The organism is Aliiroseovarius crassostreae (genome assembly GCF_049803815.1).
GTDB classification, from domain to species: Bacteria; Pseudomonadota; Alphaproteobacteria; order Rhodobacterales; family Rhodobacteraceae; genus Aliiroseovarius; species Aliiroseovarius crassostreae_A.
Genome location: NZ_JBNAGI010000002.1, coordinates 338,907 through 394,228 on the forward strand (window position 1 = coordinate 338,907; position 55,322 = coordinate 394,228).

59 protein-coding genes (2 of these 59 cut by a window edge) are annotated in these 55,322 nt (G+C 59.8%); 30 read left to right on the forward strand and 29 right to left on the reverse strand.

What is annotated here, in order from left to right:
• Positions 1-613, forward strand: partial view of a Hint domain-containing protein gene (locus tag ACP15V_RS07435; protein ID WP_424943037.1) — the 3' portion only. It extends 146 nt beyond the left edge of the window; the window shows 613 of its 759 coding nt (coding positions 147-759); its start codon lies off the left edge, out of view; it ends in the stop codon at positions 611-613.
• Here the strand turns inward: ACP15V_RS07435 and ACP15V_RS07440 are convergent.
• The 7 genes from ACP15V_RS07440 to ACP15V_RS07470 form a co-directional block, all read right to left on the reverse strand.
• Positions 510-1,124, reverse strand: a complete 615-nt coding sequence (locus ACP15V_RS07440; RefSeq protein ID WP_424943038.1) for a nucleotidyltransferase family protein — start codon at positions 1,122-1,124, stop codon at positions 510-512. The two genes, ACP15V_RS07435 and ACP15V_RS07440, sit on opposite strands and share 104 nt — an antisense overlap.
• A gap of 12 nt (positions 1,125-1,136) precedes the next feature.
• Complete coding sequence (locus ACP15V_RS07445; RefSeq protein WP_424943039.1) at positions 1,137-2,492, reverse strand: branched-chain amino acid ABC transporter permease; 1,356 nt, start codon at positions 2,490-2,492, stop codon at positions 1,137-1,139.
• The gene (locus tag ACP15V_RS07450) at positions 2,489-3,499 is read right to left on the reverse strand and encodes a branched-chain amino acid ABC transporter permease (protein WP_424943040.1); all 1,011 of its coding nucleotides are present in this window, start codon (positions 3,497-3,499) and stop codon (positions 2,489-2,491) included. Before ACP15V_RS07450 ends, ACP15V_RS07445 begins: the two co-directional genes overlap by 4 nt.
• A 4-nt stretch (positions 3,500-3,503) precedes the next feature.
• A complete protein-coding gene (locus ACP15V_RS07455; RefSeq protein ID WP_424943041.1) occupies positions 3,504-4,220 on the reverse strand; it encodes an ABC transporter ATP-binding protein in 717 nt (238 codons plus the stop codon).
• A complete protein-coding gene (locus ACP15V_RS07460; RefSeq protein ID WP_424943042.1) occupies positions 4,221-5,000 on the reverse strand; it encodes an ABC transporter ATP-binding protein in 780 nt (259 codons plus the stop codon).
• A 94-nt stretch (positions 5,001-5,094) separates the two neighbouring features.
• Positions 5,095-6,282 carry an ABC transporter substrate-binding protein gene (locus ACP15V_RS07465; protein ID WP_424943043.1) on the reverse strand — a complete coding sequence of 396 codons (1,188 nt, stop codon included), beginning with the start codon at positions 6,280-6,282 and terminating at the stop codon, positions 5,095-5,097.
• A 206-nt stretch (positions 6,283-6,488) separates the two neighbouring features.
• Positions 6,489-7,499, reverse strand: a complete 1,011-nt coding sequence (locus ACP15V_RS07470) for a GlxA family transcriptional regulator (protein ID WP_424943044.1) — start codon at positions 7,497-7,499, stop codon at positions 6,489-6,491.
• Positions 7,500-7,700: 201 nt separating this feature from the next.
• Here ACP15V_RS07470 and ACP15V_RS07475 point away from each other — a divergent pair, with 201 nt between their 5' ends.
• Positions 7,701-9,071, forward strand: coding sequence for a class II 3-deoxy-7-phosphoheptulonate synthase (locus tag ACP15V_RS07475; protein ID WP_424943045.1), 1,371 nt, complete (start codon positions 7,701-7,703; stop codon positions 9,069-9,071).
• Between the two features lie 297 nt (positions 9,072-9,368).
• Here ACP15V_RS07475 and ACP15V_RS07480 read toward each other — a convergent pair whose 3' ends face one another.
• Positions 9,369-10,118, reverse strand: coding sequence for a PAS domain-containing protein (locus tag ACP15V_RS07480; protein WP_424943046.1), 750 nt, complete (start codon positions 10,116-10,118; stop codon positions 9,369-9,371).
• Positions 10,119-10,309: 191 nt separating this feature from the next.
• Between ACP15V_RS07480 and ACP15V_RS07485 the strand changes: the two genes are divergently transcribed.
• From ACP15V_RS07485 to ACP15V_RS07500, 4 genes are read left to right on the forward strand one after another with little or no spacing between them, the layout of a single operon-like run.
• Entirely contained in the window at positions 10,310-11,191 is an 882-nt protein-coding gene (locus ACP15V_RS07485) for a YicC/YloC family endoribonuclease (protein ID WP_424943047.1), read from the forward strand.
• Between the two features lie 5 nt (positions 11,192-11,196).
• Positions 11,197-11,850, forward strand: a complete 654-nt coding sequence (gene gmk, locus ACP15V_RS07490; RefSeq protein ID WP_424943048.1) for a guanylate kinase — start codon at positions 11,197-11,199, stop codon at positions 11,848-11,850.
• On the forward strand, positions 11,847-12,368 hold the full coding sequence (locus tag ACP15V_RS07495; protein WP_424943049.1) for a gamma carbonic anhydrase family protein: 522 nt from the start codon (positions 11,847-11,849) through the stop codon (positions 12,366-12,368). The genes gmk and ACP15V_RS07495 overlap by 4 nt, the downstream gene beginning before the upstream one ends.
• Entirely contained in the window at positions 12,361-12,924 is a 564-nt protein-coding gene (locus tag ACP15V_RS07500; protein ID WP_424943050.1) for a DNA topology modulation protein FlaR, read from the forward strand. The genes ACP15V_RS07495 and ACP15V_RS07500 overlap by 8 nt, the downstream gene beginning before the upstream one ends.
• A gap of 48 nt (positions 12,925-12,972) precedes the next feature.
• On the opposite strand, the gene ACP15V_RS07505 is transcribed toward ACP15V_RS07500, so the two are convergent.
• Positions 12,973-13,518, reverse strand: coding sequence for a peroxiredoxin (locus tag ACP15V_RS07505; RefSeq protein WP_424943051.1), 546 nt, complete (start codon positions 13,516-13,518; stop codon positions 12,973-12,975).
• A gap of 273 nt (positions 13,519-13,791) precedes the next feature.
• On the opposite strand from ACP15V_RS07505, the gene lipA reads away from it, so the two are divergent.
• The gene (lipA, locus tag ACP15V_RS07510; protein WP_424943052.1) at positions 13,792-14,742 is read left to right on the forward strand and encodes a lipoyl synthase; all 951 of its coding nucleotides are present in this window, start codon (positions 13,792-13,794) and stop codon (positions 14,740-14,742) included.
• A gap of 182 nt (positions 14,743-14,924) precedes the next feature.
• On the opposite strand, the gene ACP15V_RS07515 is transcribed toward lipA, so the two are convergent.
• Both ACP15V_RS07515 and hpt read right to left on the reverse strand, forming a co-directional pair.
• Positions 14,925-15,104 (reverse strand): hypothetical protein, encoded by a 180-nt coding sequence (locus ACP15V_RS07515; protein WP_424943053.1) that lies wholly within the window; start codon positions 15,102-15,104, stop codon positions 14,925-14,927.
• Positions 15,105-15,116: 12 nt separating this feature from the next.
• Positions 15,117-15,662, reverse strand: a complete 546-nt coding sequence (gene hpt, locus ACP15V_RS07520) for a hypoxanthine phosphoribosyltransferase (RefSeq protein ID WP_424943054.1) — start codon at positions 15,660-15,662, stop codon at positions 15,117-15,119.
• A 121-nt stretch (positions 15,663-15,783) separates the two neighbouring features.
• On the opposite strand from hpt, the gene ACP15V_RS07525 reads away from it, so the two are divergent.
• Complete coding sequence (locus tag ACP15V_RS07525) at positions 15,784-16,242, forward strand: type II toxin-antitoxin system RatA family toxin (protein WP_424943055.1); 459 nt, start codon at positions 15,784-15,786, stop codon at positions 16,240-16,242.
• Between the two features lie 168 nt (positions 16,243-16,410).
• On the opposite strand, the gene ACP15V_RS07530 is transcribed toward ACP15V_RS07525, so the two are convergent.
• From ACP15V_RS07530 to ACP15V_RS07540, 3 genes are all read right to left on the reverse strand, one after another.
• Complete coding sequence (locus ACP15V_RS07530) at positions 16,411-17,592, reverse strand: multidrug effflux MFS transporter (protein ID WP_424943056.1); 1,182 nt, start codon at positions 17,590-17,592, stop codon at positions 16,411-16,413.
• A 32-nt stretch (positions 17,593-17,624) separates the two neighbouring features.
• Positions 17,625-18,305: a DsbA family oxidoreductase gene (locus tag ACP15V_RS07535; protein WP_424943057.1), complete on the reverse strand. Its 681-nt coding sequence runs from the start codon at positions 18,303-18,305 to the stop codon at positions 17,625-17,627.
• 72 nt (positions 18,306-18,377) lie between these two features.
• Positions 18,378-19,931: a class I adenylate-forming enzyme family protein gene (locus tag ACP15V_RS07540; RefSeq protein WP_424943395.1), complete on the reverse strand. Its 1,554-nt coding sequence runs from the start codon at positions 19,929-19,931 to the stop codon at positions 18,378-18,380.
• Positions 19,932-19,995: 64 nt separating this feature from the next.
• Between ACP15V_RS07540 and ACP15V_RS07545 the strand changes: the two genes are divergently transcribed.
• Positions 19,996-20,622 (forward strand): helix-turn-helix domain-containing protein, encoded by a 627-nt coding sequence (locus ACP15V_RS07545; RefSeq protein ID WP_424943058.1) that lies wholly within the window; start codon positions 19,996-19,998, stop codon positions 20,620-20,622.
• A gap of 123 nt (positions 20,623-20,745) precedes the next feature.
• On the opposite strand, the gene ACP15V_RS07550 is transcribed toward ACP15V_RS07545, so the two are convergent.
• Positions 20,746-22,563 carry an extracellular solute-binding protein gene (locus tag ACP15V_RS07550; RefSeq protein WP_424943059.1) on the reverse strand — a complete coding sequence of 606 codons (1,818 nt, stop codon included), beginning with the start codon at positions 22,561-22,563 and terminating at the stop codon, positions 20,746-20,748.
• Between the two features lie 346 nt (positions 22,564-22,909).
• Between ACP15V_RS07550 and ACP15V_RS07555 the strand changes: the two genes are divergently transcribed.
• A complete protein-coding gene (locus tag ACP15V_RS07555; RefSeq protein WP_424943060.1) occupies positions 22,910-23,695 on the forward strand; it encodes a 3-hydroxybutyrate dehydrogenase in 786 nt (261 codons plus the stop codon).
• A 22-nt stretch (positions 23,696-23,717) separates the two neighbouring features.
• On the forward strand, positions 23,718-24,764 hold the full coding sequence (locus tag ACP15V_RS07560; protein WP_424943061.1) for a patatin-like phospholipase family protein: 1,047 nt from the start codon (positions 23,718-23,720) through the stop codon (positions 24,762-24,764).
• 77 nt (positions 24,765-24,841) lie between these two features.
• Here ACP15V_RS07560 and ACP15V_RS07565 read toward each other — a convergent pair whose 3' ends face one another.
• From ACP15V_RS07565 to ACP15V_RS07595, 7 genes are all read right to left on the reverse strand, one after another.
• Complete coding sequence (locus ACP15V_RS07565) at positions 24,842-25,465, reverse strand: LysE/ArgO family amino acid transporter (protein WP_424943062.1); 624 nt, start codon at positions 25,463-25,465, stop codon at positions 24,842-24,844.
• On the reverse strand, positions 25,462-26,199 hold the full coding sequence (locus ACP15V_RS07570; RefSeq protein ID WP_424943063.1) for a DUF502 domain-containing protein: 738 nt from the start codon (positions 26,197-26,199) through the stop codon (positions 25,462-25,464). The genes ACP15V_RS07565 and ACP15V_RS07570 overlap by 4 nt, the downstream gene beginning before the upstream one ends.
• A gap of 67 nt (positions 26,200-26,266) precedes the next feature.
• On the reverse strand, positions 26,267-27,181 hold the full coding sequence (locus ACP15V_RS07575; protein WP_424943064.1) for a pseudouridine-5'-phosphate glycosidase: 915 nt from the start codon (positions 27,179-27,181) through the stop codon (positions 26,267-26,269).
• Positions 27,181-28,068 (reverse strand): PfkB family carbohydrate kinase, encoded by an 888-nt coding sequence (locus ACP15V_RS07580; RefSeq protein ID WP_424943065.1) that lies wholly within the window; start codon positions 28,066-28,068, stop codon positions 27,181-27,183. The genes ACP15V_RS07575 and ACP15V_RS07580 overlap by 1 nt, the downstream gene beginning before the upstream one ends.
• Positions 28,069-28,342: 274 nt before the next feature.
• Positions 28,343-29,293, reverse strand: a complete 951-nt coding sequence (locus ACP15V_RS07585; RefSeq protein WP_424943066.1) for a tyrosine recombinase — start codon at positions 29,291-29,293, stop codon at positions 28,343-28,345.
• A 2-nt stretch (positions 29,294-29,295) separates the two neighbouring features.
• Entirely contained in the window at positions 29,296-30,897 is a 1,602-nt protein-coding gene (locus ACP15V_RS07590; RefSeq protein ID WP_424943067.1) for a hypothetical protein, read from the reverse strand.
• Positions 30,887-31,024, reverse strand: a complete 138-nt coding sequence (locus tag ACP15V_RS07595; RefSeq protein ID WP_424943068.1) for a hypothetical protein — start codon at positions 31,022-31,024, stop codon at positions 30,887-30,889. The genes ACP15V_RS07590 and ACP15V_RS07595 overlap by 11 nt, the downstream gene beginning before the upstream one ends.
• 103 nt (positions 31,025-31,127) lie before the next feature.
• Here ACP15V_RS07595 and ACP15V_RS07600 point away from each other — a divergent pair, with 103 nt between their 5' ends.
• Positions 31,128-31,685 (forward strand): shikimate kinase, encoded by a 558-nt coding sequence (locus ACP15V_RS07600; RefSeq protein WP_424943069.1) that lies wholly within the window; start codon positions 31,128-31,130, stop codon positions 31,683-31,685.
• The gene (aroB, locus tag ACP15V_RS07605) at positions 31,685-32,800 is read left to right on the forward strand and encodes a 3-dehydroquinate synthase (protein ID WP_424943396.1); all 1,116 of its coding nucleotides are present in this window, start codon (positions 31,685-31,687) and stop codon (positions 32,798-32,800) included. Before ACP15V_RS07600 ends, aroB begins: the two co-directional genes overlap by 1 nt.
• A 142-nt stretch (positions 32,801-32,942) precedes the next feature.
• Here the strand turns inward: aroB and ACP15V_RS07610 are convergent, their stop codons facing one another.
• Positions 32,943-34,025 (reverse strand): site-2 protease family protein, encoded by a 1,083-nt coding sequence (locus tag ACP15V_RS07610; protein ID WP_424943070.1) that lies wholly within the window; start codon positions 34,023-34,025, stop codon positions 32,943-32,945.
• Between the two features lie 27 nt (positions 34,026-34,052).
• The gene (gene ssb / locus ACP15V_RS07615) at positions 34,053-34,562 is read right to left on the reverse strand and encodes a single-stranded DNA-binding protein (RefSeq protein ID WP_424943071.1); all 510 of its coding nucleotides are present in this window, start codon (positions 34,560-34,562) and stop codon (positions 34,053-34,055) included.
• 289 nt (positions 34,563-34,851) lie between these two features.
• On the opposite strand from ssb, the gene ACP15V_RS07620 reads away from it, so the two are divergent.
• On the forward strand, positions 34,852-35,409 hold the full coding sequence (locus ACP15V_RS07620; protein ID WP_424943397.1) for a lytic transglycosylase domain-containing protein: 558 nt from the start codon (positions 34,852-34,854) through the stop codon (positions 35,407-35,409).
• A gap of 87 nt (positions 35,410-35,496) precedes the next feature.
• Here the strand turns inward: ACP15V_RS07620 and ACP15V_RS07625 are convergent, their stop codons facing one another.
• From ACP15V_RS07625 to miaA, 3 genes are all read right to left on the reverse strand, one after another.
• Positions 35,497-35,844 (reverse strand): antibiotic biosynthesis monooxygenase family protein, encoded by a 348-nt coding sequence (locus tag ACP15V_RS07625; protein ID WP_424943072.1) that lies wholly within the window; start codon positions 35,842-35,844, stop codon positions 35,497-35,499.
• Between the two features lie 31 nt (positions 35,845-35,875).
• Positions 35,876-36,694 carry an AraC family transcriptional regulator gene (locus ACP15V_RS07630; protein ID WP_424943073.1) on the reverse strand — a complete coding sequence of 273 codons (819 nt, stop codon included), beginning with the start codon at positions 36,692-36,694 and terminating at the stop codon, positions 35,876-35,878.
• A gap of 185 nt (positions 36,695-36,879) precedes the next feature.
• On the reverse strand, positions 36,880-37,767 hold the full coding sequence (miaA, locus tag ACP15V_RS07635) for a tRNA (adenosine(37)-N6)-dimethylallyltransferase MiaA (RefSeq protein ID WP_424943398.1): 888 nt from the start codon (positions 37,765-37,767) through the stop codon (positions 36,880-36,882).
• A gap of 124 nt (positions 37,768-37,891) precedes the next feature.
• Here miaA and pyrH point away from each other — a divergent pair, with 124 nt between their 5' ends.
• The 13 genes from pyrH (at position 37,892) to lpxB (ending at position 50,643) form a co-directional block, all read left to right on the forward strand.
• Positions 37,892-38,644 carry a UMP kinase gene (gene pyrH / locus ACP15V_RS07640; RefSeq protein WP_424943074.1) on the forward strand — a complete coding sequence of 251 codons (753 nt, stop codon included), beginning with the start codon at positions 37,892-37,894 and terminating at the stop codon, positions 38,642-38,644.
• 147 nt (positions 38,645-38,791) lie between these two features.
• Positions 38,792-39,355, forward strand: a complete 564-nt coding sequence (gene frr, locus ACP15V_RS07645; RefSeq protein ID WP_424943075.1) for a ribosome recycling factor — start codon at positions 38,792-38,794, stop codon at positions 39,353-39,355.
• A gap of 33 nt (positions 39,356-39,388) precedes the next feature.
• Entirely contained in the window at positions 39,389-40,126 is a 738-nt protein-coding gene (locus ACP15V_RS07650) for an isoprenyl transferase (RefSeq protein WP_424943076.1), read from the forward strand.
• Between the two features lie 37 nt (positions 40,127-40,163).
• Positions 40,164-40,970, forward strand: a complete 807-nt coding sequence (locus tag ACP15V_RS07655; RefSeq protein WP_424943077.1) for a phosphatidate cytidylyltransferase — start codon at positions 40,164-40,166, stop codon at positions 40,968-40,970.
• Between the two features lie 3 nt (positions 40,971-40,973).
• Positions 40,974-42,140 carry a 1-deoxy-D-xylulose-5-phosphate reductoisomerase gene (gene dxr / locus ACP15V_RS07660; RefSeq protein WP_424943078.1) on the forward strand — a complete coding sequence of 389 codons (1,167 nt, stop codon included), beginning with the start codon at positions 40,974-40,976 and terminating at the stop codon, positions 42,138-42,140.
• Positions 42,141-42,177: 37 nt separating this feature from the next.
• Positions 42,178-43,515: an RIP metalloprotease RseP gene (rseP, locus tag ACP15V_RS07665; protein ID WP_424943079.1), complete on the forward strand. Its 1,338-nt coding sequence runs from the start codon at positions 42,178-42,180 to the stop codon at positions 43,513-43,515.
• A gap of 184 nt (positions 43,516-43,699) precedes the next feature.
• Complete coding sequence (locus tag ACP15V_RS07670) at positions 43,700-43,822, forward strand: hypothetical protein (RefSeq protein WP_424943080.1); 123 nt, start codon at positions 43,700-43,702, stop codon at positions 43,820-43,822.
• A gap of 264 nt (positions 43,823-44,086) precedes the next feature.
• Positions 44,087-46,438 (forward strand): outer membrane protein assembly factor BamA, encoded by a 2,352-nt coding sequence (bamA, locus tag ACP15V_RS07675; RefSeq protein ID WP_424943081.1) that lies wholly within the window; start codon positions 44,087-44,089, stop codon positions 46,436-46,438.
• A 16-nt stretch (positions 46,439-46,454) separates the two neighbouring features.
• Complete coding sequence (locus ACP15V_RS07680; protein ID WP_424943082.1) at positions 46,455-47,216, forward strand: OmpH family outer membrane protein; 762 nt, start codon at positions 46,455-46,457, stop codon at positions 47,214-47,216.
• 123 nt (positions 47,217-47,339) lie between these two features.
• On the forward strand, positions 47,340-47,804 hold the full coding sequence (fabZ, locus tag ACP15V_RS07685) for a 3-hydroxyacyl-ACP dehydratase FabZ (RefSeq protein ID WP_424943083.1): 465 nt from the start codon (positions 47,340-47,342) through the stop codon (positions 47,802-47,804).
• A 3-nt stretch (positions 47,805-47,807) separates the two neighbouring features.
• Positions 47,808-48,605: an acyl-ACP--UDP-N-acetylglucosamine O-acyltransferase gene (gene lpxA, locus ACP15V_RS07690; RefSeq protein ID WP_424943084.1), complete on the forward strand. Its 798-nt coding sequence runs from the start codon at positions 47,808-47,810 to the stop codon at positions 48,603-48,605.
• Between the two features lie 17 nt (positions 48,606-48,622).
• The gene (locus ACP15V_RS07695) at positions 48,623-49,444 is read left to right on the forward strand and encodes an LpxI family protein (RefSeq protein WP_424943085.1); all 822 of its coding nucleotides are present in this window, start codon (positions 48,623-48,625) and stop codon (positions 49,442-49,444) included.
• Entirely contained in the window at positions 49,444-50,643 is a 1,200-nt protein-coding gene (gene lpxB, locus ACP15V_RS07700) for a lipid-A-disaccharide synthase (RefSeq protein WP_424943086.1), read from the forward strand. Before ACP15V_RS07695 ends, lpxB begins: the two co-directional genes overlap by 1 nt.
• A gap of 30 nt (positions 50,644-50,673) precedes the next feature.
• Here lpxB and ACP15V_RS07705 read toward each other — a convergent pair whose 3' ends face one another.
• On the reverse strand, positions 50,674-51,189 hold the full coding sequence (locus ACP15V_RS07705; RefSeq protein ID WP_424943087.1) for a DUF2059 domain-containing protein: 516 nt from the start codon (positions 51,187-51,189) through the stop codon (positions 50,674-50,676).
• 92 nt (positions 51,190-51,281) lie between these two features.
• The gene (gene mnmA / locus ACP15V_RS07710) at positions 51,282-52,418 is read right to left on the reverse strand and encodes a tRNA 2-thiouridine(34) synthase MnmA (protein ID WP_424943088.1); all 1,137 of its coding nucleotides are present in this window, start codon (positions 52,416-52,418) and stop codon (positions 51,282-51,284) included.
• A 248-nt stretch (positions 52,419-52,666) separates the two neighbouring features.
• On the opposite strand from mnmA, the gene ACP15V_RS07715 reads away from it, so the two are divergent.
• The 3 genes from ACP15V_RS07715 to ligA form a co-directional block, all read left to right on the forward strand.
• On the forward strand, positions 52,667-52,945 hold the full coding sequence (locus tag ACP15V_RS07715; protein WP_424943089.1) for a DUF1153 domain-containing protein: 279 nt from the start codon (positions 52,667-52,669) through the stop codon (positions 52,943-52,945).
• 98 nt (positions 52,946-53,043) lie between these two features.
• Positions 53,044-53,757: a response regulator transcription factor CtrA gene (ctrA, locus tag ACP15V_RS07720; RefSeq protein WP_424943090.1), complete on the forward strand. Its 714-nt coding sequence runs from the start codon at positions 53,044-53,046 to the stop codon at positions 53,755-53,757.
• A gap of 192 nt (positions 53,758-53,949) precedes the next feature.
• Positions 53,950-55,322: the 5' portion of an NAD-dependent DNA ligase LigA gene (gene ligA / locus ACP15V_RS07725; protein WP_424943091.1), read on the forward strand. It continues 889 nt past the right edge of the window; only the first 1,373 of its 2,262 coding nucleotides appear in the window; it begins with the start codon at positions 53,950-53,952; the stop codon falls past the right edge of the window.

Genomic DNA, 55,322 nt, shown 5'->3' on the forward strand with positions numbered 1-55,322 from the left:
TGAGACAGCGCAGGGGCCGAAGGCGGCTCGTGATCTGCGTGTGGGCGATATGGTTCATACGCTGGACCATGGGCAACAATGCCTGCGCTGGATTGGGTTTTCGCGGCTGAACGCCGATGAAGGCCCTCTGGTGCGAGTCATGAATGATGATGGCAGTCGCAGCCAGATGATCCTGGCCCCCAACCACCTTGTTTTGCAGCAATCCCCTCTGGCGGAAATCCTGTTTGGCGATCACGAAGTGCTGTGCCCCGCGCACGCCCTGTCGGGATTGGGGCGGTTTGAACCGGCCTCATCGGCCACGCCGACACTGGTCCATCTTTTGTTTGATCGGTTTGAACTGGTTCAGGTCGGTGATTTCTGGGTGGAAAGTTTTGTCCCCGATATGCCGCGTATCCGCATGCTCGCGCCCGAGGTGGCGGATGATATCATCAACGCCTTGCCGCGCCTGGCCCATGATCCGGCCCTGGCCAATTACATTCAGGATCGGATCGTGTTGGAAGGACGAGAGGTCAACTGTCTGTTTGATGAGGCAAGCGGGCCGTGTACGCGCTCCAATCCGCCGGGGTGTCCAGATCGGTCAGGGCGTGTTGGCCGGGCAGGGGGATCAACGTGACCTCTTCTTGCTTCAAAAGCACCTGTGCCCCCCGATCCCCTGACAACTGCGCCATCTGCGCAAACAGCCGCTGCGGGATCAGTACCGGGTGACCGGGCTGGCCCGCCGCGCTTGCGCCACGTGTCACCTTTTCCGGGTCAAAGGCATCTGCCACCGTTAGAAGATCTGCCGAGCTCAGATCCGGCATATCCGCCAGCATCACCAACGCACCATCATACGCGCTGTCCAGCGACGAAAAAACCGCGGCCAGGCTCTCGCCCATACCCGGCGGCGTGGCGTCACAATCAACGGTGCGCAGCGGGTATCCTTTGGCGATCTCCCACCGGGCAGGACCCTGATCTTTTGGGGGAAGGGTGAGGTGAAGATCGAACCCTGTCGACAAGGCGGTTTCAACGCGATCTTCCAAAAGAGACTTGCCGCCAATGGGCCGCAAAAGCTTGTCCGCCCCCCCCATCCGCGTGGACCGGCCAGCGGCCAAGAGCACGATGCAAAGATGGGGGGAGCGGGTCATTCTTCGATCCGCTTACTTTTCCGGGATCAACCCGCGCGGGCTGAACCGCAGCACCAGAAGCAGCACAATCCCCATCGAAAACAGCCGCATATGCGCCGCCGAGTTCAGCAGGTGTGTCTTGAGCGCAGACCCGTCCGCCATGCCATAGGTCACAACTTCCATCAGCCAGTTGCCAATCGGTTCCACCTTGATCCAGAAGAACCAGATCAGAAGACCGCCCAGCACCGCACCAAAGTTGTTGCCCGACCCACCGACAATCACCATCACCCAGATCAGGAAGGTGAAGCGCAGCGGCTGATAGGTGCCCGGCGTCAACTGCCCGTCCAGCGTGGTCATCATCGCGCCGGCCAGACCACAGATCGCGGAGCCGAGGATGAAGATCTGCAGATGGCGCTTTGTCACATCCTTGCCCATCGCCTGTGCGGCGACTTCGTTGTCACGGATCGCGCGCATCATGCGGCCCCAGGGCGATTTCAGCGACAGCTGCGCCAGCACCAAAAGCACCACCAAGATCACGGTGAAGATCACGCCATAGGACAGTTTCACCGCAATGGTCGAGGCCGTGGTGACATCCATGCCAAGGCGCTCGGCGCGTGCGGCAAACTCGGCGCTTTGTTGCAGGTCCACCTCATAGGGCACCGGGCGGGGCAGGCCGATCACGTTTTTCACGCCCCGGGCCAGCCAGTCTTCGTTCTTGATCACTGCCAGCACAATCTCGGCAATGCCCAGCGTGGCAATGGCCAGGTAATCCGAGCGCAGACCGAGGGCCGTTTTCCCAACAAGCCACGCGGCGCCCGCAGCCAACAGGCCGCCGACGGGCCAGGCGAGGATCGCCATATAACCGTGATCTTTGTAGCCGTCCGGACCGCCGGGGTTCAGGCCGCCGATATTGCCGGTGGAGGCCGGGTTGATCGCTTCAACGCCTGCCACGCCGCCATCAAACACATAACGGAACACAAAGAATCCCACGGCGAGGATGGCGAAAAGCACCAAGCCACGGGTGCGCCCCGGTGTCATGCGTTTATAGGCCATGATTGCGGCGACAATCGTGGCCGCGCCCAACAGTAGGCCAAACACAATGCGAAAGCCCCCGCCGGTCCAGGCGCCGGGGGTGGCGGGCATGGAAATCAGCACGGTCGCCAGACCGCCAAGGGCGACAAACCCCATGATCCCCACATTGAAAAGCCCCGCATAGCCCCATTGCAGGTTCACCCCCAAGGCCATGATCGCCGAGATCAGCGCCATATTGAGGATCGCGAAAGATGTGTTCCAACTGCCCGAAAAGACCCAGAAATTCGTGCTGCCTTCCAGCACAAACAGAAGGGCCATGATGGCAAAGAGAATTGGTGTGCGCATATCTTTCGTCATACCGATTGCCCCTTGAAAAGCCCGGTGGGCTTGATCAGCAGTACCACGATCAGGATCACAAAGCTGACCGCAAATTTATAGTCGGTGGACAGGAGCTGGGCGAGGCCCGAGGGCTCCAGCGCGTCTGGCAACAGATAGACCGCCACTTTCTTCCAGGCATAGGTGATTGTGACCTCGGAGAAGGCAATCACGAACCCACCGGCAATTGCGCCCAGCGGATTGCCCAGACCGCCAACGATGGCCGAAGCAAAGATCGGCAGCAACAGCTGGAAATAGGTGAAGGGCTTAAAGCTCTTGTCCAGACCGTAAAGCACACCGGCGATGGTGATCAGCGCCGCGACAATGATCCAGGTGACCATCACCACACGTTCCGGGTTGATGCCCGAGAGCAGCGCCAGATCCTCATTGTCGGAAAACGCGCGCATCGATTTGCCGGTGCGGGTCTTGTTCAGGAACCAAAAGAGGAACGCCACCACCACAATTGCGGTGATGATGGTGATGCCCTGGCTGGTCTTGAAGGCAAGCCCTTCGCGAAGGCCCGTCATCTCTTTGAAATCACGGGCTTTGATGATGAAGCGCGCGCCATCGGCGAACCGCTGTTCCCCGGGGCCGATCAGGAAGCGGACAATGCCGTTCATGATGAACATCACCCCCAGCGAGGCCATCACAAAGACAATCGGTTTCGCCTTCACCTGTCGGTAAAAACGATAGACCACCCGGTCCGTCGCCAGCACCATTAGCGCCATGCCAAGGATGCCGAAGGGCAGGGCGAGAAGGGCGGTGGGCAGCGGCGCAATCGACACGCCCATCGACTGGAACCACCAGGTGACAAAGATCGTGACCATGGTGCCAAACGCCATACTGTCGCCATGAGCGAAGTTGGAAAAGCGCAGGATGCCATAGATCATCGTGACCCCCAGCGCGCCAATGGCAAGCTGCGAGCCGTAGGAAATAGCGGGTATCAGAACGAAGTTACTGAGCGCCACAATTGCATTGAGGAAATCCATAAGATCAGCCCCCCAGGAACGATTGGCGGACCTCGGGGTCGGCCAGAAGGGATTTGCCAGTTCCGGTATGGGCATTGCGCCCCTGCACCAGAACATAGCCTTTGTCTGCGATTTCAAGCGCTTGACGGGCGTTTTGTTCGACCATCAGGATCGAAATTCCCGTCTTTGCCACTTCGATGATCCGGTCAAACAGCTCGTCCATCACAATGGGGGATACCCCCGCAGTGGGTTCGTCCAGCATCAGAACGGTGGGTTTGGTCATCAGCGCGCGGCCCACGGCCACCTGTTGACGCTGCCCGCCCGACAGCTCTCCCGCCGCCTGGTTGCGTTTTTCGCGCAGGATCGGGAAAAGCTCGTAGACCTGTTCGATGGTTTCCGAAATATCGTCGGTGCGGATGAAGCCGCCCATTTCCAGGTTCTCTTGCACCGACATGGAGCCAAAGATGTTGTGGGTCTGTGGTACAAATCCCATACCTTTGCGCACGCGCATTTGCGGGGACAGGCTGGTGATGTCCTCGCCATCCAGGCACACCGCGCCCTGACGCAGGTTCAGCATCCCAAAGACGGCTTTCATACCGGTGGATTTGCCCGCGCCATTGGGGCCGACAATCACGGCAATCTCGCCTTTTTCGACGGAAATGGTGCAATCATGCAGGATGTCCGGGCCATGTTTGCCATAGCCCCCCGTCATCTTGTCACCAATCAGGAAAGGGTCAGCCATTTATGCCTCCTCTTTCTTGTTCTTGAGCCCGGTGCCGAGATAGGCCTCGATCACCTGTTCATTGGCTTTAATCTCGGCCAATGTGCCCTGAGCGAGCACTTTGCCCTCGGCCATACAAATGACCGGGTCGCAAAGTTTCTCGATGAAATCCATGTCATGTTCGATCACGACAAAGGTATAGCCACGCTCTTCATTCAGGCGCTTGATCGCGTCGGCGATGGTGTAAAGAAGCGTGCGGTTCACGCCTGCGCCCACCTCGTCGAGAAAGACGATTTTGGCGTCGACCATCATGGTGCGGCCCAGTTCCAACAGCTTTTTCTGTCCGCCCGAAATTTCACCGGCGCGCAGGTCGGCGATATGGGAAATGGTCAGAAACTCAAGCACTTCATCGGCTTTGGCGCGCAGGGCGCGTTCCTCGTCCGCGATGCGTTTGCGACCAAACCAGGTGTTCCACAGCTGCTCGCCCGACTGTCCGCCCGGCACCATCATCAGGTTTTCCCGACAGGTCATGGATCCAAATTCATGGGCAATCTGGAAGGTGCGCAAAAGGCCCTTGTGAAACAGTTCATGCGGCGGCAATCCGGTGATGTCTTCACCCGCCATGGTGATCCGACCCGAGGTTGGTTTCAGCACCCCGGCGATCACATTGAATAGCGTGGTTTTGCCCGCCCCATTTGGCCCGATCAGACCGGTGATCGACCGATCCTCGATCCGCATCGTTGCACCATCCACGGCCCGAAAGCCGCCAAAGTGCTTGTGAACGTCTTCTATGACGATCATGTCTTCCCCTCTCACAGCTTTAAGAACGCTGCTTATCTTACTGAAACAGCCCGGAAAACTCCGGGCTGCTTCATTTGGCGTTATGGCAATGGGATCAGCGGAACTGAACCGTTTCGATCTTGCCGTCTTTGATCTCGATCTGGCGATAGCCACCCGAGGCTTCGCCACCGTTGATCAGCTCAACCGCGGTTGCACCCACATAGTCAATGTCGCCACCGTCGGCCAGGATCTGCAGGCCTTTGGCCAGTTCACCCGGATAGATCTTTTCACCCGGGGCGTTGGCAACCATTTCCACTTTTGAGGCGTAATCTGCCGATTCTGCCGACCCCGCAGCCTGCATGGCCAGCAGGATCAGGGCCGCCGCGTCATAGCTTTCGCCGGTGTAGGGGCTGTCGACTGTGAACTTGTCGCCCGCGAGTTCAGCAAAGGTGGCAGCGCCCGGGCTGTCGGTGCCGGCCAGCTGACCGGTGGAGCCTTCAACTTCGGCGCCGAAGTTCTTTTCCAGGTTCTCGCCGATCATGCCATCGGGGAAGTGGAAGCTGTCAAACGCACCGGTGTCGAGCGCCCCGCGCACGATGCCTGCGCCACCTTGGTCCACGTAACCGGCAACCACCAGAACGTCCCCGCCAGCGGAGGCCAGCGCGCCCACTTCTGCGGTATAGTCGGCTTTGCCATCTTCGTGGGCCGCGACGATGGTGACTTCGCCACCGGCGGCTTCAAACGCGGCTTTGAACGCGTCAGCCATGCCTTTGCCGTAGTCGTTGTTGGTGTAGGTCACAGCAACCGAGCCCACGCCGTTTTCTTTAAGGATCTCAGCCATGACGCTGGACTGACGCGCATCCGACGGGGCGGTGCGGAAAAACAGGCCATTGTCTTCGGCTTCGGTCAGGCCCGGCGAGGTGGCCGAGGGCGAGATCATCACGATACCGTTCGGTACAGCCACATTGGCCAGAACCGCGCCGGTCACGCCGGAACAATCCGGACCCATCAGGCCTTTGACGCCATCCGAGTTGATCAGCTTTTCAGCAGCAGCGGTGGCGGCGGCGCTGTCGACACAGGTCGAATCCGCACGCACCGATTCCACGGTCTTGCCACCCAGCAGCAGGCCAGAGGCGGACACTTCTTCCATGGCCAGTTCGGCACCAGCCGCCATATGCGGGGTCAGGCTTTCGATCGGGCCGGTATAGCCCAGAATGGTGCCCAGTTTGATGACGTGATCATGCGCAAAGGCGGTGCCGGTCATCAGTGCGGTGGCGGCGGTCGCCATCAGCATCTTTTTCATATGTTTTTCTCCCAATTGGAAAATTCTCCCGATGGGTACCCTAGGACCGAATAGGGGAAATGAAAAGCCCCGCAAGCGAAGAAATGCGCATCAAATCCGCCCTCCTGTCGATTGTTTGCCGCTGTTCGGCAAAAAGACGCACAAAGGTGAATTGTCGAAACAGTTCAACAAGTTGCGATGGTTTCATATATCTCGATATGTAGGGGTTAGCTTGCTTGCGCCCCAGACTGGCTGCCGCGTTCGCGATAGGGTGTGGTGTCATAATGAGACCGGTAACATTTCGAGAAATGCGACGGGCTGGAAAAGCCGCAGGCCAGGGCCACGTTGATCACGCTCATATCCGTCTGCATCAAAAGGTTGCGGGCCTTTTGCAGGCGCAGTTCCATATAATAACGTTTGGGCGAGCGGTTCAGGTAGCGGCGGAACAGGCGTTCCAGCTGGCGGGTGGACATGCCCACATCGCTGGCCAGGATCGAGGGGGAAATCGGTTCCTCGATATTGCTTTCCATGCGCTGGATCACCTCGGACAGTTTCGGATGGCGCACGCCAATCCGGGTGGGCACTGACAGGCGCTGGCTGTCACGATCGGTGCGGATCGAGGTGTAAATCTGCTGATCGGCCACCACATTGGCAACCTCTTCGCCCTGTTGCTGGGCGATCAGTTTCAGCATCAGATCCATTGACGCGGTGCCACCCGCCGCCGTCATGCGCGCGCCGTCGATGACAAAGATCCGCTTGGTCAGATCCACATCGTCAAATTCCTCGGCAAAACTGTCATGGTTTTCCCAATGGATCGTGGCCCGTTTTTCCGACAGAAGCCCGGCCTTTGCCATGATATGAGAGGCGGTGCAGAGCCCGGCAATCTGAACGCCCCGGCGCGCTTCGCGTCTGAGCCAGCTGAGCAGTTTGGGCGAACTGTTCGATTGCACCTGAACCCCGGAACAGATCATCACGATATCATCGCGCCGCAGGTCTTCCAGGTCGCTGTCCACCGAAAACGTGGCCCCGGCAGAGCAGGTGACATCGCGTCCCCCTTCGCTCATCAAGGTCCATTCATAAAGCTTTTGCCCCGACGCCCGGTTGGCGATGCGCAACGCATCCACGGCCCCTGCAAAACTCAGCAGGGTGAAGTCATTCACCAGCACAAAAACGAAACGGCGGGGTCCATTTCCGCTGGTCGTGGGTTTGTCCTGATCCTGGGATGCGCGTTGGTTCATTGGCGACTCATTTGCTCCATGAGGCTTTTTTCGAGTTGAAGATTACCTCATCAGTTTTGGGCGACCCGTTCAAGCGAATTGCGCGGGCGCGCGTCACATTCTTGAAACATAACATTGTTTGCACCTCTGGGGGAGAGGCGCTATCAAAGGGGCCTTGATACCCCGGGGAGGGGGTAGACCCGTTAATATGGAGCAAAGATCATGACGGATTGGAACAAGTCGGCCTGGCGCAATAAGCCAAGAGTACAGATGCCCGACTATACCGACCCGGCTGCGTTGGCCGAGGTCGAAGCGCAGCTTGGCAAGTATCCTCCGCTGGTTTTTGCAGGGGAAGCCATTCGCCTGAAAGAAGAGCTGGGCAAGGCGTCGCGCGGCGAGGCCTTCCTGCTGCAAGGCGGCGATTGTGCTGAAAGCTTTGCGGATTTTTCGGCCGATGGCATTCGTGACACGTTCAAAGTGATGTTGCAGATGGCCATGGTGCTGACCTTCGGGGCCAAGGTGCCGGTGGTCAAGGTGGGTCGTATGGCCGGGCAGTTCGCCAAGCCGCGCTCGGCCCCGACGGAAACCGTCGATGGCACCGAATTGCCAAGCTATCGCGGGGATATCATCAACGAGCTGGATTTCACCTCGGATGCCCGCATTCCCGACCCTAAGAAAATGTTGCAGGCCTATACGCAATCGGCGGCGACGCTGAACCTGTTGCGTGCCTATTCCACCGGGGGTCTGGCGGATGTGCATCAGGTCCACCAATGGACGCTGGAATTCACCGAAGGTGGCGAGGCCGAGAAATATCGTGCCATGGCGGAACGCATTCAGGACAGCCTGGATTTCATGAAATCCGCCGGTGTGACCGCAGACCGGATGCACACGCTGCAAACCGTCGATTTCTACACCTCGCATGAAGGTCTGCTGTTGGAATATGAAGAGGCGCTGACCCGTCAGGACAAAACCACCGGCAAAACCGTGGCCGGGTCTGGCCATATGCTGTGGATCGGGGACCGCACCCGTCAGCCCGACGGCGCCCATGTGGAATTCCTGCGTGGTGTGATCAACCCGATTGGTCTGAAATGCGGCCCGACCACCACCGAAGAAGATCTGAAGGTTCTGATGAACAAGCTGAACCCGGACAACGAAGCGGGCCGCCTGACCCTGATCGCTCGTTTCGGGGCGGGCAAGGTGGGCGATCACCTGCCGCGCCTTGTGGAAACCGTGAAAGCGGAAGGCGCCAATGTGGTCTGGTCCTGTGACCCGATGCATGGGAACACGATCAAATCGGCCTCGGGTTATAAAACCCGCCCCTTCGACAGCGTGCTGAAAGAGGTGCAGGAATTCTTTGCCGTGCACCAATCCCAGGGCACCATCCCTGGCGGCGTGCATTTCGAGATGACCGGCACCGATGTGACCGAATGCACCGGGGGCGTGCGGGCCGTGACGGATGAAGATCTTTCCGATCGCTACCACACCGCCTGTGATCCGCGCTTGAACGCGTCGCAATCTCTTGAACTGGCGTTCCTGGTGGCCGAAGAGCTGTCGTCGCTGCGTCTGCCCTCCGAGGCCCGCAAAGCTGGTTGATCGGTTGAAGAGGGCGCTACAGGCCTCTGTTGTAAAAAAGAAAAACCCCGGGTTCTCCGGGGTTTTTCTTTTGAAAGGGCTTTTGTGAAACTGCTTTTTGAAAAGGCTCTTTTAAATTCCGTCCCGACCATGACCTGTTGATGAGATCAGGTCGGGGAGATCCCTATCGATGCACCGCGCATCCTGTGACGCCCTCGAGCATGTCGCGCAAACGTGGGTCCCGGTATTGCGCTCCTCGGACATGCGACATCAAGACGTTTGAGTGGGTCGCGTGACTGCGAATGAACGCCACGCGCTCTAATCCGCATCCACCAATCGAAGATGGGGGCGGTAGGGGGCTTTCTTGTCCGATTTGGAGGCGTCACCTGCGCTATTGCGCAGATCCTGGCGCAGGTCTTGACCCTGACCATGTTCGGCAAAGCCCGGGATCTGGCGATAGGCGGCTTCAACGGTTCCGGTGTTTTCCAACGGATATGTGCGACGCGGGGGCAAGGCCTCGTCGCGCACACGTTCTGTGATGTTCAGATTATGCAGCTTGAACCGGCGCGGGGCGCGGTCAATCTCGGTCCGCAGCTGCAGGGTGCCCAGGGCGCGGGTCACGCGGCCCTGATCGTCGCGCAGCGGGGCCAGAAACATCTGGGCCTCCAGTCGCTTTCGGGTGAACCCACCTTCGCTGACCAAAGATGCCTGAACCGTTGCCGGGCTGTCGAAGAGTTGCTCAAGGGCGTTCTGAAGATCGTGGCGCGCCTCGGGTGCAAAAAGAGCGGTGATCGGCATTCCGCGCATTTCCATGCCCAAAATGTCAGAGATCGCCTGACCCGCCAGCCGGATTTTCGCCATACCCGGCGCAATTTTTTCCAGGATGAAGGCATGGGACAGGATATTTGAAATACCACGAGGGTTTACATCCGACCGGTTCGGAACGATCCTTCCGTCACACAGCCCGTGCCAATAGGCTTCGGCCTGGGATACGGCCGGGAATTTCAGGTCGGTCCGCGCAGCGGCGATGGAAATCACGTTCCCGTCTTTCACATAATCGATCTTCATGGCGGCGTCCTCAGGGTGTCGGGGTCATCAAGGTCATTCTTGTTCCTTTGGTGACCGTCTGTTAACTGGTCTCGGGGTATTCGTTACCATACTGTTAATATGCCACATTCTGTTAAAATGTGGTGATAAAACTTATCAAATGGTTAACTGCCACTCAGTTGAAGGAACGGGATGTGACCATGGCGCAATCAATGACAGGCTTTGCAAGCATGACGGGCGAAGACGGGCCCTATAGCTGGAATTGGGACATGCGCTCGGTCAATGCGCGGGGGCTGGACATACGGCTGCGATTGCCCGATTGGCTGCCTGGTCTGGATGAGGTGCTGCGGGGGGCGCTCAAGGGGCAGGTGGCGCGCGGCAATGTGACGGTGGGCCTGCGCATCAGTCGCGCGGAGGACGTTGGGCAGGTGGCAATCAGCCCCGATGGGCTCTCGCACGCGCTTGGCCTGCTGGATACGATCACCGCCGAGGCCCGCGCCAAAGGGGTGGATGTGGCCCCGATCCATGCCACGGATATTGCCGCCATGCGCGGCGTGATGGAAACCGCCAGCAATGATGACCAGGACCTCGCGCCGCTGCTGTCCGCGCTGAAGGCGCAGATCCCTGATCTGGTGGCGGAGTTCACCGCCGCCCGCGCCCGGGAAGGCGCGGAACTGGTCAGCATTCTGACCGGCCAGGTGGATGAGGTGGCGGATCTTGTGGCCAAATCCGAAGCCCTTCTGGACGATCGCCAGCAGGCCCTGAAAGACAACCTGACCGCCAGCCTTGCGCGGGTGACGGACAATGTGGATGGGGTGGACGCCGACCGGCTGGCCCAGGAACTGGCGTTGATTGCGGTGAAAACCGATGTACGCGAGGAGCTGGACCGGCTGGCCGCCCATGTGGGCGCGGCGCGGGATCATCTGGCCAGCGACACGCCGGTGGGGCGCAAGCTCGACTTCCTGATGCAAGAGTTCAACCGCGAGGCCAATACGCTTTGTTCCAAGGCCCAGTTCAAGGAATTGACAACCGTCGGGCTGGACCTCAAGCACGTGATCGATCAGATGCGTGAACAAGTGCAGAATTTGGAGTGACGCCAATGGGCAATTTCGACAATCGACGCGGTTTGCTGATCATCCTGTCTTCGCCCTCGGGCGCAGGGAAATCCACGCTGGCCAAACGGCTGATGGACTGGGATCCGACGCTCAGCTTCTCGGTGTCCGCCACCACCCGCAACCCACGTGACGGGGAAGTTGACGGCAAGGATTATCACTTTGTCGATGAAAGCCGCTTTCGCGAAATGGTCGCGCAGGGTGAAATGCTGGAACATGCCCATGTGTTTGGCAACTTCTACGGCTCGCCATCCGAACCGGTGCGCAAAGCGATTGAAAGTGGACATGACGTTTTGTTTGACGTGGATTGGCAGGGCGAGGTGCAGATCCGCAATTCGGCGCTGGCCTCGCATTCGCTGTCGATCTTCATCCTGCCCCCGTCGATCACCGAGCTGCGCGCCCGTCTGATCAGCCGGGGCCAGGACAGTGACGAGGTGATCCAGAAACGGATGCAGAAAAGCTGGGACGAAATCAGCCATTGGGGCAGCTATGATTACGTGCTGGTCAACGATGATCTGGAAGCAACCGCAGAAAAGCTGATCACCATTGTCGAAGCCACCCGCGAACGCCGTAACCAACAGCCCGGCCTGCTGGATCACGTGCGCAAGCTGCAAGCCGAATTTGAGGAAGGGAACACATGATTTACGAACTGGACGGGGTCGCGCCCGAGATTGACCCGGCCGCCTGGGTCGCCCCCGATGCCAATGTGATCGGGCGCGTAAAGGTTGGGGCCAAAGCCTCGATCTGGTTCGGTTGCACCCTGCGGGGTGATAACGAGCTGATCGATGTGGGCGAAGGCACAAATGTGCAGGAAAACTGCGTCTTTCACACCGATCTGGGCTTTCCGCTGACGCTTGGGGCCAATGTCACGGTCGGCCACAAGGTGCTTTTGCATGGTTGCACGATTGGCGACAATACTCTGATTGGCATGAACGCCACCGTGATGAACGGCGCCAAAATCGGCAAAGGATGCCTGATCGGGGCAGGGGCCCTAGTGACCGAAGGCAAAGAGGTCCCAGATGGGTCGATGGTGCTGGGCAGCCCCGGCAAGATCGTGCGCGAGATCGACGAGATCACCAAACAATCGCTCATCGCCTCGGCGGTGTATTACCAGAAAAATGCAGCCTATTTTGCGAAAGGGTTGAAACCGGTTGGGTGATCGTGGTGCCAGTGATGAACGGATAGCAATCACACCAAATCGAATTCTTGTGACCGGGGCTAACGGAGCGGGGAAAAGCCATTTTGCGGCACGACTTGCGGCTTTAGGACCTGAATACTCTCTTATCTCATTTGATGCGCTGAAGCTGACAACCTGTTGGGAGCAGCGTCCGCGCAAAGACATTGAAGCTGCGTTGCAGACGCATTTGGACCGGGAGCGTTGGATTGTCGAAGGGGGACCAAGTATGTTGCCGCTCGCATTGCCCAAGGCTGATATGTTGATTTGGCTCGACCCACCAATTTGGAAAAGAGCTATGCGACTTCTGACTCGCCCCATTCGGAACCGTGGTAAAACGCGTGATGAGCTTCCTCCGGGCAACGTTGATTGGCCGCTTGAGCAATATGGTTTTGCGGTACGAAGTCTTTGGAAACACTGGACCTTTAGAAAAGCCGTTGGGAACGCCTTGCGCGAAAGCAGCGATGCCTTAGTCGTTCGTTGCAAAACCGAAGACGAAATCGGATGTGTGCTTGCCAGATTTGCAAGGCAACAAAGATAAGGGCCACCCGATGGGGTGGCCCTTTCTGTATCTCGAAACGTGGGTGGCTTATGCCACGGCTTCGGCTTGCTCGTTCAGCCAGGCCATCACGTTTTCGGGCGCGCTTTCGCCATAGGGATCTTCGCCGTGGTTGTCTTCGCGGCCCGGCTCTTCGAACCATTTCTCGACCACACCGTCTTTGATCACGGCGGCGTAACGCCAGGAGCGGACACCAAAGCCGATGTTGGATTTGTCGACCAGCATACCCATCAGGCGGGTGAATTCACCGGCGCCATCGGGGATGACTTTCACGTTTTTCAGCTCCTGGTTGCGGGCCCAGGCATTCATGACAAAGCTGTCATTCACGGACATGCAATAGATCTCGTCGATGCCCAGCTTGCCGAACTCTTCTGCGCCCTTTTCGAACCCGGGCAGTTGGAAGGTCGAGCAGGTGGGGGTGAACGCGCCGGGCAGCGAGAACAGGATCACGCGTTTGCCAGCGAAGTAATCGTCCGAGGTCATGTCCTGCCAGCGGAACGGGTTGGGGCCGTCGATGCTTTCGTCACGCACACGGGTGTGGAAGGTGATGTTGGGAACGCGAACGCCTTCTTTCATCTGATCTGATCCTTATTCAAAGGTTAAATATCTTGGCTGGCGGGAATCGAAATCCCCGCGCCGGCTCGCGCTGTTTTAGAAACATTCCAAAACTGTCTCAATATGAATCTTTGTCACAGGTGAAGTTTCCGGCAAATGTCGGATTTGGGGCGCAGGATTTCGGCCCTGATCCCCCCAGCCATGCGATTATCACATTCCTGCATCCCACGGGATGCAGAAGGGTGACACCGGGGCAGGTGGACCGTATATAGTAGGGAAATCGGAGGACAAGCCATGCGTGATCTCAAACTGCCCGAAGAGCGCCACCCGGAAAAGGCGCACCGCAAGGACAACGCCCAGCCCAAAAAACCCAGCTGGATCCGCGTGCGCGCGCCCGGCGGCAAGGGCTATGCGGAAACCCACAAGATCATGCGGGAAAACAAACTGTCGACCGTGTGTGAAGAAGCGGCCTGTCCGAACGCGGGGGAATGTTGGTCGCAGGGCCACGCCACCATGATGATCATGGGCGAGATCTGTACCCGCGGCTGCACCTTCTGCAATGTCGCCACCGGCCGCCCGAATGACCTGGACGTGTTTGAACCGGGGCGTGTGGCCGATGCGGTGAAGAAACTGGGCCTGAACCACGTGGTGATCACCTCGGTTGATCGGGATGACCTGGAAGATGGCGGGGCCGAGCATTTTGCCCAGACCATCCGTGCCATCCGCCACAAGTCGCCGAAAACCACCATCGAGATCCTGACCCCGGATTTCCTGAAATGTGACCCGTCGGTGCTGGAGGTTGTAGTGGACGCGAAGCCAGACGTGTTCAACCACAATCTGGAAACCGTGCCAGGGCTTTACCCCACCGTGCGCCCCGGCGCGCGCTATTTCCATTCGCTGCGCCTGTTGCAGCGGGTCAAGGAACTGGACCCGTCGATGTTCACCAAATCGGGCATCATGGTGGGGCTGGGCGAAGACGCGCAGGGCGTGCGTCAGGTGATGGATGACATGCGCGCAGCAGATGTCGATTTCCTGACCATTGGCCAGTATCTGCAACCCACGCCGAAACACCACGCGGTGGAACGGTTTGTGCACCCCGACGAGTTCAAGGATTACGAGAAAGCCGCCTACGGGAAAGGCTTCACCATGGTCTCGGCCACGCCGCTGACCCGGTCATCTTACTTTGCGGGCAATGATTTTGAACGTCTGCGGGCCAATCGCGAAGCACAGCTGGCGAAAGGTTGAAATGAAAGAGGGGCGCTGCCCCTCGGCTTTCAGCGAAGCTGGGCTCCGCCCGTTCTTCGGGCGAAACGATCCCCCGGATCGTTTTTGGGTAGCCCTCGAACCCCGGGATATTTCTGATTAGAAAATGAGGCGCGCGGGGGTCCGGGCGCCTTTTTTTTAGGTGGGTCGGGGCGGGGCAAGTGTCAGGGTCGGGCTCTGCCTCGGGATTTGAACTCGGTCATCCAGTCTGGCGCGCCGATAAAATACTCATAGGCAAACAAAGCCAAGCAAATCGCCAGCACGGCAAGAAACAGTTTGACCTGTTTTTCCGAAGGCGGATTGCGCGCCCATCGCGACATACGCCAGAGCCAGCGCGGGTTCATGAACGTGCCCCCTTATGCGTCGTCTAAAAACCGCACCTTGCCGATATAGGGCAGGTTGCGGTTGCGTTGCGCGTAATCAATGCCATAGCCGACGACAAATTCGTCGGGGATTTCAAACCCGGTCCAATCCGCCTTGATATCCACTTCGCGGCGCGAGGGTTTATCCAAGAGCGCGATGGTGCGCAGCTTCTTCGGCCCCTTCGCGTTCAAAAGCTTGATCACCTGGGTGAGCGTATGGCCGGTGTCGACAATATCTTCGACCACCAACACATCGCGCCCGGCAATCTCGCCGCGCAGATCCTTGAGGATCCGCACCTCGCGCGAGCTTTCCATCGCATTGCCATAAGAGGATGCCTCAAGAAAATCGACCTCAACCGGCAGGTCCAATTCCCGCACCACGTCAGCGATGAACACGAAAGACCCGCGCAAAAGCCCAACCACCACCAGCTTGTCGGTGCCTTCGAACTCGTCATGGATCGCTTCGGACAATTGTTCCACCCGGGCTGCGATGCGTTTGGCGGAAATGAGCGTGTCGATCGTATAGGGGCGCTGGGTCATGATCTGTCCTTGGCGTATGCTGTGGCGTCTTGGTCGGTCGAGGAAAGCCGGGGAATTGCCCCTTGATTTTCGCCCGTATACCTAAGACATGTGCAGGGGCGAGAGAAGGGAAAAAGCGCCAATGCCCACCCATGGTGAAAAACGTGTTCTGCCGTACACGCCGATGCAGATGTATGAATTGGTGGCGGATGTCGAAAAGTATCCGGAGTTCCTGCCCTGGAATGCCGCCGCGCGGGTGCGCAAACGGACAGCTCAGCCGGATGGGACCGAAGTGATCGAGGCCGATCTGGTGATCAGTTTCAAAGTGTTTCGCGAACGGTTCGGGTCACGCGCGCGCCTTGATCCGATCACGCCGCGGCTGGACATGGAATATCTGGATGGGCCGTTCAAATACCTACGATCCCATTGGCAGTTCCACCCACATGAAGAGGGGTGCGAGGTCGAGTTTTTTGTTGATTTCGAGTTCAAAAGCGTGGTGTTGCAGAAGGTCATCGGGCTTGTGTTCAACGAGGCGATGCAGCGGATTGTGCGGGCGTTTGAGCTGCGCGCGCAAGACCTTTATGGGGCGTCGGGGACGTGATTTTTTCGGCCAAGAGATGGTTCGCCGCCGACCAGCCCTCGGTATAAACACCTGAAAACATATGAAGACCTGGGTTGCAAAAGCCGCCCGTGGAACTCATTTTGCAGAAAACTAGAAAACTAGAAAACTAGAAAACTAGAAAACTAGAAAACTAGTTTTCTGGTTTTGTTAATCGGGATTGTGCCGGTCAATCTGGATCAGCAGGAAACTGAGACCAGAACAAAGCGTGACGCCAATCAAAAGCGGCAGGGGCGTGCCGTTGAAGGCAAGCCCAACCGGCGCTGCGATCAATACCGACAGCATGGTGGGCAGGGCGCCGATCAGGGCGGCGGCCGTCCCGGCCACATGTCCCAAAGGCTGAATGGCCAGCGCGTTCAGGTTGCCGAAACTCAGCCCGTTCAGGAAAAAGAGCGTGATGGACCAGGCGACAAACAGCCAAAGCGCCATGCTGCCCTCCGGTTCCAATATGGCCCAGAGGACCAATGTTGTGCCCGCCAGACAGGCCTGGGTGGCAAATCCGATCATCGCCAGCCGCCGCATACCGAACTTCAGAACCAACGCCGAATTGATCAGCCCGGACACTGCGGACAGGATGGTCACGAGGGCGAAATAAAGCGGGAAGGATGTTCCGGTGCCCAACACATCCACAAAAATCTGCTGGGCAGAGCTGAGATAGGCCATCAACTGGCCAAAGGCGAGCGTGATGATGAACATATACAAAAGCGTCACCCGGTTCGACAACACGATCCCAAACGCCTCGATCACCGGTCTCAGACGCATCGAGCGGCGTTTTTCAATCGGGTGGGTTTCGGGTTGGCGGATCAGGAACCACATCAGGATCAGGAAGGCGACGAGAACATAGGTCGTGAACATGTGCCGCCATCCAAACCCCTGGATCACCCATTGGCCAACCAGCGGGGCGACCGCTGGCACCAGGACAAAAAAGGTGAAGGCCATCGACGTGACCTTGGCCATCGTGCGCCCTTCGTAAAGGTCACGTGTCAGCGCCATCGCATTGGTGCGCGGCCCCGCGGCCCCCAGCCCCTGAACGAAGCGCCAGAACAAAAGTGCTTCTAAAGATTGCGCACGATAGGCCGCAGCCGCCGCAACCATGTAAAGCGCAAACCCGGAGGCCATTGAAACCCGCCGCCCGAAGGCATCAGAGAGCGGACCGAAGAACAATTGCCCCAACCCGGTGCCAATCACAAAGCTGGTGATGACCAACTGCGCCCGGTTCACATTGTCCGGGACCATGGTCGCCGCGATGTCTGGCAGGGCAGGAAGGATAGAGTCGATCGAAAAGGCGATCATCGAAAACAAGGCGGCCAGGAGCACGATGAACTCGGCCATAGGCAAGGGCTTTTTAGGGGAAAACAACCCTTTCACAGGGGATCCTTCGGCGGGTTGTGCGATTGCTCCGCCGGGTCGGCATCAAGCTGTTCGCAGATCTCGTCAATCACTTGCATCCAAAGTTCAGGGGGCTGAGCGCCCGGCACCACATGCTGGTTTGAAATGACAAAGGTGGGCACCGAATTCACCCCCTTGTGGCGCGCATCTGCGTCGCGCGCCGCAATGTCCTCTGCATCCGCGTCTGACGACAAAAGCCGTGCCATCACGTCACCATCCAACCCCACATCCGAGGCCAGCGCCGCCAGCACGTCCAGTGCTCCGATATCCTGACCTTCGACGAAATAGGCCTTGAACAGGCGATCCACCATGGCGTTTTGTTTTTCTTCCAATGCCGCCCAATGGATCAGCCGATGGGCGTTCAATGTGTTCGGGGTGCGCGTGATGGCCTCAAGGTTGATCTCCAGCCCGCTGGCGTCGGCCTCTTGCACCACGGGCAGATAGGCTTTGATCGCGCCCTCTTTGCCGCCGAACTTGGCCTCAAGATAAGCGCGCCGGTCCATGCCCTCTTTTGGCATGTCGGGGTTCAGCTGAAACGGATGCCAATGCACGACAAACGGATGGTTGGGCCGCGCTTCCAGGGCACGTTGCAGCCGGGCCTTGCCAATATAGCACCAGGGGCAAATCGGATCTGAAAATACATCCAGGCGGATCATAACGAACTCCTTCGACCTACTCGCCTTATCGTGGATTGTGGCAGTTGAAAAGAGCCACGGGCCGTTGCGCGGTCACTTACTTGTCAGGTGACGGAATTTTCCCGCAGCGAACTGGTCCCGAAGCGTTGCCCGCAACAGTTTGTTATTGGCACCACGGGGCAGGGTGTCCACGGGGATGAACAGGCGCGGGCATTTATAATGGGCAAGGGTGGCGTGGGCGTGGTCCGACAAATCCCCCTCGGCGACAGGCGCGTGTTCGGGGGTATAGAAACAGGCTATGACCGTTGCATCCGCCTTGATGTCGACCTCGGCGCAGGCGGCTTCATGCACGTCGGGATGCAACGCCATGGCGGCCTCCACCTCGATGGGCGAGACACGAAACCCGCCCGCGTTCATTATGTCATCCGACCGCCCCTCAAACCGGATGGCCCCCTCGTCGGTCAGGATCACCGTGTCGCCGGTCAAAAACCAGTTGCCTGAGAACCGATCCGCCGTGGCCTCTTTTGCACCAAGATAGCCCAGCATCAGGCCGGGATCCGAGCGATGCACCGCCATAATGCCCGGCGCGCCGCGCGGCACGGGCTGGCCGTCGTCTCCCAACACCGCCACATGGCGACCGGGCTGGGGAAAGCCCAGCGTGCCGGGGGGCGCGGGGTGGTTGGGGCTGCCGGAAATGAAGGTTGAACATTCCGACATGCCGTAGGCTTCGTAGATCTTTTTACCGGTGCGCGCGTTCCAGCCGTCGCGCGTGGTGGACGGGAGCTTTTCCCCCGCCGACAACCCGTGCCGCAGGTCCGGCAGATCGGGCAGGTCATGTTTCAACATCTGGCGGTAAACCCCCGGTGCGGCGGCAAAGATCGTGGCCTTGTGGCGCGCCAGAAGAGAGGCGACGTCCCGGGGGCCGCTGCCCGCAGCAGGGATCAGCGCCGTGGCCCCAACCGTCCACGGGTCCATCAATCCGGTGCCCAATGTATAGGTCCAGTTGAACGCCCCCGCATGCATCAGGCGGTCATCTGCATGCAGCCCGTACCAGCCCTCCCACATCATCTGCCGCGCCCAGATCGCGCGATGCGCGTGAACCACGGCGCGTGCCTGACCTGAGGTGCCGGAAGTGAAAATGATATAGGCGGGGCGGTTCGGGTCACCCATCTGGCACGGGGCGGCGGGCAGGGTGGCCATTTCGTGCAATTCATCGGTTGAAATCACATCTTTGGCGGTGGTGCCCCCTGGCAGGGCGATCCCATCTGCCGCGATGATCCGAGTGGGCGCGATCATCGCGGCCATTTTGGTGATCTCGGCTTCGGTCAGCTGCGATGAGGTGGGCACGGGCACAATCCCGGCGTGAATACAGGCCAGGAAGGCCAGCGGAAAATCGACCGTATTGCCAAGGCGCAGCAGAACATGATCGCCGGGGACCAGCCCATGAGACAGCAGCCCACTGGCCACGCCTTCCACCGCGCGGGCCAGCTGGGCATAGGTCCAATGGGTGTCCTTTTCCCTGGTCGACACCACCGACAGGGCGATCTTGTCCCCTAGATCCTTGGCGTGGCGCAACACATAGGCGGCCATGTTGAACGCGGCGGGCGCGGGCGCAATCGGGGCGGAGGGGGGGCATTCGGACAGCATGGGAAACATGTGCCAACTCCTGCCGAAGGTTGCAATAGGGCGAAAGCGGTGCCAATAGGGGGATATGACCGAAAACAGAACGCCCAGCCTGATCCAACTGGCCCGCGAAAGCGGCGAAGAGGCCCCGGACCCGAGCCCCCTGAACCTCGGCGAACGGGTGCGCGAGCTGCGCAAATCACGCGGTTGGACCCTGGAACAGGCGGCGGGGCAGGCGGGCCTTGCCCGATCCACCCTGTCAAAGATTGAAAACGGCCAGATGTCACCCACTTACGAGGCGTTGAAAAAGCTGGCGGTGGGGCTGGAAATCTCGGTCCCGCAACTGTTCACAGCGCCGAAGGCGGCGCATGTGTCGGGCCGTATGACGGTGACCAAATCGGGCGAGGGCGCGGCCCATCCGACCACCACCTATGAACATGAACTGCTGGGCGGGGCGCTGACCAAAAAGACCATGCTGCCCTACCGCGCCCGCGTGCGCGCGCGCAGCTTTGATGAATTTGACGGCTGGGTGCGCCATGATGGCGAAGAGTTTCTTTACGTTTTGACCGGGGCCGTGCGCCTGATCACCGAGTTTTACGAGCCGGTTGACATGAAACGTGGCGACAGCGCCTATTACGATGCCTCGATGGGCCATAACGTGATTTCGGTCAGCGAAGAGGATGCGACGATCCTGTGGGTGACCTCGTTGGCGTAAATCTGATCGCGGATGAGGGGCGCTGCCCCTCGCGCGTGCCGCGCTCACCCCGGGATATTTCAGACCAGAAAATAAGGGGCCGCGTTCTGGGCCCCTTTTTCATGTTTTGTCTTGTGGATGGGATCACTCTTCATACCACCAGATCTCTGGCTGGAAGCCCAGATAATCGCCATACATCGGGATCGTGTCCGGGAAGCGCAGTTCCTTCACATGGGCGATATGCGACAACTCGCTGAACCCCACGGGGATGACAAAACGGCTGGCGGTCAGCACCCGGTCCAGCGCCTTGGTGGCGGCGCGGAAATCGCCTTGGCTTTTGGCATTCAGAAGCGTATCGATCAGCCCGTCAATCACCTTGCTTTCGACGCCCATCCAGTTGCGCGACCCGTCCTGAGAGGCGCTTTCCGATCCCCAATAGAGCTTTTGCTCATTGCCCGGCGACAGCGACAAGCCGCGCCAGTAATAGACCATGTCAAAGTCAAAAGCGTTTGTGCGCTCCTTGTATTGGGCGCTGTCGACCGAGGTGACGCTGGGCGTGATGCCAATGCGTTTCAGGGCCTCGACAAAGATGTCAATGGTCTGGCGGGTTTCCGTGGCCCCGTTTTTCAAAAGGATATCGAAGGTGAAGGCCTGTCCCGCCGCGTTTTTCATCACACCGTCCTGGATCGACCATCCGGCCTCTTCCATCAGCGCCATGGCGCGGCGCAGGCCTTTGCGGTTGCGTTCCGACCCGTCTGAAACGGGTAGGGCATAGCCGTCGAGCGCCCCTTCCGGCAGGTTGTCATAAGCGGACAGCATTTCACGCACGCGGCCTTCGGCAGCTGCGCCCGGTTTCATACCCAGAACCGAGTTGTGGAAATAGGACTGGATGCGTTTTTGCCCGCCGCCGTAAAGCGATTGATTGATGAACTCATAGTTGAACGCATGGATCAGTGCATCGCGCACGCGAATGTCCTGAAACGGTGCGCGGCGGGTGTTCATCACATAGCCCTTGATGCCGGTTGGGCGTTGATGCGGAATGTCCGACAGGACAATGTCGCCCGACTGAACGGCCGGGAAATCAAATTGCGTGGCCCATTTGCGTGCATTGGTTTCGCGATAGGTTGTGGCCTCGCCCGCCTTGAAGGCCTCAAACGTTACATCGCCATCGCCGTAATAATCAAAGCGGATTTCATCTAGATTGGCCTGGCCGCGCATGAAAGGCACATCTTTGCCCCAATAGTTGGGGTTGCGTTTCAGGGTTAGGTAGCGCCCCGGTTCAAAATCACCAATCACATAGGGCGAAGATCCGATTGGCACCAAATCAACGCCGGACGTGCCGAAATCACGTCCCTCCCATTGCGCCTTTTTCAGGATGGGGCGCATGCCCAATAGCAGCGGCAATTCGCGATCTTCGGTGTTGAAGGTGAACTTGATCGCGCGCGGACCGGTCTGTTCCATGCTCTCGATCTTCTTCCACGCGCCCTGATAGCGGGGGTGGCCCTGGGTGCCGAGCACCTCATAAGACCACATCACGTCTTCCACGGTGACCGGGCTGCCATCCGAGAACTTCGCCTCTTCGCGCAGGGTAAATTCAACCCAGGCGCGGCTGTCATCGGTTTCAATCGATTCGGCCAGCACGCCGTAAAGTGTGAACGGCTCGTCCCAACTGCGGCCCATCAGGCTTTCAAACAGCATGAAGCGCAGCTGCCAGGGGGCGGAGCCCTTGCGAATCAGCGGATGCAGCGAATCAAAGCTGCCCGCCTCGGCAAACACGATCTTGCCGCCTTTCGGCGCATCGGGGTTCACATGGGGGAGAGACACAAAATCCGGTGGAAGGGCGGGGTCACCATACATAGCTATGCCATGGCTGGGGTCCGCATGCGCCAAGTTCGCGCCAAGGCTGATCACCGCGCCAATCTTTAGACATTGGCGCAGTTTCGGGAAAATATTTGATTTCATATGAGCAACAATCCTTCAAAGCCCTGTTTGACTGATCAAAATCCTACCTGTGTCAAATAGTCTTTTCAAACTTTTAGCTTGGAACCCGCGGAGTTAGGCGGTATAAAGTAATCACTGCTCGATAGGTTTCTTGCCTGTATGAAACCTGCCTCAATAACTTACGCCCGCCTCGTGCGGGCGTTTTTTTTATGGGTCATTCTGCTCTGCCGCAAGGGGAAACAGGGACCCGAGGGCGGCAAAGAATCACATGTGAAGGGACATCCTTCCTTTTCCCCTGAAAAAACTGTTTTCCTTCTGGCCTGAGGTTTTATGCTGCGAAGCAGAAAATCTTTGAAAGGGCCGAGCCATGGCGATCACCACTTCTCTTGCAGGAAAAACCGCAGTCATCACCGGATCGAACTCTGGCATCGGGTTGGGCATAGCGCGGGAAATGGCACGGGCGGGCGCGGATGTGGTGCTGAACTCTTTCACGGATCGCGACGAAGACCACGCCATCGCAAAGGGTATCGCTGACGAGTTTGGCGTGACCGCGCGATACATCAAGGCGGATATGTCGAAGGGTGAAGAATGCCGGGCATTGGTGGAACAGGCCGGGGCCTGTGACATCCTGATCAACAATGCGGGCATTCAGTATGTGGCTCCGGTGGATCAATTTCCAGTCGAGAAATGGGATGCGATCATCGCGATCAATATGAATTCGGCTTTTCACACCACCGCGGCGGCACTGCCGATGATGCGCAAGGCGGGCTGGGGCCGGGTGGTGAACATTGCCTCTGCCCACGGTCTGACCGCCTCGCCCTATAAATCCGCCTATATCGCCGCCAAACATGGCGTGGTTGGCCTGACCAAAACCGTGGCGCTGGAAACGGCGGAAGAGCCGATCACCGCCAATGCGATCTGCCCGGGTTATGTGCTGACCCCGCTGGTCGAAGGTCAGATCCCGGACACGATGAAGGAATATAACATGACCCGTGAAGAGGTCGTGAAGAACGTGATGTTGAAGCGTCAACCGTCCAAGGATTTCGCCACGGTGGAACAGATGGGCGGCACGGCCGTGTTCCTGTGCTCGGACGCCGCCGCGCAGATCACCGGCACCACGATCTCGGTCGATGGCGGCTGGACCGCTCTGTAAGCGCGGAGCGAGAAACAGGCCAATGGTAAAACACATCAATTTGGCCCTGCAGGGCGGGGGCGCGCATGGGGCCTTCACCTGGGGGGTGCTCGATCGTCTGCTCGACGATGAGCGACTAAAGATTGCCGCAATCACCGGCACCTCGGCAGGCGCATTGAACGGCGCGGCGCTGAAGGCCGGGTTGATGGCGGATGGATCCGGCTATGACCGGGCAGGGGCCAAGGCCAGCCTGGACGCGCTGTGGCACCGGGTGGGCGGCATCCACGATCTGCGTCTGACCAATTGGCTGTCTTCGATCTTTGCGCCCAATGACACGCTGACCCAGGTGATGGAACTGTCGCCCACGTCGATCATGGCGGATTTCGCGACACGCCTCGTCAGCCCCTATCACATCGGTCCGTTTTACCAGAACCCGCTGCGCTCGGTTGTGGATGCGCTGGCATTTGATGCGGTCTGCGCGCAGCACGGCCCCAAGCTCTTCATCGCGGCGACCAATGTGCGCTCTGGTAAGGTGCGGGTGTTTTCGGGCGAGGAATTGTCGACCGATGTGATCCTGGCCTCAGCCTGCCTGCCGACGATTTTTCAGGCGGTGGAAATTGACGATCCGCAAACCGGCCGACGCGAAGCGTTTTGGGATGGGGGATACACCGCAAACCCGGCATTATTTCCATTGTTTGACAAGGGCTTGCCGGACGATCTTGTGATCGTGAACATCAACCCGTTGCACCGGGAAGATCTGCCCAAAACCCCAACAGAAATTCACAATCGGGTCAATGAGATCAGTTTCAATTCCTCGCTGCTGCGCGAACTCAGGGCGATTTCCTTTGTGAAACGCTTGATTGCTGAGGGCGCGGTCAAACGCGGCACAATGAAGGATGTGCTGGTGCATATGATTGCGGATGATGATCTGATGGGGGATCTGTCGGCGGTTACGAAACTCACCCCGACCCCGGTGATGCTGACCCGGATGAAAGAGGCCGGGCGCAGGGCAGCGGATCACTTTCTGGACGCGCATTTTGACGATATCGGGGCACGGGGCAGTGTCGATCTGGCCGAGATGTTTGGCTGAGGGGCACGCCGCGCCGGAGTTTTGCAAAACTCCGGGTAAAAATCTTGCAAGATTTTTGATCACTGAGGGCGGTGCGTTTAGTGGATCGATCCGGTCCAGACGCCACGCAAAAGCCCCAGCGCAATCAGCCACATGGTGACGCCGATGATCGCATCCAAGACCCGCCACGCCGACGGGCGCGACATGATCGGGGCCAGAAGGCGCGCGCCGTAGCCCAGTGAAAAGAAGAAGACGAAGCTGGCGGTGACCGCGCCCATGCCAAACTGGATCCGTTCATCCCAGCTTTCATAGCTGGTGGAAATCGCGCCGATCAGCCCCAGCGTGTCCAGATAGACATGCGGGTTGAGCCAAGTGAAGGCGGCGGCGATGGCAATCGTGGCGCCAAGAGAACGGGACTGTCCGGCAAGCTCCATCGCGTAATTGCCTTTCCAGGCAGCCAAAAACCGCATTGCGCCATAGACGACTAAAAACCCGGCCCCGGCCAACGCCATGACAATGGGCAGCATCGGCAGGGCGGTGACCAGCGCGCCAAAGCCCAACACGCCCGCGGCAATCAAAAGCGCATCAGAGAGGGCACAAAACAGGCTGAGGGGAAAAACATGTGTGCGCAAAAGCCCCTGACGCAACACAAATGCGTTTTGCGCACCAATCGCCAGGATCAGGGAAAACCCTGTCGCAAACCCGGTAATCGACGCAATCATTTTCCTGCAATCTCAGGCGGTTGAGTGGGATCTTTTGCGTTTGGATAGACCAGGCCCGCCGAAATCACCAGCTTGGCGCAATCCTCGACCGTCATATCCAGCTCGATCACCGAATGGCGGGGCACAAACAGCAGGAACCCCGAGGTCGGGTTTGGCGTGGTGGGCAGGAAGACCGAAATAATGTCTTCATCCACCGGGATCCGCGCATCAACTTCGCCTTTGGCCTTGGTCGAGATGAAGGCAATCGCCCAGATCCCTTTGCGCGGATATTCCACCAGACAGGCCTTGTCGAACTTGGTCTCATTTGACTGGCTGAACACGGTTTCAGCAATCTGCTTCAGACCGTTATATAACGAGCGCACCACCGGCATCCGGTCCACCATGCGCTCGCCCCAGGCCAGGAACGACCGGCCGATGAGCCCCTTGGTGATCCAACCGACAATCACGGTGAAGATCAGGAACACCACCACGCCAAGACCGCGCACATTCACCCGAATGTCTTCGCCAAACAGCCATTTGAACCACTCGCTGTCGCCAAACAGCCAGTCGATCAGCGCATCCGGGTGATAACGGGCGGGCACAAAGGGCAGGACCCAGCTGTCAATCCAGCCCACGAAGGTCCAGATCAGCCACATGGTGACGGCGATCGGCACCACAACCACCAACCCCGCAAGAAAGTTGTTGCGAAGCCCGGTAAACAGGCGCCATTTGCTGCGATGTGGCTGGTCGTCCATAATGTCTCTTTTACCTTCCCTCAGGGGAACTTAGGTACTTTCGCCCTCGGGTCAATGGGGGACGGGCCTACGCGCCAAGATTTGTAAAGGCGGTGGCGATCTGGGCGGCGAGGGCAGCATTGTTTTTGACCAGCGCGATATTGGCCTCAAGCGACCGTCCTTCGGTGGCTTTATACATCGCATTCAGCAGGAAGGGCGTGACCTGTTTCGCGGTGATCCGCTCCACCTCGGACTGCACCAGAGCGTCTTCGATCACCGGTTGGATTTCTTCGCGTGGGATTTCGGCATGCTCCGGGATCGGGTTGGCAATCAGCTGCCCGCCGGGCAGGCCCAGATCACTGCGCATCTGGCCAGCGCGCGCAATATCTTCGGCACTGTCCAGACGCAGGGGCGAGGCAAGGCCAGAGCTGCGCGACCAGAAGGCAGGAAATGCGTCCTGCCCGTAGGTGATCACCGGAACGCCAAGGGTTTCAAGCACTTCCAGTGTTTTTGGAATGTCGAGGATCGCTTTCGCGCCAGCGGCCACGACGGTGACCGGGGTGGCCGAAAACTCGCGCAGGTCGGCAGAAATATCAAAGGTCTCTTCGGCCCCGCGATGCACCCCGCCAATGCCACCCGTGGCAAAGACGCGGATGCCTGCCAGATGGGCCGCGATCATCGTGGCGGCCACGGTGGTCGCGCCATAGCCCCCCGTTGCCAGGCAAACCGGCATATCGGCGCGGCTGACCTTGGCGACGTTTTCCGCCTGTGCCAGTTCCATCAACTGATCATCGGTCAGGCCGATATGCAGCTTGCCATTCATGACCGCGATTGTGGCCGGCACGGCCCCACCGTCACGCACCACCGCCTCGACCTCGCGCGCGGTGTCGACATTTTGCGGATAGGGCATGCCATGGGTGATGATGGTGCTTTCCAGCGCCACAACCGGTGCGCCGTGGGTCAGGGCGTGGGACACTTCCGGTGAATAGGTGAGGTCAAACATCAGACGTCTTCTCCTGAGACATATTTGGCTGCGATTTTCTGGGCCGTATCAAGGGCATCGGCAGGGGGCTGCCCCTCGCGTTCGGCGGCGATATGGGCGGCCATGAAGGTGTCGCCCGCCCCGGTGATGCGGCGCACGCGAATGGACGGGCAGGGGGCGGTGATCACACCGCGGGTCTTGTGCCCTTCGGCAGCCAGATTGCCCCCGTCGGTGACAATGACCCGGGTGGCACCAGCCTCCAGCAGGGTCTGCGCGCCCTGAACGGCTGTTTCGGGGGTGGTATCTGTCAAGATCCCCGCCTCTTCCCGGTTCACATATAAGGTGGCGCCGGGGTGGGACATCAGCGGGCGCAGACGTCTGGCTTTGCCCGGGCTGGCCGGGGCCACGCGCAGATCCGCGAGGGCAAAGCTGGGGCGCGAGGCAATTTCGCCAAGAAGATCCACGGTCAGGTTGCCATCCAGCGCAACAATCCCCCGATAGGGCGCATCAGCGGATCCAAGCGTGCCGTTTTCGAGCGGGATCAAAATGGCATCCCCGGCCGCCTCCAGCGAATGCGCATCGGCAAGGGCCGCCACCAGCCCGGCCGGTCCTTCGATCGCCATATAGCGGTCGGTGGGAAGGTCGTGGGGGCGGTGGATATACTCTGTCACCATACCCATCTGGGCTGCGCGCATCATCAACTCTTCGCCTTCGTGATCTAGACCAATGGCGGTGATCAGCGCGGGTTTCAGGCCGAAGCGCGAAAAGGTCATGGCAATGTTCATTGCCACGCCCCCCGGAAGGCGGGTGATCCGGCCCGGTTCATCTGATCCCAGGCGCATGTCGATTGTGGTGCGTCCGATCACATCCCACAGGACGGATCCGATGCAAAGAATGTCATGTGTCATTCCCTCTCTCTGCCGTTGTTTGCGGTAAAGGACAAGATGGGAACTGGGGGGAAACAGGTGAATTGGGGATTGACCACAGCCTTGCCGATCCCAAATTCTTAGAAAACTAGAAAACTAGAAAACTAGAAAACTAGAAAACTAGAAAACTAGAAAACTAGAAAACTAGAAAACTAGAAAACTAGTTTTCTAGTTTTGTGAATGATCCGTTTCCTTCGTCGTTGCACAGGGGCAGAGCTCGTCAGGCAGCCATGACCTTGTCCGCACAGCCAAGGGGTCATTTGTCGGATTGCGCCAGTGGATGATGCTCCAACACCAGGTCTTTCAGGCGCTCTTCCAGAACATGGGTGTAGATCTCGGTCGTCGCTACATCCGCATGGCCAAGCAGTGTCTGGATGCTGCGCAAATCCGCGCCGCGTGCCAGCAAATGGGTGGCAAACGCGTGACGCAACCGGTGGGGTGTGACCGCATCGGGCGACACCCCGGCGGCCACCGCAATTTCCTTGATCAGGCCAAAAAACCGATGCCGGGTCAAATGGCCCAGCTTGCCACGGGATGGGAACAGAAAGGGCGATGGGGCGATCTTTTTCTCGATCCGCGCGACCTCCTCGGCGTCATCGCGACAGATCAGCCAATCTGCCACCGCATCGCGGGCTGGGGGCGACAGCGGCACCAGCCGTTCCTTGCCCCCTTTGCCCTTGACCAGAAGCATCCGCGGGTCACCGCGTGCACTGGATACGGGCAGGCTGACCAATTCGCTCACCCGCATGCCGGTGGCATAGAGCAGTTCCATCAAGCAGGTGTTGCGGGTGCGGTCCATCTTGGTCCGGCCCAGCGTGCGGGCGGCGGACAAAAGCGCGTCCACCTGATCTTCGCTCAGCGTCTTGGGAAGGGATTTCGTGCGCCCCGGACCTTTGATTTTCAGCGCCGGATTGTCCTGCCGCCAGCCTTCCTCATAGGCAAAGCGATAAAGCCCCTTCACCGCGGACAGGCGGCGCGCGCGGGTGGATTTTGCCAGCCCAAGCGCATCACAGGCCACCATATAGGCTTCGATCTCGTCGCGTGTGACCTCATCAAACAGACGTGGGGCCACGTGATCGGAAAAGGCCTTCAGGTCACGCCCATAGGCCAGAAGGGTGTTTTCCGATGCGTCCAGCTCCGCCGCCTGCGCCTCAAGAAAAGCGGAAATCCAACGGGCGTGATCAGGATGAACCACCGGATCGGCCATTCTTATCCCCTCCGATCAAGGATCAGAAACTCCAGCGCAGCTTGACGCGCCACCTGTTCCAGCCCCACAAGGCGAAACAGTGCCAGCGCATCTGTCAGCTCGTCCAGATCCCCCAGCGCCCCACCTGTGAAAAGCGCAATGGCCCGCAAAATCGCTTCTCCCAATCGATCCCCTTCGACCAGCGATGACAGACGGACCGGCAGCTCTGTTGCAGCAAATCCCTGCAACACGGCTTCGGTTTTTGCATCCACTGGCACCACCTTGTCGGTTTCGCCGCGGGCGATGGCCAACAGGATATCACGATGGGGATGGGCGCGGGTGTCGCTGCGGATTGCCCCCTGCGCCACCTCTTCGGCACGGTCCGACAGCAGACCCATGCGCAGCGCGACCCAGGCTGCGTCCTCCGGCAGGGACAGCCTGGCCAGATCCGGGCCGAAAATACGCGAAAACGGCATTTCCAGCCCGGCATGTTCCAGCCGCTGCCACAGGTCTGGCAGCAAGGCAGCGATGGTGTCCGTGTCTTTTTCCACAAGCGCCGCATCCAGGGCGCGCACGGCGGCCATCCGATCCCAGATCCCACCGGACGCTGCGGGTTTGCGTTCCGTGTAGAGGCCATAAATCTGATTGTCGCTGATGGCGCCCACCCGGGCCAGCCGTTCGCCGGCTTCGGCGCGGGCTTTCCAACCGATATTGGCGCGCAGATCCGCCTGGGCAAAGGCCAGTGGCAGACCGGGCGTGGAGATATGCTGGCCGATCGCCTCGTACAGGCGGAAGGTCAGGGGCGAGGGGTGGCTGGGCTGCGGCAGGGGCGGTTCGTCTTCAAAAAGATCGGGGTCGAGGAAACGTGACAAAAGCGCATCCTCGGCCTCTGTCAGATAGCCAAGCGCACGGCCGGTGCCCAATGACAAAACGGCTGCATCCCAATCGCCCTGGCGCGCCAGACAGAAAACCCGGGCCTGAAAGGTGGGGCTCAGTTCGGGGGCGGCGCTCAACCGATCGCAGGGGAAATCCTCTTCGCCCAGCAACAGCGCGGTGTCAAAGCTGCGGCGAAAACTGTTGGGGGTGCGGGTTCCGGCCCGTGCCAAAAGCGCATCCGCCTGATCCAGCGCCCCGGTGCCCAGCAGCCGATCCACCCGTGCCAGAAACAGCCGGTCTGACCCGGTGGCGGACCCCTGGGGCGGATCCAGCTCGGCCAGCAACAATCGGGTCAGCAATTGCTGCATTGCGGGCATAAGGTCGATGGGCAATGTCAGGATGCGGCGCGCCAGATCATCGGCCCTGGACGCGCCCCAAAGCGTGCGGGGAAACCCCGTGATATGCGAGGGCAGCAACCCCACCGCATCCGTGGCGGTTGCCCCTATGGCTGACACGGTGACCGCAGCAACCGCCGCCGAGGTGGCCACGTCGCCCTGGATGATCTTGCCCGGGGGTGCCACGGATGGCGTGGCGATGCTGTCAGACAACCAGTTGATGGCCGACATGGGTTCGCCGCGCGCGGTTGTGGGCGCGGATGCATCCTGCGCAAAGCCCATCCCACCGACCAAAAGGCCGATGCCACACGCCACTGCCAGGCGGTATCTGTTCGGGTTGGGGTTAGCCACCATTCAGGGTCACGGACATGGTTTGCGGGGTTGCATTGGGCGACATGTCACCCAGGAATGTGTATCCCAACACGCCAATTCCGGATGCAATCACCAGAAACAACACCAGTTTGATCAAGCGAAGAGCCATGGTTTTCCCTTTTTTTCTCGCCTCGCGAATGCCTCGGTTCATTTTATATATGGCTTTTGCTGCAAGATCACGCCATTGAAGTAAAAACTTCGCGAATTGGCAAATGGATGCTGGTGTGGCCTATGATCTGAAAAAATCCATCGTGATGGTCGGCATGATGGGGGCGGGGAAAACCGCGGTGGGCCAAGCACTTGCCGACCGTCTTGGCGTGCCGTTCCTGGACAGCGACGAGGAAATCGTGAAGGCCGCCAACATGTCGATTGCCGAGATTTTCGAGCGCGACGGCGAGGCCTTTTTCCGCGACCGCGAAAGCGAGGTGATTGCCCGGCTTTTGGACACGGAAAAAGCTGTGTTGTCCACCGGCGGCGGGGCCTTTCTGGCCGATCGCAACCGCGACATGATCACGGAGCGCGGCGTGTCGGTCTGGCTGAAGGCGGATCTTGACCTGTTGTGGAACCGGGTGAAGCATAAAGACACGCGCCCCTTGCTGCGCACCCCCGATCCCAAGGCCACCCTGACCGAGATTTACAATGCGCGTGTGCCGATTTATGCGAAGGCGGATTTGCCGGTTGAGGCGCGCCCTGACTATGCCATTACCGATATGGCGGACGCGGTGATCACAGCGCTTTTGACCCGCCCGGATGTTCTGGAAGAGGTATAATTATGACCACCGTTCACGTGCCCCTGGGCGACCGTGCCTATGATGTTCGCATTGCGCCGGGTCTGTTGGACCGCGCCGGGGCCGAAATTGCCCCGCTGTTGACCCGCAAAAAGGTCTGGATTGTCTCTGAGGACAATGTCGCCGCGCTGCATCTTGACGCGTTGACGACGGGGTTGGCGAAAGACGGGATTGCGGCCGAGGCTTTGAGCCTGCCGCCGGGCGAGGGTACCAAAAGCTGGCCTTACGTGACGCAGGTGGTGGAATGGCTGCTCTCACAAAAGGTGGAACGCAAGGATGTGGTCATCGCCTTTGGCGGCGGTGTGATCGGCGATCTGGTGGGGTTCGCGGCGGCGATCCTGCGCCGGGGCGTGCGCTTTGTGCAGATCCCAACCAGCCTTCTGGCGCAGGTGGACAGTTCGGTGGGCGGCAAGACCGGGATCAACACCTCGCATGGCAAAAACCTTGTCGGGGCCTTCCATCAACCGTCTTTGGTGCTGGCCGATGTGGCCGTCTTGGGAACCCTGAAAAAGCGCGATTTCCTCGCGGGTTACGGCGAGGTTGTAAAGTATGGCGGGCTGGGCGATGCAGATTTCTTTGCCTGGCTTGAGGAGAACGGGCCCAAGCTTGCGGCGGGCGACATGGCGCTGCGCGAAGAGGCAGTGCGCCATTCGGTGCAGATGAAAGCCGACATCGTGGTGCGCGATGAAACCGAACAGGGCGACCGCGCGCTTTTGAACCTGGGTCACACCTTCGGCCACGCGCTGGAAGCGGCCACCGGCTATTCCGACCGTCTGCTGCACGGCGAAGGGGTGGCGATCGGCTGTGCGCTGGCCTTTGAAACCTCGGCCCGGATGGGGTTGATCAGCCAGGAAAGCCCGTCGCGCTGGCGTGCCCATCTGAGCGACATGGGCATGATGAAGGATCTGGCCGACATTCCGGGGGATCTGCCCGATGCGGATGGGTTGATCGAATTGATGGCGCAGGACAAGAAGGTTGAGGCCGGGAAGCTGCGGTTCATCATGGCGCGGGCCATTGGCGAGGCCTTTGTCACCGATCAGGTGGACATGCAGGTGGTGCGCGACGTGTTGACCGAGGCGCTGGCGGCACGGGGGTAGGGGCTCTGCCCCCGCCTTTGTAGATTGGGCTCCGCCCGTTCTTCAGGCGAAACAGTCCCCCGGACTGTTTCCAAGAAGCCTTCGAACCCCGGGGTATTTTTGGCAAGAAAAAGCAGGTGGCGCGGAAATTCGGTTGCGCGCATCAGGGTTTGCGGTTCGCCACCACCATCAGCTCGCCAATGTTTTCACGGGTGATATAGCCCAGGAAATGGCCTTCGCGATCGGTTACGGCGACGGCGGGGGCGGGGCCCATTTGGGTCAGGACTTTTTCAAGCCCGTCGGTCAGGCTGACCACGGGCACCGAGAGCATCAGGTCGCCTACATGGGCCATTTTGCCCACGGCCGTGCGGGCTTCGGCCATCGCGCGCAGGAGCGCGTCGCGGGTGAGGAAGCCCAGAAACCGCCCGTCCCGATCCAGCACCGGAAACTCGTGTTGCGTGGTGCGGATGAGCGTTGTGGCGGCCAGATCCAGACTGTCACCCGGTTCAAGTGATTGATATTCCGTGATCATTGCGTCGCGCGCCACCATACGCCGGGCCACATGCCGCATCGCCACATCCGCGCTTTCGGCGCCTGCCGCGAAGAAGATGAAGCCTGCGATCAAGACCAGCATCAGGTTGCCCGAGGTGAGCCCCGCCAAGGCCATCAGGAAGGCCACAAACTGACCCGCCGTGGCCGCGATCCGCGTGGCGGTGACCCGGTCGGTGACCATCGCCGCCAGGGCCCGCACCACCCGCCCGCCATCCATCGGAAAGGCGGGCAGCATGTTGAAGACCGCCAGTACCAGATTGAGCGTCGCCAGTTGCGCGGGCAGGGTCGACGGGGTCACGGTGAGGCCGGTCAATTGCTGTGGGTCAGTTGGCGCCCCAAACAGGAGCGTCAATACGGCCCAGATCACCACATTCACTGCGGGACCGGCCAGCGCCACCCAGACCTCTTGCATCGGGTTTTCCGGCATCTTTTCCAGCCGAGCCAAGCCGCCAATTGGCAAGAGCGTGACATCTGGCGTGTGGATGCCGAACCGGCGCGCCATCAGGGCGTGACCAAATTCATGGGCCACGACACAGGCAAACAGCAACAAGACAAAGATGGTGGTCCAAAGCGCGGCGATGGGGCCGTTTGTGTTCCAAGCCTGGGCGCCGATAAAGGCGATGAGCAGCAGAAAGGTGACATGCACCCGGATCTGCGAGCCGAAAAGGTGCCCGATGGGGAAAGACCAACTCATCGCGCACCTCCTTGATTTTGCTTTTGTTTAGAACGGGATCTCGTCGTCGAACCCGCCGCCGGCCGGGCCGGATTGCTGGCCGCCGCCCTGGTTGCCACCACCGTAGTTGCCGCCGCCCTGGTCGTAACCACCGCCGCTTTGGCCGCCGCCATAGCTGCCGCCACCGCCGCCGCCCTGGTTATCCCCACGGCCATCGAGCATGGTCAGGGTCGAGCCGAAGCCCTGCAACACCACTTCGGTCGAGTAACGGTCGTTGCCGGACTGGTCTTGCCATTTGCGGGTCTGCAGCTGGCCTTCGACGTAAACCTTGGATCCCTTGCGCAGATATTGTTCGCACACGCGCACCAGACCTTCGCTGAACACGGCAACCGAATGCCATTCGGTGCGTTCACGACGCTCGCCGGTGTTGCGGTCTTTCCAGGTTTCCGAGGTGGCAATGCGCAGGTTGCACACTTTGCCCCCGTTCTGGAAGCTGCGCACCTCTGGATCACGGCCCAGATTGCCGATCAGCATTACCTTGTTGAGCGAGCCTGCCATGGACGCTTCCTTTCGATTCTTCACATTTCGCACAAGGTTACACAGATGCGCCCCGTTGTGAAAACGCTTTCCTGTGGATGATTTTACCCCACGCCCCCGCAGCGACAGATCGCGCAACAGATCGCGCAATAGATCAAATGGGCTGCAGCACAGGAGAGACAGGTCAGGCAAGAAATGACTTACCCCATTGCGAGTTGCTTCCAATCGATTATATTGGGCGCGTGTTTGGGGAAGAATAATGTCTGCACACAAGGTTTTTCAAAAGATTGGTTTGTGCCTTTTTGTCATGATGCCCACCGCGGGTCCGGTGGCAGCAGAAGGGCTGTTCACCACGTCAGGCGGGCGCGCGGCGTTTAAGTCGCAGCTCAATGTGCTCGACAGTCGGGCCTCTCAGCAATACTCGAACTCGGTGCGGCTGTTGCCGAAATCGCCCAAAGGGGTGACCGTAAGCAGCGCCGGCATTCCGCGGTTCTCTGGCAAGTATCGCGGTCAGTATCTGAACATGGCGAAAGCGGCGGCGCGCAAACATGGCATTCCCGAAGATCTGTTTCTGCGGCTGGTGCAGCAGGAAAGCGGCTGGAACCCACGTGCCAAAAGCCATGCCGGGGCCATTGGTTTGGCGCAGCTGATGCCCTTTACCGCGCGCAAACTGGGCGTGAACCCGCATGATCCTCAGCAGAACCTGGAAGGGGGCGCACGGTATTTGCGGATGCAATACAACAAGTTCCGCACCTGGCGTCTGGCCCTGGCGGCCTATAATGCCGGCCCCGGCGCGGTCGAGAAATATTCAGGTGTGCCGCCCTATAAGGAAACGCGCGGCTATGTGCTGGCCATTTTGGGCAGTTGATCGGGCGCCAGGGGCTGGGCCTGGGGCTGTCCCAAGGGCTGTGATTGGGGCCGTGTTTGGGGCTGTGCTTGAGACTGTCGAAGAGCTTTATTTCACGGATCGACCATCTGGTCCTGCATAAGCCCGTTCCACCTTGGCCACGCGCAGGTGGTAATGGTCATACCATCGCGTGATCCCGAAATCCTGCGCCGCCAGATGCGCGCCCTTGGCTTTCCACGCCGCAATCGCGGCTTCGTCGAGCCAATAGGACACGGTGATCCCGAACCCGTCTTCATCCCGTGTGCTTTCAATCCCCAGAAATCCGGGCTGGACCTGAGCGAGTTCCACCATCTTGTCTGCCATTTCACCATAGCCCTCCGGGGCATCACAAATCTGGTTGGCGAAGATCACCGCGTAATAGGGCGGCTTAGGCAGCGGGGCGAAACGAGAGCTCATGTAAAGACTTTCAAAAAGGCGATCACGTGGATCAATGCGACGCGCGGAAATGTGACGGGGTCTGACCGGTATGTTTTTGAAACGCGCGGGTGAAATAGGCGGCGGAGGCAAAGCCCAGACTTTGCGCAATCACCTTGATCGGCATATGGGTTTCGCTCAGCATCCGGCGGGCTTCGTAATGCACCCGATCGGCAAGAATGCTTGACGCGGGGCGCCCGCAGGCCTTGTTGCAAACGCGGCTCAGATGGGTGGGGGTCACGCCCAGTTCACCCGCATAATCGCGCACTGATTTCGAACTGTGAAACTCCTGTTCCACAAGCGCGGCAAAGGCATTGGCCAGACGCACCGAGGCATCATCCGCCGGGCCACTTTCCTGCCCGTCTGAAATTTGCCGCTCCAACCAGACCGAGATCAGCCCGGCATGGCACATCATCGCCCGATGCGCCCGATCCGCGCCACGGGTTTGATAGCGGTCCATTTCCCGTTGCAGCTCGTCGATCATCCGGCCCAACTCGCTTTGCTTGTCCGCTTCGCGCAGGCGCAGATGCACCGGGTCTTCGGGCAGGGCCAGCTCGTCTTCACAGCCTTGCGGGAACACCACCAGCGTGCCGGTGACCTGCGGCGACATTTCAAACCCGTGCATGATGCCGGCGGGGACAAACAGGCAGTTATGCGGACCATATCCGGCGGTGACGCCATTCACCGTGACCCGACCCTGACCGCGCGTGAACCAAATCAGGACGGGCGCGCCGTAGGACCGCATGGCTTCGGTGCGCCAACGCCCCCCTTTGCTCATCCGGGCAAGCGGAACAACACGAAACGGAGAGGCAGCAGTGGGAATATTGGTCATGGCGCAGGCAGGCTTTTTGGCAGGATATGTGGCAGCAGATCCCTTATCATACGCCAAAAATGTTGATTTTGTCCCTGTCGATTTCACTGGAATTGGAGTTATCCACAGGCGCCCCACAAGAAATCGTGGACAATTGTGGATAACTTTGCCGATTGCTGCGGTGCGGTGAACGGGCGCGGTCGGTGTCAGCCGGGCAGGGGAATCGCCTGCCACGCCGTCATCCGCTTGCGAAACCAGGTGCGCTGGCGTTTGGCATATTGCTGGCTGGCGATGATGGCGCGGTCGCGGGCCTGATCCAGAGTCATCTCACCTTTCAGATGGGCAATCAGCTCGGGCGCGCCAATCGCTTTGGCGTGGGGCGCCTTGGGATCCCAGTCCGGCAGGTTGGCGCGTGCCTCATTCAGTGCGCCCTCGGCAATCATCAGATCAAAGCGCCGTTCGATCCTGTCGCGCAGCCAGTCGCGATCCGCGTCCAGATGCAACGCGCAGGCCGACCCCAGCGGCAAGAGCGGTGGCGGCGTGTCATCCTGCCAGGCAGCCAAGCCGCGCCCGGTGGTGCGTTGCACCTCCCACGCGCGCGCCACACGGGCCGGGTTTCTCTGGTCGATCCGGGCCACGGTGTCCGGGTCCAGATCGGCCAGAAGCGCGGGCAGGCCACCTTCCGCCAGCCGGGTTTCGCCCTCGGCGCGCACGTCTGGCGGGGTCAGCGGAATATCAGCCAGCCCCTCGGTCAGGGCGGTCAGGTTCAGCCCGGTGCCGCCGACGATAATGGGTCGCTCCGGACCCTGTAAAATCGGCGCCACATCCCGCAGCCAATGGCCCACTGAATAGGCCTGATCCCCGGGAATATGACCATATAACAAATGCTTGGCCCGTGCTTCTTCCTCGGGCGAGGGCCGCGCGGTGACAATGCGCCAATTGGCAAAGACCTGCAGCGCGTCGGCGTTCACGATCACTCCGCCGCCCGTCTCCGCGATCTTTAAAGCCAGCGCCGATTTGCCCGACGCCGTGGCCCCGGCGATCAGCACGGGCATATCTGGGGGGAGGGTGGTCAGCTCCGCGGTCAGGTCCATGGCGATCCGGTCTTCTTTCGATCCTGTTGCTTTTTTCTTGGGCAACACGAGTATCGCATTGAATGTTGCGCCTGTTTGGGCCATTTTGCGCGCCAACACAATCACCCAGTTCAGGATGCCAGCAATGAACGAAACCCCCGCCGCCAGCCCCGTCGAGATACAAGAGACCGCCTATAATCGGGTCATGTTGAAAATTTCCGGCGAGGCGCTGATGGGCGATCAGGGGTTTGGCCTGCACCCGCCCACGGTGGAACGCATCGCGCGCGAGGTGAAAACCGTGGCGGATATGGGCGTCGAGATTTGCATGGTGATCGGCGGCGGCAATATCTTTCGCGGCCTCAGCGGGTCGGCGCAGGGGATGGAACGTACCACGGCCGATTATATGGGCATGCTGGCGACCGTCATGAATGCGCTGGCGATGCAATCCGCGCTGGAAGGGCTGGGGGTCTTTACCCGGGTCATTTCCGCGATCCGCATGGATGAGGTGGCGGAACCGTACATTCGCCGCCGCGCTGTGCGTCACCTGGAAAAGAAACGGGTTTGCATCTTTGCCGCCGGCACCGGCAACCCCTATTTCACCACCGACACCGCCGCCACCCTGCGCGCCAATGAGATGAATTGCGAAGCGATCCTGATGGGCAAAAACGGCGTTGATGGGGTGTATGACAAAGACCCGAAAGAACATTCCGACGCGGTGCGCTACGACCATGTCAGCTATGATGACGTGCTCGCCAAACGCCTGCGGGTGATGGATGCGTCTGCCATTGCGCTGGCGCGTGACAACAACCTGCCGCTGATTGTCTTTGGTCTGGATGAACCGGGTGGGTTCAAAGGCATCCTGTCGGGGCAGGGCACCTATACGAAGGTTGGGGGCTAACCCCGCGCGTATCGGGCGGGAATTCGCCAAAAAGGTCAGGTTTTCCCTTCTTACGGGAGGGGTTGCTGTACAAGCGCCGCGCGAGGGCGCTATAGGTATGAAAAGACGCTCGAAAACAAGAGCATGAATTACAAGGGGACGTCTGCAATGTCTGACGAAGAATTTGAACTGGATATGGACGATCTGGAGCGCCGCATGGACGGGGCCATCGGGGCGCTGCGCACTGAATTTGCCTCGCTGCGCACGGGGCGGGCCTCGGCCTCGATGCTGGATCCGATCATGGTAGAGGCCTACGGGTCGCGCACGCCGCTCAACCAGGTGGGCACCGTGAACGTGCCGGAACCGCGTATGGTGACCGTGAACATCTGGGACAAGTCGCTGGTGGGGCCGGCCGAAAAGGCGATCCGCGAAAGCGGCCTGGGCATCAACCCGCAGCTTAATGGCACCATCATCATGCTGCCGATCCCCGAGCTGAACGAAGAACGCCGCCGCGAACTGACCCGTGTGGCCGCGCAATATGCCGAAAGCGCCCGTGTGGCGATCCGCAATGTGCGCCAGGACGGGATGCAGCAGTTGAAGAAAGCCAAGGACGGCATGTCCGAGGATGACAACAAGATGTGGCATGACGAGGTGCAGGAGCTGACCGACAAATATGTCAAAATGGTCGACGGCGCCCTGGACACAAAACAAGAAGAGATCATGCAGGTCTGATCCAGCCGGATTTGACCTGTCAGGAGAGTGTGAGTGGGTAAAGAGCGGACATCGCCGGAACATGTGGCCATCATCATGGATGGGAATGGCCGCTGGGCGCAAAAACGCGGCAAACCGCGCCTGTTTGGCCACCATGCCGGGGCCAAACGGGTGCGCGAAATTGTCGAGGCCTGCCCCGATATCGGCGTCAAATACCTGACGATCTTTGCCTTCTCGACCGAGAACTGGAAACGCACGCAAAGCGAAGTCTCTGGTCTGATGAGCCTGTTTCGCCGCTATATCCGCAAAGAGGCCCGTGCCCTGCGCGACGAAGGGGTGCGGGTGCGTTTCATCGGCGACCGGATGCGGCTGGACAAGAAACTGCAGGCGCTGATGGACGAGCTGGAAGAGATGACCAGCGGCAATGACCGGGTGCATCTGACCATCGCGCTGAATTACGGTGGTCGCGACGAGGTTGCCCGTGCCGTCAAACGCATGGCCAAAGATGTGGCCAACGGCGATCTGGACCCGGACATTGTGGATGAAAAAACGCTGACAAGTTACCTGGATACCTGCGTTTTGCCGGATCCGGACCTGGTGATCCGCACCTCGGGCGAAGCGCGCATTTCCAACTTCCTGCTCTGGCAATCCGCCTATGCGGAATATGAGTTCATCGACACGCTCTGGCCTGATTTCACCCAGGCCGTTTTTGCCGATACCGTGGCGCGGTTCGGGGGGCGTGATCGCCGCTATGGGGCTGTGGCACCCGTGTCTGATACGGCAGCGGAATAACCACAAGGCTGCCGCTGACGGGCAGAAAAGGAACATCATGGGACAAGTGAAGACCGGGTCGAAATGGACGGATCTGGGGCCACGAATGGCGGCAGGGCTTGCAATGGCTGCGGTGGCGGCGGTTGCCATCTGGATGGGGGGCACCGTGTTTGTCACGCTGATTGCCGCCGTCATTGGTCTGTGCTTTTGGGAACTGATGCGCCTGCTTGGTGCCAGGCATCCTCTGGCCTCGATCGGGATTGGCGTCCTGGCCGCGCTGGTGGTTGAACTGGCCGGGCTGCGGCTTGAATTTGCCGGGAATTTTGGGGCCAGTTGGATTCCCCTGGCAGGGGTTCCGGTGTTGGGGGCGTTTTTGCTGGTACGCAATCGCCTGCTGTTTGTCGGCTATGGTGCGCTGATCATGCTGGCCGCCCTGGGCTTTTTGCACCTGTCACATTCCAAACTGGTGGTTTGGCTGGTGCTGGTGGTGATCATGTCCGACGTGGCCGGGTATTTCGCAGGGCGCCTGCTGGGCGGGCCGAAATTCTGGCCCAGGGTCAGCCCGAAGAAGACCTGGTCCGGCACGGTTGCGGGCTGGATTGGCGCAGCGCTGATCGGGCTTTATTTCGCCACCGAAGGTGTGATGCTGGTCTGGGTGGTCGTCTCGGTTTTGGCGGCCTTTGCCGGGCAGATGGGGGATATTGCCGAAAGCGCGATCAAACGGTTTGTGGGGGTCAAGGACAGCTCGAACCTTATTCCCGGCCATGGCGGTGTGCTGGACCGGTTTGACGCGATGATTGGCGCGGCTTCGATCTTTTACGTGCTCTCGGTCGGCCTCGCCCTGCCGCTTTACGTGGTGGGGTAACCCATGCGCAGGATCTCTATTTTTGGCGCAACCGGGTCGATCGGCCAATCCACCATTGACCTGATTGCCCGTGACCCCGGTGCCTATGACGTGGTGGCGTTGACCGGCGGGCATAATGTTGATCTGCTCGCCAAAGACGCGATCCGTCTGGGGGCGGAGATCGCCGTCACCGCGCATGAAGAAAACCTGCCCGCGCTGCGCGACGCTCTGGCCGGCACCGGGATTGAGGCCGCCGCGGGCGAAGGGGCGATTGAAGACGCCGCCTGTCGCCCCGCCGATTGGGTGATGTCCGCCATTGTCGGCGCGGCGGGGCTGTTGCCGGGTCTGCGCGCGCTCGAAAACCGAGCCACCCTCGCGCTTGCGAACAAGGAAAGCCTGGTCACCGCTGGCCCCTTGATCATGGCCACCGCACAGGCCCATCACGCGCGCATCCTGCCCGTGGACAGCGAACACTCCGCCGTGTTTCAGGGGCTTGTGGGCGAAGAGATGTCCGCGGTTGAGCGGATCATCATCACCGCCTCTGGCGGCGCGTTTCGCGATTGGCCGCTGGAAAAGCTCGCCACCGCCACGCTGGCCGAGGCCTCGTCGCATCCGAATTGGGACATGGGCCAGCGCATCACCATCGACAGCGCGTCCATGTTCAACAAGGCGCTGGAAGTGATCGAAACCAAAGAGTTTTTCCAGATCGATCCGGAGCGGATCGAGGTGCTGGTCCACCCGCAATCCTTGGTCCATGCGCTGGTGGGGTTCAACGATGGGGCGCTGATGGCGCATCTGGGCGCGCCGGATATGCGCCACGCGATCGGCTATGCGCTCAACTGGCCCGACCGGCGCGATCTGCCGGTTGAACGGCTGGATCTGGCCCAGGTGGCCACGCTGGAGTTTCGCGCCCCCGACGACACCCGCTATCCCGCGCTGCGCCTCGCGCGCGAGGTGATGGCGGCGGGCGGTCTGAACGGCGCCGTGTTCAATGCGGCCAAGGAAATTGTCCTTGATGGATTCATTGCAGGTCGGATCGGCTTCATGGACATGGCCGGGATTGTCGAAGACACGCTGTCGCGGCTGGCGGGTGACAATGCCCTGATCCATGCCGCGATGACCCTTGATAATGTCCGCGCCGCTGACCAGATGGGTCGTATCACCGCGCGCGAATTGATGATTTTACAGTAAGCTGCGGCACGCGGTGTCGATGGGAGAGAACTGATCCATGGAGCTTTTTGCGCTTTTGCCGGATTTCGGCAATCTGGCCTTCACCATCCTGGCCTTTCTGGTCGCGCTGACCATTATCGTGGCGGTGCATGAATACGGCCATTACATTGTCGGGCGCTGGTCCGGGATCAAGGCAGATGTGTTTTCCATCGGCATGGGGCCGGTGGTATATTCGCGCGTGGATAAGCACGGCACCAAATGGCAGATCGCCGCCTATCCCGTTGGTGGATATGTGAAATTCGCGGGCGACGCCAATGCCGCCTCGGGCGGGGCGGATGACGTGGCCCTGGCTCAGATGACCCCGGAAGAGCAGCGCCACACCATGCCGGGGGCCCCTTTGTGGGCGCGCACGGCCACCGTGGCGGCCGGGCCAATCTTCAACTTCATCCTGTCGATTTTCCTCTTCGCGGGCATCCTGTCTTACACCGGGATTGCCACCGATCCGTTGTCCGTGGCCAAGGTGAAACCGGTGCCGGGGATCGAAAACGTGCTGAAACCCGGCGACGAAGTGTTGGCGATTGCCGGCAATGACACGCCGGACCTGTCCGAGTTTTACGACTTCATCACCAAGCTGCCCGACACGGCTGAGGTGGACTACCGCCTGCGCCGCGACGGGCAGGAGCTCGTCACCACCGGGCGCCATCCTTATCCGCCATTGATCGGCTCGGTCACGCCAAAATCCGCCGCGATTGATGCCGGGCTGAAAACCGGCGATCTGATCGAGACCGTGAACGGCGAAGAGGTTGCCACGTTCGAAGCGCTGCGCGATCACGTGGTGGATGGGGGCGGCGCGCCGCTGACCCTTGGCATTTACCGCGATGGTGCGCGATCCGAGGTCACCCTGACCCCGCGCCGACAGGATATTCCCGTCGCGGATGGCGGATTTGAAACCCGGTGGCTGATTGGCATCACTTCGGGCATGATCTTTGAGCCCGCAACCCGCACGCCGGGCCTGTTTGAAAGCCTTGAAGGCGGGGTGAACCGGGTCATTTATATTATCCAGTCCAGCCTGTCGGGCCTGTGGCACATGATCACCGGGGCGATTTCCAGCTGCAACCTGTCCGGACCCATCGGCATCGCGCAGGTGTCGGGGCAGGCGGCGTCGCAGGGGGCGACCAGTTTCATCGCCTTTATCGGCATGTTGTCCACGGCGGTGGGGCTTTTGAACCTCTTTCCGATCCCGATTCTGGATGGGGGCCACCTGGTGTTTTTTGGCTATGAAGCGGTGACGGGTCGCAAACCGTCGGATCGCGCGATGAATGCGCTGTTGATCATTGGATTGGGCATTGTTTTGTCGCTGATGGTCTTTGGCGTGACCAACGATCTGTTCTGCTGATTTTTCAACGCGGTAAAGGGCAGGGCAGCCGCGCGTGTCCTGCCCGCCCGCCGCGTCCGGATCAGGCAATTGCCTCATAATTGCCATAATTCCCCTCATCTTCCGCCACATTTTCTTTTTACGTTTCCCCTAGCCCAGCTGCGGGCAAGGGCCCAATTGCGGGCAAGAAGTGTGGGAGAGGAACATGACGCATCTTCAAAACGGATATCGCGGTTTGTCGCTACTCGTTGATCTGAACCTGGATCGTTTCCTGTTTGCAGGCGCGATTTTGGCCGGTTTGTCCACCGCTGCGGCCCTGGTCAACTGACCTTTCGGCAGGGTACAGACCGGGATGAGAGCTGGCCCTGATTGGTGTCGGCCTGCGTTGGATCCGGCCCGGTATGGCCCCGGCTCAGGGCAAGCCTCTGCGTGGCATGCTGAACTTGATTTAAGCCAGCAAACGGCAAAACAACCCACCGTGGAACACAATTGTAAAAGCGCCTCGGCCCCCGGGGCGCTTTCCTGCTTTGACATGCCCCCTTTGACCCTTTAATCACGATGGAAATGGGATGTCTGAGCGAAAGTAGATAAAATGAATTTCTCGGGTGGACAGAGCAGCACCTTCTCGCAATCAATCAACAGGGTCACCGGCTTTGCCAAACGCAGTTCGGTCGCCATTCTTCTCGGTATTACAGCCGCTTCCGTCATGCCCGCTGCCCCGGCTGTGGCGCAGGCCTATGCGTTCAACACGGTTGAAGTGGTGGGCGCGCAGCGGATCGAAACGGCAACGATCCTGAACTATCTTGGAATCAACCGCGGGGAAACCGTGCCCGCAGGGGCGCTGAATGACGGCTATCAGCGGCTGGTCGGATCCGGTTTGTTCGAAACTGTTGAAATCCTGCCACAGGGCAGCAAACTGGTGGTGAAAGTCAAGGAATACCCGACCGTGAACGTGGTGTCGGTGGAAGGCAACCGCCGCCTGAAAGACGACGTGTTCACACCGGTTCTGAAGACCCTGCCGCGCTATGTCTATAGCCCGACCGTGGCGGAACAGGACGCGCAGACCATCGTTGAAATGTACCAGGCGCAGGGCCGTCTGGCCGCAACCGTCACCCCCAAAATCATCCGCCGCGCCAACAACCGTGTTGATGTGGTGTTTGAAGTGGTCGAAGGAAAGACGGTAGAGGTCGAACGCCTGTCTTTCGTCGGCAACCGCAAATTCTCGGACCGGCGCCTGCGCCGCGTGCTGCAAACCAAACAGGCCGGGATCCTGCGCACCTTCATCCGCGCCGACAGCTATGTGCCGGAGCGGATCGAGTTCGACAAACGGGTGTTGACCGATTTCTACCAATCGCGCGGCTATGTGGATTTCAAGGTGCAAAGTGCCACCTCGCAATTTGCCCGTGAACGCGACGCGTTTTTCGTCACCTTCAACGTGCAGGAAGGGCAGCAGTTCCGCATCGGGTCCGTCACCGCCAGCACCGATCAACCCGAAATCAATTCGGACGAGTTTCTGGCCGTGTCGCAGCTGCGCTCGGGCGTGGTCTACAGCCCGCGTCTGATCGAAAACACCATCGCCCGGATGGAACGTCTGGCGCTTCGCAAAGGGTTGAACTTCGTGCGCGTCGAACCGGTGGTGACACGCGATGAACGCAATCTGCTTTTGAACATCGATTTTCTCGTGACCCGCGGCCCCCGTGTTGTGGTGGAACGGATCGATATCGAAGGCAACGCCACCACGCTGGACCGCGTGGTACGCAGCCAGTTCCGCATTGCGGAAGGGGACCCGTTCAACCCGCGCGAAATCCGCGAAGCGGCGGAACGTGTGCGCGCGCTTGGCTTCTTCACCGATGCGCAGGTGAACACACGCGAAGGTTCATCGCCGGATCGTGTTGTTGTGGATGTGGACCTGGAAGAAGGCCCAACCGGCAGCCTGAGCCTGGGCGGCGCCTATAGCTTGGAAAACGGGTTTGGTGTGAACCTCGGCTATACCCAGCGCAACTTCCTGGGGCGTGGTCAGTTCCTGAAACTGGCCTTTGCCAACACCTCGGACACCACAACCTTTTCGTTCGATTTTGCCGAACCACGCTTCCTCGGGCGCGATTTGCGCTTTGGGATCTCCGCCTTCTATACCGAAAGCGAACAGGCCTCGTCCTTCTTTGACAGCCGCAAACTGGGCTTCCGCCCCTCGCTTGAATTTCCGGTCAGTGAAAACGCCCGTTTGGGGGTTCGTGCCTTTGTTGATGGCAGCGAGATGTTCAATGTGAACGCGGACAGTTCGGCGATCATCAAGGCCGAAGCGGCCCGGGGCAACCAGACTGGCGTGGGCGCGGGGCTGACCTATTCCTACGATTCACGGCGCACCGGTCTTAATCCCAACGCGGGCGTATTGCTGCGCCTCAGCGCGGATATTGGTGGCTTGGGATCCGACTATCAGTATTTCCGGGCCGAAGCCCTGGCGCGGGCACAAACCAAGGTGCTGAACGATCAGGTGACCCTGTCGGCCACGTTTGAAGGTGGCATGTTGCAGGGGCTTGATGGGGGCGTTTCGCGCTTCACCGACCGCTATCACCTGGGCCCGTCCAAGCTGCGTGGTTTTGCCACCAATGGGTTGGGGCCACGGGATCTGACCGCGGTCAACCAGGATGCGCTTGGCGGCAACTACTATGCGGTGGCCCGGTTCGAAGCAGAATTCCCGCTTGGCATTCCCGAAGAATACGGTCTGACCGGCGGGGTCTTCCTGGATGCCGGTGCGCTTTGGGGCCTGGACAATGATCTGGGCGGCACTGTGGATGACGGCGCGCATTTGCGCTCGTCCATCGGGGCATCGCTGTTCTGGACCACGCCGATTGGCCCGCTGCGTCTGAACTATTCGCACGCAATTGCGAAAGAAGCCTATGACAAAGAGAATGAGTTTGAGCTTACCATCTCGTCTCAGTTCTGATCTTGCACGCCGCCTGATGACCAAAGCCCGCCTGATCGCCAGATATCAGGCGGCGCGCTGGTCTGCCCTGATGCCGGGCCCCGGCACCGTCATCCGGGTTTGCCTGCTGGGCAGTGTGCTTGGTACGGCGCACATGGCGATGGCGCAGGACACAAATACAGAAAGCCCTTCGGCGGCTGATGATACGGTTGCGCCCGGTATCACGCCGGACCTTGGCAAACCCGTTCCAACCTCGCAAATCCTCGCCGTGGACCGGGACCGGCTTTTCACCGGCTCATTATATGGGCGGCGTATTCTGGCCGAACTGGAAACCGAACGGAGCCGGCTGGCGATGGAAGCGCGCAAGGTAGAGGCGGCCCTGGCAGAGGAAGAACAGAGCCTGACCGAACAACGCAGCACGTTGACACCAGAGGCGTTTCGGGTGCTGGCAGATGCCTTTGATGAAAAGGTCCAGTCCCTGCGCGAAGAACGACCTGTGCTGGAACAAGAGTTCAAACGCCGCTTCGAAACCGAACGCAGCGCGTTTTTTGAAAAGGCCGGCCCCATCCTTGGACAGGTGGTGCGCGATCGGGGCGGCGTCATGATCATCGACCGGCGGGCCATCCTTCTGACCACGCAAAAAATCGATATCACCGATGAGGCGATCCGGCGGATTGATGAGATTTTGGGCGATGGGCAGGGCGAACCGGCGTTGGATGCCCCGGCAGGCGAACAGGCCGAAGAGGTGATTGAACCGTCCGAAATCCTGCCGCAAATCGACCCTCCCGCGCAAAATTAGCCCTGATTGCCGATGCTTGCCCCGCTTTGACATTGTTTCAGGTTGGGCGAATTGCTAAAGCGTTTTGCAACATAGTTTAAGATCACAGGTCCCGGCACCGGGGCCATCTGAAAGGACATGACCATGGTTGAAGTGCCCTCCACCGCCGATATCCAACTGATCCAGGAATGCATTCCCCACCGCTACCCTTTCCTTCTGGTGGATCGGGTCGAAGACATCCGCAAAGGTGAATTTGCCCGGGGCATCAAGATGGTCACCATGAATGAACCGCATTTTCAGGGCCACTTTCCGGGCCTGCCGATCATGCCGGGTGTGACGATCATCGAAGCGATGGCCCAGACCTCGGCCGTGATGGTGTCGCTCTCGCTCGATCTGGTCGGCACCGGGGCCGTGGTCTATTTCATGGGCATCGACAGCGCAAAGTTCCGCCGCAAGGTGGTGCCGGGCGACGTGCTGACGCTGGATGTGACGACCATTCGAGGCGGCGCGAAAGTGTGGAAATTTGACGGGGTCGCCAAAGTGGGCGACGAGGTGGCCTGTCAGGCGACCTTCATGGCGATGATCGACGTGACCGGCGGAAAGGGCTGATCCATGTCGATTGACCCCTCGGCTCAGGTTCATCCCAGCGCCATCATCGAAGAGGGCGCGCAGATCGGCCCCAATTGCCAGATCGGTCCGTTCTGCCATATTGGCCCGCAGGTGACGCTGGCGCGTGGGGTCACGCTGAAATCCCACGTGGTGGTGACCGGCGAGACCGAGATCGGCGACGAGACGGTGATCTTTCCCTTCTCGGTGATTGGCGAGATCCCACAGGATCTGAAATTCGCGGGCGAAGACACCAGGCTGATCATCGGCAAACGCAACCGGATCCGCGAACATGTGACCATGAACACCGGCACGGCGGGCGGCGGCTATGTGACCCGCATCGGCGATGACGGGCTATTTATGGCGGGCTGTCACGTGGCCCATGACGCTCAGATCGGCAACCATGTGATCCTGGTGAACAATGTGGCCGTGGCCGGACATGTTGTCATCGAAGACGACGTGATCGTCGGCGGCCTGTCGGGCCTGCACCAATGGATCCGCATCGGGCGCGGCGCCATTATTGGCGCGCTTTCGATGGTCACCGCAGACGTTCTGCCCCACGCCTTGGTGCAGGGTCCGCGCGGCGAGCTGGACGGGTTGAACCTGGTGGGCCTGAAACGCCGCGGTGTGGACCGGGCGGAAATCAACGCCCTGCGCGCCGCGTTCAAATCCCTGAAAGACGGCGAGGGCAGTTTTCAGGACCGCGCCCGGGCCCTGGGCGACGCCGGCGACAGCGAATATGTGCGCGATATGGTCCGGTTCATCACCGGCGACAGCGATCGCGGCTTCTTGACCCCGAAATAACAAGGCGGTCAATGGGCATGGCAACAGACACGGACACTTCAGGACGGTTGGCAATCATTGCGGGGGCGGGCGATCTGCCCGGCACCATTGCCCGCGCCAACCCGGACGCGCTGTTCGTGGCCCTGCGCGGCATCGACGTTATCCGGCCCGACACGCATGAACTGGCCGAGGCGAGCTACGAGAAGCTCGGCGCGCTGTTCAAGATGCTCAAACAGGCCGATGTGAAACGGGTCTGTTTTGCGGGCAAAGTCACCCGCCCCAAGCTCAATCCGCTGAAGATGGACATGACCACGGTCTCGCTTTTTCCGCGCATCAAATCGGTGCTGGGCAAAGGCGATGATGTGCTCTTGCGCCTCGTGGCCGAAGTGTTTGAAGAGCAGGGGTTTCAGGTCGTGTCCGCCCAGGATGTGACCGACAGGCCTGCCATCGAGGCACGCCTGATCGGTTGCGCCATGACGGCGCAGGACCGCGAGGATGCAGACCGGGGCTTTGCCATCCTGCGCGCGCTCGATGCGGTGGATGTGGCGCAGGGTGTGGTGGTTGCGGGTGGCCAATGCCTTGGCATCGAGACCATTCGCGGCACCGATGCGCTGCTCTCTTATGTGGGCGACACGCCCGAGGCGCTGAAACTTGGCGCGCGCGGGGTGTTTGTGAAGGCGCCCAAGACCGGGCAGGACAGCCGCATGGACATTCCCACCATCGGGCCGGATACGATCCGGGGCGTGGCCCGGGCCGGGCTGGGGGGCATTGTGATCCCCGCCGGTCAGGTGATTGTGCTGGAGCAAGACGAAGTGGAACAGCTTGTCATCGACCTCGGCCTGTTTCTGGAGATGCGGTGATGGGGGAAACGCGCGCGGAAAAGCTCAAGGTGTTCGTGATCGCGGGTGAACCTTCCGGCGACCGGCTGGGGGCGGCGCTGATGGCGGGCCTGAAAACGCTCTGCCCAAATGTCGAATTTCACGGCGTCGGCGGGGTGGCGATGCAGCGCGAAGGGCTGTCGTCTCTGTTCGATATGGGCGAGCTCAGCATTATGGGCATCGCCGAGGTGGCACCGAAATATTTCCACCTGAAACGCCGCATTCGCGAAACGGCCGAGGCTGCGCTGCGCGAACGGCCTGACGTGCTCATTACCATCGACAGCCCCGATTTCTGCCTGCGCGTCGCCAAGATCGTGAAGGAAGAGGAAATCGAAGGCCTGACCTATGGCCGCGATATTCCCATCGTGCATTATGTGGCCCCGTCGGTCTGGGCGTGGCGCCCGAAACGCGCGGACAAGATGGCGCAGCATGTGGATCACGTTCTGGCGCTCTTGCCCTTTGAACCGCCTTACATGCGCGCCGCCGGCATGGGCTGTGATTTCGTCGGGCACCCGGTGGTGGCCGAGGCGCAGGCCACGGACAGGCAGGCGCAGGAGTTTCGGGATGTGCATGCCGTGGGCGAGGGGCCCTTGCTGCTGGCGCTGCCCGGATCGCGCAAAGGCGAGATTTCTCGGCTGGCCGACCGCTTTGGCCAGGTGATCGGCCATGTGGCGCGCGAACATCCCGGCACGCGGGTTGTGCTGCCGATGGCGCAGGGCGTGGTGGATTTGGTGCGCGAGGTCACGGCCAAATGGCCGGTGAAACCGATCCTGATTGCGCCCGAAGACCATGACACCAAACGGGCCGCTTTCAAGGCGGCGGATGTGGCGCTGGCGGCCTCTGGCACCGTGTCGCTGGAACTTGCCGCGGCGGGCACGCCGATGGTGATTGCCTATGACATGAACTGGCTGTCGCGCCAGCTCATTGGCCGGATGCTCCGGATCGACACGGTCACGCTGGTCAACCTGGTGTCGGAAACCCGCGCCGTGCCGGAATTTCTGGGCGCAGAATGCGAGGTCGACCGGATCGCGCCCGCGCTTCTGGAATTGCTCGATCACCGCCAGTCGCAGGATTACGCGATGGATCTGACGATGCAGCGTCTGGGCCGGGGCTTTGAGGCCCCGGGCCTGCGCGCCGCCCGCGCCGTGTTGGATGTGGTCACAAATTGGGACCGGGGCTGATCACACACCAGCCCCGGGAGATCCGACGCGTTATTGCGCGGCCTCACCATCACCTTCCACACCGGCGGCCAGAATGCCCTGCACCTGCGGAATGATCACCGGCATCTTCTCCTGCACCATCTGCAGGATCATCGGCGTCTGCTTTTCGGCCAGTTGCGGCAGCTTGGTCATCGCCGCGCGCCCCAGATCGGTGGCGTAAAACTCCTTCAACGCCTTGATCTCTGCGAAGGTGAACACATCGGCCATCACCTCGGCCTGACCGCGCATGATCTCATACATCGGTTCGGTCATTTCGTCTTGATACAGCTTGTCGATCTGCGCGACTTGATCGTCGTTCAGCGGAATGCCCTTTGACTGGATATCCGCCACCAGCGGCTTCCACATGGTCTGGATCATGGCGGTCATGTCCAGATCCTGCAAGGTGGCCTCGATATAGCCCGCCGCAAGGGCCGCGCGCTGGGTGCGGGTTTCTTCTTCGGCCAGGGCGGGAAGGGCGGAGGTGCCAAGGGCCACGCCCAATGCAAGGGCGGTGATGTAACGACGCATAAAATGTCCTTTCGGGTTGTTTGGCCCGATCATCCCCCCATGGCCGGGGCGGCACAACGACATTCGTCAAGCATCGGTCAAAAACCCAAACGTCAGCCGCGCCAGATCCAGCCGCCGCCGAAAATGCGCGGGCTGTCCATGTCGTAAAACACACAGGCCTGGCCGGGGCTGACCCCTTCTTCGGCGGTCAACAGCTCCACCTCGGCTTCCGTCTCGGAAATCGGCCGGATGATGGCCTCGCGCGGCGGGCGGGTTGATCGGATTTTCACGCCCATATGCCATTCTTTGCGGCTGGTGAACGGCTCATCGCCCAACCAGTTGATCTCGCGCACGGGTACGGTTCGGGTCGCTAACATCTCTTTCGGGCCTACCACCACCTGTTTTGCGTCCACATCCAGTTTCACGACATACAGCGGCTCGCTGAGCCCGCCAATGCCAAGGCCCCGGCGCTGGCCGATCGTGTAGTGAATCACCCCATTATGTGTGCCCAGCACCCGCCCATCGGCATGTACGATCTCGCCCGGTTCTGCGGAGCCGGGGCGCAGTTTTTCGATCACGCCGGCGTAATTGCCATCGGGCACGAAGCAAATGTCCTGACTGTCCGGCTTGTCCGCGACCTCCAACCCGTATTTGCGCGCCAGCGCCCGGGTTTCGTCCTTGGTTTTCAGATGCCCCAGCGGAAAGCGCAGATACTCCAGCTGTTCGGGCGTGGTCGAAAACAGGAAATAGCTTTGGTCGCGGGCGGGATCCGCGGCGGAATGCAGCTCCGGGCCATGATCCCCCATGGCGCGCTGAATATAATGGCCCGTCGCCATGCAATCCGCGCCCAGATCGCGTGCGGTTTCCAACAGATCCTTGAATTTCACCCGCTCATTGCAGCGAATGCAGGGCACGGGCGTCGCCCCGCCCAGATAGCTGTCGGCAAACTCTTCAATGACCGCGTCCTGAAAGATGTTCTCGTAATCCAGCACGTAATGCGGAAACCCCATGCTTTCGGCCACATGGCGCGCGTCATGGATGTCAATCCCGGCACAGCAGGCGCCTTTTTTCGCCAGCGCCGCGCCATGATCGTAAAGCTGCAGGGTCACGCCGATCACGTCATAGCCCTCATCGGCCAGCATCGCGGCCACGACCGAACTGTCCACGCCGCCCGACATCGCCACCACCACGCGCGTTTCAGACGGCGGTTTTGCGAATCCCAGCGAGTTCACTGCGTCGGTTTTAACCATTGCCTCAGATGTCATAACGGACCCTTTCCAGAAGACCGCCAAAATATAGGAAAATTCGAAGGAACAACAAGGGGGGGCTTCACCTCTCCTTAAACCTGTCACGTCAAAGTGGCGCAGAGGTGTCGCCGCTCTGTCTCGGTTTCGGGGGGCAAACAGGGAAAACACCGATGAAAAGCCTGGTTTTCAGGTCAAACTGATTGGTTCCGCGGTGATTTGGGATGCAAACGCCAGAAAGTAGGGGAGCAGAGATGTATCTGAAGAAAGTTGAAGGGCCGCGTGCGGTAACCCTTCCTGATGGCACGATTATGACGCGCGCTGATCTTCCGCCATCTGAAACACGTCGCTGGGTGGCCAGTCGCAAGTCCGCCGTGGTTAAGGGAATCTCCTATGGGTTGATCACCGAGGATGAGGCCATGAAACTCTATGGTTTGTCACAAGAAGAGCTGGAAGAGTGGCGATCTGCGCTAAAAATGCACGGAGAGGCCGCTTTACGGGCTACGGCGTTGCAAAAATATAGACAACCCTAAGGTGTTTTCGCTAAAAGTTCTTTTAGGGTAACGGGTGATTAACCATTTGAGGGGATGCTGCTTGCAATCGGAAGTTAGTTAAAGCGGAGAATCCCGAAATGCGTATTTTGCTGGTGGAAGACGACCCGACAACGTCGCGCAGCATCGAACTGATGCTCACCCACGCCAATTTGAACGTCTATGCAACCGATATGGGCGAAGAAGGCATCGATCTTGCCAAACTCTATGATTATGACCTGATTCTGCTCGACCTCGGTCTGCCCGATATGAACGGGCATGAGGTGCTGCGCCAATTGCGTATGTCACGTATCGAAACCCCCATTCTGATTCTCACCGGTGCCGATGACACCGAAAACAAGATCAAGGGATTCGGCTTTGGGGCCGATGACTATATGACCAAACCCTTCCATCGCGAGGAACTGGTCGCACGCATTCATGCCATTATCCGCCGCTCCAAAGGCCATTCGCAATCTGTCATCAAGACCGGCAAGATCTCGGTCAATCTGGATGCCAAAACCGTCGAAGTCGACGGGCGCACCGTGCATCTGACCGGGAAAGAATACCAAATGCTGGAGCTCCTATCCCTGCGCAAGGGCACGACGCTGACCAAGGAAATGTTCCTCAACCACCTCTATGGCGGCATGGATGAACCGGAACTGAAAATCATTGACGTGTTTATCTGTAAACTGCGCAAAAAGCTGGCAAATGCCACCGGGGGCGACAATTACATCGAAACGGTCTGGGGCCGCGGCTATGTGCTGCGTGACCCGGAACCGGCCGAGCTTGACAGCCAGATCGCAATGGGCGCCTGACCAACCTCATTGTCCAAAATACGCAAACTAGATATTCCGTTTACCCGGTGGCCCAACCAGCCACCGGGTTTCTTAATTGCTCTTTCCCTGACTTATGCGGACGGTTTAAATACCCGAAGGCAAGCCGCCTGGTGGGATGATCTGCAAAAGGTTGGTGTGTCAGGCCTATTAAAGAAGACGACGGGAGACCCCATGGCGCGCGAGCTATCCGAGATCAATACAGATCAGTTGACCCAAGACGAAGCCGCGAAAGAGCTGGCCCGTTTGGCTGCGCTCATTCAACGCGCCAATACACTCTATCACACCGAAGACGCGCCCGAGTTATCAGATGCCGAATTTGATGCGCTCAAGCGCAGAAACTTGGAGATCGAGGCGCGGTTTCCCGATCTAAAACGTTCAGACAGCCCGTCTGAACAGGTGGGGGCAGCCCCCGCCAAGGGGTTTGGCAAGATCCGCCATGAAATGCGCATGATGTCACTGGGCAACGCTTTTGATGACCAAGACGTTTCTGAATTTGATACCCGCATCCGCAATTTCCTTGGACTGACCAAATCCGATCCGCTTGCTTACACGGCTGAACCCAAAATCGACGGGTTATCGCTTTCGCTCCGATATGAATCCGGAAAACTGATTTACGCAGCGACCCGCGGGGATGGCGAAGTGGGTGAAAATGTCACGAAGAATGCAAAGGTGATCAATGACATCCCCCAGACCCTCGAAAACGCGCCGGATATTCTCGAAGTGCGTGGCGAAGTCTATATGTCGCACCAGGATTTCGCAGCGCTAAACACCCAGCAGGAAAAGCAGGGTGAAAAGACCTTTGCCAATCCGCGCAACGCCGCCGCCGGATCGCTTCGTCAGCTTGATGCCTCCATCACCCGATCCCGTCCACTTCGGTTTTTTGCTTATGCCTGGGGCGTTGTGTCGTCACCGTTGGCACAAACCCAATTTGACGCGATCAAACGGTTGAATGCCCTCGGGTTTCAAACCAATCCGCTGACCCGGCGGGTCACCAACCTTGATGATCTCATCGCGCATTACCGCGCAATCGAACTGCAGCGTGCAACGCTGGGTTATGATATCGACGGCGTGGTCTACAAGGTGGATGATCTTGGATATCAGCAACGTCTTGGCTATCGATCAACCACCCCCCGCTGGGCGATTGCCCATAAATTCCCGGCTGAAAAGGCCTGGACCCGGCTGGAAGGGATCGACATTCAGGTCGGGCGCACCGGCGCGCTCAGTCCGGTCGCGCGCCTGACCCCGGTCACGGTCGGCGGCGTGGTGGTCTCCAACGCCACGTTGCACAACGAAGATTACATCCAAGGGCGGGACAATTCCGGCGTCGACATTCGCGATGGCAAGGATATCCGCGTGGGGGACTGGGTTGAGGTGTATCGTGCGGGGGATGTGATCCCGAAAATATCGGACGTGGATTTGGCAAAACGCCCGGACACGGCCCGGCCCTACGTGTTCCCTGAAACCTGCCCCGAATGCGGGTCGGATGCGATCCGCGAAGACGGCGACGCCGTGCGCCGTTGCACGGGGGGAATGATCTGCCCCGC

Coding starts and splice junctions, on each gene's coding strand:
- ACP15V_RS07440 (WP_424943038.1), bottom strand. CDS start 1,124: ATGACCCGCTCCCCCCATCTTTGCATCGTGCTCTTGGCCGCTGGCCGG.
- ACP15V_RS07445 (WP_424943039.1), bottom strand. CDS start 2,492: ATGACGAAAGATATGCGCACACCAATTCTCTTTGCCATCATGGCCCTT.
- ACP15V_RS07450 (WP_424943040.1), bottom strand. CDS start 3,499: ATGGATTTCCTCAATGCAATTGTGGCGCTCAGTAACTTCGTTCTGATA.
- ACP15V_RS07455 (WP_424943041.1), bottom strand. CDS start 4,220: ATGGCTGACCCTTTCCTGATTGGTGACAAGATGACGGGGGGCTATGGC.
- ACP15V_RS07460 (WP_424943042.1), bottom strand. CDS start 5,000: ATGATCGTCATAGAAGACGTTCACAAGCACTTTGGCGGCTTTCGGGCC.
- ACP15V_RS07465 (WP_424943043.1), bottom strand. CDS start 6,282: ATGAAAAAGATGCTGATGGCGACCGCCGCCACCGCACTGATGACCGGC.
- ACP15V_RS07470 (WP_424943044.1), bottom strand. CDS start 7,499: ATGAACCAACGCGCATCCCAGGATCAGGACAAACCCACGACCAGCGGA.
- ACP15V_RS07475 (WP_424943045.1), top strand. CDS start 7,701: ATGACGGATTGGAACAAGTCGGCCTGGCGCAATAAGCCAAGAGTACAG.
- ACP15V_RS07480 (WP_424943046.1), bottom strand. CDS start 10,118: ATGAAGATCGATTATGTGAAAGACGGGAACGTGATTTCCATCGCCGCT.
- ACP15V_RS07485 (WP_424943047.1), top strand. CDS start 10,310: ATGACAGGCTTTGCAAGCATGACGGGCGAAGACGGGCCCTATAGCTGG.
- gmk (WP_424943048.1), top strand. CDS start 11,197: ATGGGCAATTTCGACAATCGACGCGGTTTGCTGATCATCCTGTCTTCG.
- ACP15V_RS07495 (WP_424943049.1), top strand. CDS start 11,847: ATGATTTACGAACTGGACGGGGTCGCGCCCGAGATTGACCCGGCCGCC.
- ACP15V_RS07505 (WP_424943051.1), bottom strand. CDS start 13,518: ATGAAAGAAGGCGTTCGCGTTCCCAACATCACCTTCCACACCCGTGTG.
- lipA (WP_424943052.1), top strand. CDS start 13,792: ATGCGTGATCTCAAACTGCCCGAAGAGCGCCACCCGGAAAAGGCGCAC.
- ACP15V_RS07515 (WP_424943053.1), bottom strand. CDS start 15,104: ATGAACCCGCGCTGGCTCTGGCGTATGTCGCGATGGGCGCGCAATCCG.
- hpt (WP_424943054.1), bottom strand. CDS start 15,662: ATGACCCAGCGCCCCTATACGATCGACACGCTCATTTCCGCCAAACGC.
- ACP15V_RS07525 (WP_424943055.1), top strand. CDS start 15,784: ATGCCCACCCATGGTGAAAAACGTGTTCTGCCGTACACGCCGATGCAG.
- ACP15V_RS07530 (WP_424943056.1), bottom strand. CDS start 17,592: ATGGCCGAGTTCATCGTGCTCCTGGCCGCCTTGTTTTCGATGATCGCC.
- ACP15V_RS07535 (WP_424943057.1), bottom strand. CDS start 18,305: ATGATCCGCCTGGATGTATTTTCAGATCCGATTTGCCCCTGGTGCTAT.
- ACP15V_RS07540 (WP_424943395.1), bottom strand. CDS start 19,931: ATGCTGTCCGAATGCCCCCCCTCCGCCCCGATTGCGCCCGCGCCCGCC.
- ACP15V_RS07545 (WP_424943058.1), top strand. CDS start 19,996: ATGACCGAAAACAGAACGCCCAGCCTGATCCAACTGGCCCGCGAAAGC.
- ACP15V_RS07550 (WP_424943059.1), bottom strand. CDS start 22,563: ATGAAATCAAATATTTTCCCGAAACTGCGCCAATGTCTAAAGATTGGC.
- ACP15V_RS07555 (WP_424943060.1), top strand. CDS start 22,910: ATGGCGATCACCACTTCTCTTGCAGGAAAAACCGCAGTCATCACCGGA.
- ACP15V_RS07560 (WP_424943061.1), top strand. CDS start 23,718: ATGGTAAAACACATCAATTTGGCCCTGCAGGGCGGGGGCGCGCATGGG.
- ACP15V_RS07565 (WP_424943062.1), bottom strand. CDS start 25,465: ATGATTGCGTCGATTACCGGGTTTGCGACAGGGTTTTCCCTGATCCTG.
- ACP15V_RS07570 (WP_424943063.1), bottom strand. CDS start 26,199: ATGGACGACCAGCCACATCGCAGCAAATGGCGCCTGTTTACCGGGCTT.
- ACP15V_RS07575 (WP_424943064.1), bottom strand. CDS start 27,181: ATGTTTGACCTCACCTATTCACCGGAAGTGTCCCACGCCCTGACCCAC.
- ACP15V_RS07580 (WP_424943065.1), bottom strand. CDS start 28,068: ATGACACATGACATTCTTTGCATCGGATCCGTCCTGTGGGATGTGATC.
- ACP15V_RS07585 (WP_424943066.1), bottom strand. CDS start 29,293: ATGGCCGATCCGGTGGTTCATCCTGATCACGCCCGTTGGATTTCCGCT.
- ACP15V_RS07590 (WP_424943067.1), bottom strand. CDS start 30,897: ATGGTGGCTAACCCCAACCCGAACAGATACCGCCTGGCAGTGGCGTGT.
- ACP15V_RS07595 (WP_424943068.1), bottom strand. CDS start 31,024: ATGGCTCTTCGCTTGATCAAACTGGTGTTGTTTCTGGTGATTGCATCC.
- ACP15V_RS07600 (WP_424943069.1), top strand. CDS start 31,128: ATGGATGCTGGTGTGGCCTATGATCTGAAAAAATCCATCGTGATGGTC.
- ACP15V_RS07610 (WP_424943070.1), bottom strand. CDS start 34,025: ATGAGTTGGTCTTTCCCCATCGGGCACCTTTTCGGCTCGCAGATCCGG.
- ssb (WP_424943071.1), bottom strand. CDS start 34,562: ATGGCAGGCTCGCTCAACAAGGTAATGCTGATCGGCAATCTGGGCCGT.
- ACP15V_RS07620 (WP_424943397.1), top strand. CDS start 34,852: ATGCCCACCGCGGGTCCGGTGGCAGCAGAAGGGCTGTTCACCACGTCA.
- ACP15V_RS07625 (WP_424943072.1), bottom strand. CDS start 35,844: ATGAGCTCTCGTTTCGCCCCGCTGCCTAAGCCGCCCTATTACGCGGTG.
- ACP15V_RS07630 (WP_424943073.1), bottom strand. CDS start 36,694: ATGACCAATATTCCCACTGCTGCCTCTCCGTTTCGTGTTGTTCCGCTT.
- miaA (WP_424943398.1), bottom strand. CDS start 37,767: ATGGACCTGACCGCGGAGCTGACCACCCTCCCCCCAGATATGCCCGTG.
- pyrH (WP_424943074.1), top strand. CDS start 37,892: ATGAACGAAACCCCCGCCGCCAGCCCCGTCGAGATACAAGAGACCGCC.
- frr (WP_424943075.1), top strand. CDS start 38,792: ATGTCTGACGAAGAATTTGAACTGGATATGGACGATCTGGAGCGCCGC.
- ACP15V_RS07655 (WP_424943077.1), top strand. CDS start 40,164: ATGGGACAAGTGAAGACCGGGTCGAAATGGACGGATCTGGGGCCACGA.
- dxr (WP_424943078.1), top strand. CDS start 40,974: ATGCGCAGGATCTCTATTTTTGGCGCAACCGGGTCGATCGGCCAATCC.
- rseP (WP_424943079.1), top strand. CDS start 42,178: ATGGAGCTTTTTGCGCTTTTGCCGGATTTCGGCAATCTGGCCTTCACC.
- ACP15V_RS07670 (WP_424943080.1), top strand. CDS start 43,700: ATGACGCATCTTCAAAACGGATATCGCGGTTTGTCGCTACTCGTTGAT.
- bamA (WP_424943081.1), top strand. CDS start 44,087: ATGAATTTCTCGGGTGGACAGAGCAGCACCTTCTCGCAATCAATCAAC.
- ACP15V_RS07680 (WP_424943082.1), top strand. CDS start 46,455: ATGACCAAAGCCCGCCTGATCGCCAGATATCAGGCGGCGCGCTGGTCT.
- fabZ (WP_424943083.1), top strand. CDS start 47,340: ATGGTTGAAGTGCCCTCCACCGCCGATATCCAACTGATCCAGGAATGC.
- lpxA (WP_424943084.1), top strand. CDS start 47,808: ATGTCGATTGACCCCTCGGCTCAGGTTCATCCCAGCGCCATCATCGAA.
- ACP15V_RS07695 (WP_424943085.1), top strand. CDS start 48,623: ATGGCAACAGACACGGACACTTCAGGACGGTTGGCAATCATTGCGGGG.
- lpxB (WP_424943086.1), top strand. CDS start 49,444: ATGGGGGAAACGCGCGCGGAAAAGCTCAAGGTGTTCGTGATCGCGGGT.
- ACP15V_RS07705 (WP_424943087.1), bottom strand. CDS start 51,189: ATGCGTCGTTACATCACCGCCCTTGCATTGGGCGTGGCCCTTGGCACC.
- mnmA (WP_424943088.1), bottom strand. CDS start 52,418: ATGGTTAAAACCGACGCAGTGAACTCGCTGGGATTCGCAAAACCGCCG.
- ACP15V_RS07715 (WP_424943089.1), top strand. CDS start 52,667: ATGTATCTGAAGAAAGTTGAAGGGCCGCGTGCGGTAACCCTTCCTGAT.
- ctrA (WP_424943090.1), top strand. CDS start 53,044: ATGCGTATTTTGCTGGTGGAAGACGACCCGACAACGTCGCGCAGCATC.